The sequence below is a fragment of the Aliikangiella coralliicola genome (assembly GCF_007004725.1).
Classification (GTDB): Bacteria; Pseudomonadota; Gammaproteobacteria; order Enterobacterales; family Kangiellaceae; genus Aliikangiella; species Aliikangiella coralliicola.
Genome location: NZ_ML660160.1, coordinates 115344 through 173014, shown reverse-complemented (window position 1 = coordinate 173014; position 57671 = coordinate 115344). Strand labels below are relative to the sequence as shown.

Sequence of the window (57671 nt, the reverse complement as noted above, 5' to 3'; positions counted from 1 at the left end):
TAATTGACTCCGTTCATCAAGGGGCATTGTTATCCGAGCTTTTTGAAGAGAAAGATATTAAGACCAGGGCAATTGCCATCGATTACTTTAGAACGGGAATTGAAAAACAACCTTTCATTCATGTTACCGTTAAAATACTATCAGGAAGAAGCGCCGAGCAACGAGCCGCATTATCAAACAGTATCGCCCATGAACTAAGAAAATTGAAAATCTCTCAAATATCCTTGACGATAGAAATTTGTGAAATAGAGAAATCATCGTATGTGAAAATATTGACCGATGGCTAATATCCTCAGCGATAATATTTTGTTAAGCAAATTTAGTCTTTAATCATTACGACGTGTAATAAAAAACCGGAGAATATCACATTCTCCGGTTTTTACTCCCTAATAACAGCTACTGCAGTTCAACTTTCAATGTCATTCCCGAACGCACACCGATCACACTGATATATCGATAACCCGTGGCCGGGTTGTTAACCGTGATCGATTCTGTATTGCCGGAATTGGTAGATCGCTGATCATAACTTGTCGCGGTCGCCCAAGAACTCGACTTATAATAAACATCGCCGTTATCATTCCCGTGATCACTCCGGATCAAAATGCTATTGGTTCCTGATGGCACATAAATGTAATAGTACTGAATACTGTTACTGTTTGAACCGTCAGGTACACAAACCGCGTCTCCACTGGTCAAGGCTTGAGAAGTTGTCGGTGCCTCAGTGGCGCAGGCGTCTTCTATTGTTCCTGTTCCTCCGACTGTTACCGTCGCAGAATCTGAGTCAGTCGCACCTTCATTATCCGTCACCGTCAAAGTTGCAGTATAAGAACCTTCTGCACTATAGCTGTGAGTTGGATTGGCGGAAGTCGAACTATTGCCATCACCAAAGCTCCAACTGTACGATGCGATCGAGCCATCTGGATCAGACGAGCCATTACTGTTGAAATTGATATTGGCATTAACTGATCCAGAGTATGGCCCATTGGCGTTTGCTGTAGGCGCCTGGTTACCGCCACCACCGGCGATATTGACTGAATAATCTTCAACTTCACCATCACCAATATCTCCACAAGAAGAACTGGCCGCAGCATTATATTTCATTGCAACTCTCATTCGCGTGCCGTTGACACCGGCAGCCGAAGTCGGAATATTTAAGGTCGCGTTCACTGCTGCGTTACCACTTTGACCATTGAGCACTTGTTCTCCAGTATCGGTAAAATCACCGTCTTTGTTAAAGTCGATCCAAACCGACCAATATTCGGTGTAGGCGCTGTTGGTAAAGCCCGGCGTAAAGGTCGCGCTGTTGTTTCCAGTATTCAAGTTTGCGGTTTGACTAGTAAAGTCTGTGTAAGCAGCTTGCCCTGAAGTATTATTCAATCCACCAACAGAAACGCCGGCGATCCATTCATAATTACCACCGCCAGTTGCTTCACAATAAGTCGTTCCAGGATCAGTGGTAATGGTTGCGGTTGCGGTATCAGAATCTGAAAGACCACCATTGTCGGTCACTGTCAGAGTCACATTATAAGTGCCCGCACTGGTATAAGTATGATTCGGATTAGCGGCAGAACTGGTATTGCCATCACCAAAATTCCAGCTATAGGTGGAAATGCTTCCATCAGGATCATTAGAACCGGCACTACTAAAACTAAGCGCACTATTCACAGAACCATTGTAAGGTCCGTTTGCTTCAGCGGTCGGCGACTGATTTTGCGAACCGGCCCCGGTCCGAATATGAATGTAACTAGTATTATTCTCCTCGGTCCATTCAGAAACCGAATCATTATTGTCGATGATAACGCCCAGATAATAATTGGTGTTCGGATTTAGATTACTCGGTATCGTCACATTCTTTTTGACAGTATCCGGCGTATTCCGGGTGACAGTGACTGTATCCGTTCCAATCAAAGTATCGGTATTGGTAATACTTGCATTGGTCGAAATGTAGTAACCCAGCGTAACCGTTTGCGAATTACGACCATTATTTTCGAGCGTCATTTCATATTGAATTTGCTGTCCAAGGCCAACGTCATAACGCATTTCACACTGAGTATTATTACAACTCGATACCGCTTTGTTTGAAGTTAAAACACTGCCGCTGCTATTAAAAAGACGTGTGCGGCCATGTGAACTGTAAGCACCAGAGGCACCGATAAATCTCCAGGCTGCGACTGAAAGATCTTCTTTGTTGCTGCCGCCGTATAAAGCGATAAGTCCATTAACGGTATCTTCACCCAGGTAAGATCTCAATGCGTTCTCACCGGTAGTGTGTACATGGGTATAATCAGTTCCCATGATATTGTAATAACGATTTTCATGGGCAAGGCCGACAGTATGCCCAACTTCATGCAGCGCGGTTGTTTCGAAAGTTCGACCATTGCCACCGTAATTCCAGAAGTTAGTTTTCTGATCCATACTGTCATCATAAGAAACCGTGTTATGAAAAACGATGTCACCTTCTACGGTCACACCACATGGATTTGTTATGTTGTAGCCAGTCGCAGAATTTCCAGTGTCATCCCACCAGATTTCACTTTCGCCATTTCCAACGCCAACGCTGGTGTCATTATCGAGACGTACACTCACGTTGAAGTTGACTGGTGTTGCATTGAATCGTGAAAGTGCGGTTGCAAAAGAAGTCCGCCAAAAGGCGTATTGCCCATCAAATCCGGTAGGGTTAGCATTAAATGTAAAACCACTTCCAGGCCATTTCCTGGGCGTATTATTATTACAGTCAGTCCAATATTTATGAGCCATCACTGGACCGCTCGACAAAGTCAATAAGGCGGCAATGCCTGCCCTTTTAATCAGTTGATTAAGTTTCATGATAATTCCTCATTTTAATTATTTTCTTAACAGTGAAGACCAATGATCAGTTTTGATCCTTGGGGTAGCTCTTACTCAAAATAGGATTGCCTCCATTTTGCCTGAGCTGCTCTACTTCCCACTGATCGTGGGCGGTGCCTTCTTGCTGAGGAATTTTTTTCTTAACTGACTTTTTAGGTACCTGAGGCGCGCTTTTTGCGCGAGTTAATGCAGGATACGCCTTAAAAGGTAAATATTTATCTGCACTGGTTACCGAAACTTTACTGCTCTTTCTTTGGTGTAGGGATTTTTTATCCAAACTTTTCAGATGTGAAATAAATCGAGGAATATTGGATTTGGCTAAACTGAGTTTATGTTTACCGCTAATACGAGCAGCAAAAGAAATGTAATCGATACCCCCTTTGTCATCCACCACAATTGCAGATTCATTTGCAGCAATGACCTTGCCATCTTCTAACACAAACCTACCGTGTTCACACTCAACAAAATCACATCCAGTGTTTTGACTTTGTTGCACCATCAAGATCACATTTTCTCCTAACTTTACTTCTGGCGTATTTGTCGCCGTTAATCGATTTCCATTGGGAAATTCACCACCAACAAATTTGAGTGTTATTGTGTCATTAGAATATTTTCCGGCAATGACTTCCTTAACGTCATACGTCACAAAGGTATAAGGAATTTCTTCTATTGAAAGTCCCTCACTAATTTCAATAAGCTTACCTCTAAAAATAAGATCTGAACCAACAACTAATTTATTTAGAAAAGAATTTTGAACTTTGTTACCAGGTTTTAAACCAGAAGCAGTTAAACTTGGACCTGACTGATTTTTTTCTGTAACCTGCACTTCAACATTACTACCGGCAATTGCGTTACTACTACCAACTAGCAATGCCATGAAAAGCAAAAAACTATACCGCGTTATATTATTATATTTTTTCATTTTGACCCTCCCAGCCGAACAAATTGTATACAATATATTTTATTTTGACTGCAATGTCATAATTCACCGAACGCTAAATATGTCAAGTGATTTTTCATTGAAACGCAATAAATCAGCTATAAAACGTCATATTTTTGTAATTAAATCTCAAAAAAGAGATTTTTAGCCTTGTATTTTCTAGCTAGAGAAAGCAATAGGCAGTTAGTTAGATTGTGCAAATCTGCATATTAAAAATGCAAAAATACATATTAAAATTTGCTCAATATTTAAAAGCGAAAAAGCAAAGATTCTAACAACCTATGTGATGTGTATTTCTTATGTTATTCGTTGATAAAATTTTTAGTAATCAGCTGACCTAATTTAGTGCTGGCTTTGGATTGTTGTTCTTTAAAATTGCTACTGAAAAAACCATTCCAACTCGAATTCGGCGCGACTTATCTCAGACCGGTTTAATTGAAGGCAAATTTTCGATATAAAAAAGCCGAATTTATCACACCGTCACCACCTCGCAGTAAAGCGATTATTCTAATTCCCAAACCAAGGAAAATTAAAATTGAAAGTAGTCAGATATCTCCTGTTGTTCGCCGTACACCTTGCTCTTTATGCAGTTACCCTGAACTCAGTTGCAGAACCAATATCAATTGAAATAGGCAAGCGTACAACTATTAACTCAAAACTGCTGAAAGAAGAAAGAAAACTGCTTATCCATTTACCGGAAAGTTACGCAGATTCAAAGAAAAGTTACCCGGTAGTTTATTTGCTCGACGGAAACAGGCATTTCAATCATGCAATCACCGCGACGAAAATCTTACAACAAGAAGGGCGAATCCCCGAAGTCATAGTCGTTGGTATCACCAATAATCGTGGCACCAGAGGTCGAGACTTAAACCGGGAAAAAGATCAATTTGCCAAGTTTATTCAACAAGAAGTAGTTACCTATATCGATAAAAATTACCGAACAACTGGACTGAATACATTATTCGGTCATTCATTGGCTGGTTATTTCACTATTAATTTTTTGGTAAACCAACCTGAAATCTTTAAAAACTATATTGCTGCAAGCCCCGTTTTACAGGTTGATAATACTGAAACCCGCAGTCAATACCTCGAAACTTATAAAACACAACAAGCAAAAGAGAATTCGCTTTACTTTACAATGACTAGTGAAGCCGAAGAAGGAAGAGCTACCATAGAAGCACTCAACCATTTTGTTGAACTTTTAAAAGACAAGTCGCCCGAAGAACTGGATTGGCATTATGAGTTTATTGCCAATCAAATCCATATGACAACACCTTATCTTACCTTCTATGCTGGTTTAACCCACGTTTTTAAAACCTACCAAGCTCCCAGTTTTTCTAGCTTTTCAGACTTTAAAAAATCTGGTGGCATGATCGCATTAAAAAGTCACTATAAAAAGCGAGCAAAAATTTATGGTACTGATGCAAAAATTCCAGAAACGACTTTAATCGATCTTGCAGATATACTTTTGGACGATGGTCAAACTGAAAAAGCGTTAAAGATCTATGTTGATCTGACAAAAGCTTATCCCAAATCAGCACGCGCTTTCAGTGGCTTAGGTGAAGTCTACAAAGCTATGAAACTTTATGATAAGTCAATCAAGGTCCATGAAGAAGCAGTACGACTTTCGGCAAAGCTCAGCCCCGGCTGGCAAAGATTCTTAAAGTCACGACTGGAAGATGTTAAAAATACAGATCGGTAATATTTATATTTAACCCCCTCTCCCTCCGGGAGAGGGCTGGGGAGAGGGAAAAAATAGCTACGCTATTTTTCACTTTTCAAACCTTGAATATCAACCAGCATTTTTACACAAATCGAATTCATATCCGCATAGTACTCTTTGTTATTATTTAGCAATCTGTCAAGGTTCTCGAGAATTGTCTCAACACCGTCAGATTGCTCACCTTCAATTAATTTCTTCATTGCTGCTCCGACAGTTGCGGTATAAACCAAATGATTATTGCGCAAAAACATTTCAGTATCATGGGAAATGGTTTGCATATTTTTAACGGCCAACAGGAAAGCGATATCAGGTATGTTGTTCGAAGAAGATTCGATTCCTGCAAGTGCTTCTTCTATTGACTTGCTGACATTATCAGAATTTTTTGCCATAGTTATTTACCCGCTTTTTTGGTAGCAGACTTACTCGTGTTTTTTCTTTTTATCGAAGTGCGCTTTTCAGGCGACTTTTTAGCTGCGGTTTTCGCCGCCTTTTTCTCCGCAGCTTTCGCTTTTTCCACTTGTGCCTTCAACATATTAATTTGCTCTTCCAATATCTTCGATGAATTTTCATTAATATTGCCGGGCATTGTTATGTTGCCTATTGCACCACCACCTAACAATGCTTTCACACACATTGTCGTTGCCGCTTGATAGACAATATTCGACTGTTGTTGAGCGTAAACAGCATTGGCGGCCGCCATTGCTATAGCATTTCCAATGGTTTGGTAAAGGCTTCCCATTGCCATTGCGGGCGCCTCGCCTAAAACCTTTGTATTGGTCTGGGTCACGGCATCGGTTATTTGAGAGTTAACGAGAGTAGGATCAGCCATAATATCCTCTAGTTTTTACAATATTTAAAAACATAATCAGGTATCTAACAATGCCTTAACGCCCATGGTTGTTGCTGTCTGATAGGTAACATTTGCCTGTTGCTGAGCATACACCGCATTCGCTGCCGCCATTGCAACGGAATTACCAATCGTTTGATATAACGAGCCCATCGCCATCGCAGGCGACTCGCCAACAACTTCAACATTCGTTTGTGTGATTGCATCTGTTACCTGGGGATTTACTGTCTCAGCCATTATCTTTTCCTTGTATGGTTGTTGTTTTTGGTGAACGACCAAAAATGATTAGCTCCCTAAGTAAAGGCCATATTTTCGTGAAGGTAAAGGTCTATTTTTCAGTCATGGTTTTATTTAGCGAAAACGCTTCTTGTTATGATAAATTACTCGTGAGCGCTTGATTAAATATCTCAAAATCAAATTCACGTACCACTAACGTGACGTACAAAATGAGCCTTCACCCATGCACGCCGCCATAAATTTCCGTACGCATAACACCTTTAGACTTATCAAGATTTGACAGGTATTCCTTTTGATAAAACTCTCCTGCATCCATAAAATCTTTAACCCAGCTCATCTGATTATCAACTATTGTGTTTTCGAGTTTTTGCTTTTTCCTGTAACCACTATCGACGGCATCATGATGCTCAATGTACTCGCTACTACATTTATTTAAGTAATCGGCGATACCTTCAATTCCGCTCACGATAGAATCTCTATTTTTAAACATTCCACTCGAAACTTTCACATCTTCAGCAAGATCTTCTACCTCCGGCAAAAGGTTTAATAACCGCCTCGATTGTTCAGCCCAACTTTTGGCACTCTGGTGTGCCACCATCAAGTCTCTGGCATTTGCAATTGTGACATGTACTGAACGCATTCGCTTCATCAGTTCCTTGCGAGATTCAGAAACTTCAACCTGACGTGAATGCTGTGACATACTCCAGTCAAAAAGTGACTTAATTATCGTTCCGACAATAACGATGATTGCTACCTGCAAAGATAGTTCACCTAACTTTAAATAAAAATCCTCGATTGTTTTTCCTGCTTCAGAATAGAAGAGCCACCCGACTGTTAACGTTATTGCCACTAAAATAAGAGCGAACGCAATAGCAATCACAATATGCTTAGCAGAATTTTTCATTTCAATCTCCTTTTCTTAATGAATACATGGTTAGTAGTCTTGGATACCAAACCGACTGCTCATTTAAAACTGAATAATACCCGCTTACTTTCACCAGATATATTATAGTTAAATAAGTGCTCTTAACTTCCCCCTCTTTACAGAGTCTACTCCTCATTGTCATCTCGACCGCAGCGGAGAGATCTCCTACAAACTTGCACCTAGCTGCGAATACCACAAAAAATCAAACTAAAAAAGGTAATCCTGAGCGGGTTTATTTTAGTGTGTAGCTCTCTATGCCTTTGGGAGATCTCTCCACTGCGGTCGAGACGACAAGAGTCGTTTACGTTGACACTCATCAGGAACTCTTATTTACATTTAGTTCCACCAGTAGTTTTCAATTATCTAAAATCTCTTCAGTCACCATTCAGCTTACTCCCAATAGACTGTTTCTAAAATACCAGTCTCAATAATATTCATTAGCGGGAAGAAATCATGAAAAAATCATTGATAACGAGCGTCTTGTTAACCATATTTCTAGCCTTCAGTACATTCAGCCAGGCTTCAGATCGTAATCATTCGAAGCATAGTGCCGAGAAGCATAGAAGCCATTCTCATCATTCAAAATCACACCGTTCAGATTCACATTATTCTAAACGTCACAATGCTAAATCACACAGAAAATATGTGAACAAACACAAGAAATACAGTGCCAAAAAACGTAAAAACAACAAGCATCGAAAGTACTACGCGAGCAGCCACTCTCATTCAAATTCTCGTCATTACTCCAGCCATCGTTCGCGTCGGCACTATCATTCAGGACATTCACATCATCACGGCGATTACTACGATCGATACTATGGCCGATATTATGGATACTATGACCGCTACGGTAACTATTATGATTTCGACTATGGTTACTACGATGACTATGGACACTATCACGCCCATTATCACAGTACCCGCTGTGGTCACGTGAGAACACCATTGCTCGAAGCAGTTGTCGCAGGGATAGTGATTTCCAGCATTTTTGATGACTAGGTTAAGGCAGGTTTAATCATTGAATAAAAGAACGCTCCGATTAATTCGGAGCGCAACAGAAAGGAAAAATTACTAAAATTATTTCTCGTTATTTCTAACGAACTTATTAATAAATTAATTATAAACTTCCAAGATAATTTGTCAGTTGGTCCAGTCCGGCTCCCCAACCTTTTCCATGATCAGCACGTGACGCGTCAAATACATCTGCTTCTTCCTGAGTGGGTTCAACCGGCTCCCAGATAAATTGCAATTGAGTTTTCCCGTTCGCTTCTTCGAGCTTGATAGTCGCTCGCATTTCTTTCGGCCAATTAGGCATTTGTGGATTAGGTAAAATTTCACCGGCTTCATTTGACATATATTGCCTAAACACGATGCTTTCAGGTGGATTGATTTCTTCAAACTTTGTCAATAACCACATTTCAAATCCATTCGGTGCAGTCATTTTGTGTAGTGTCGAGCCACCAGGTCTAATGTCGTCTACAACATATTCACAGGTGAATCCTTGCTGAGGTTTTTGCCAGTTTTTTAGATGTTCAACCTGGGTCCAGGCATCAAAAACTAATTGTCTCGGCGCGTCATATTCACGCGTTAATATTGATGGTTGTACTTTTACTTCATTACTCATCCTTCACCTCTTTCGATTGAATTTTGTTTAAATAGTCTTCCAGGTGATCCAAGTTGTTACTCCAATACTGCTCAAACTGGATGACCCAATCTTGTATCGGTTTCAACTGAGCGGCGTTCACTCGATAGACACGAAATCGGCCTTCTTTTCTTTCTAAAACCAGATTTACTTGTTTCAGAACACTAAGATGTTTCGAGACCATGGGTTGACTCCACCCCAGGGTTTCAACAATTTGACTAACGGTCAGTTCTTTACCCACGAGCGCTTCTATCAGCTCCCGGCGTTTGGGTTCTGCTATTGCGTTAAATGAGTCAAAGGTAGTCCGTGTTCGTGCCATAACCATACTATATTCCTATATAGGAATATGTCAATAAAAAGATCTTTCAATTTAAAGCCATGCACAAAAAGGCCGACTTAGTAGTCGGCCTCAATTAATAATTTGCTGCTTAGGACAAATATTAATAGTTCACGTATATCCTCAGGTATGTCGCATTATTAACGCCTGATGATTCGGCAATCGCATTATTATTATCGATAACTGCACCAATCCAGTAATACTGCCCAGAGTTTAAACTCGAAGGAATTGTCAGCGAACGTTGAAAGGTATAAGGAATATTGCGCGTTAATGTTAAGGAACCTGTTCCAATATTTTGATCACCGGTGGAAATAATATTGTTGGTAGAAATATAGTATCCAACCTGTGGGTTTTGAGTCGACTTACCATTATTTTCTGCGGTGAGTTCCAAACGCACACTTTGCCCTTTATTAACTCGATAAACGCGCTCTCCACTATTGGTAAAGCTCGCCAGGTTTCCACCAGCCCCATTCAACAACCGAGTTGACTGATGCGTACTGTACTCTCCACTTGTTCCAAGATATTTATGATGTGCGAGTGAAACATCTTGCATATTTCCGGTAGTGGTTCCATACAGAATAACTGAACCATTGGCAGCATCTTCTCCCAGGTATGCGCGCGTACTGTTACCATTGGCGTGAATAAAATCCCAGTCTTGTCCCATTATATTGTAGTAGCGGTTTTCATGGAGCAATCCCATTGCGTGTCCAAATTCATGGGTGGCAGTGGTTCTGAATGGGCGGAACGAACCACCATAAGTAATTGAAGAAGATTTATTTGACGAACTGGTGTAACTCACATTGTTATTAAACAATACGTCGACTTCATCAATGCCATAGTGCCATCCAAAAAACCAGTAACAGTGGCTCCAGGTAAATGCCACGGCTGGCGCACCATTTAATGCTGCCGCGTCATTGGTAAACCAGGTTTCATTTTGTCCATTATCAAATCCAACGGAAGTATCGCCCGTCACCAAATTGAAATTAAATTTACTAGGGTTGTCGTTGACGCGGCTAATCACCGTTTGCAATGCACTCAGATAAGACCCACCTGCGGCAAAGCTTACATTGCTGGCGCGCATCGTTTTTGTATTGCTGCCCCATTTAATTTTGTTTCCGTTACAAGTTCTCCATGCGGCTGCATCAACCTGTGAAATAAAAGTAAAACAGGCCAGAGTTATCGCAGTTAAAATTAATCGTTTCATGATTTCGTCCTCGAAAAAAAGTTGTCCTTTACCATTCAAACTTCAATAAGTTTGAATTGAATATATTTTTTCTGATAAGCCAATTCTAATATCTTCATTTTCGTTTCGGAGAATCAACACCGAAAGATTGAAAATGGAAAAGTGATATAAAAAGTTAACTTAGAAAAAATTTGATACTGGGTAATTTAGTTTTGCTTACGTAGAGTTGATCGACCCTGTGGTTTTGTAATCACGGGATCGCCCCCGTTCTTGCGCACCATTTCCTCTTCCCAGCGATCAAAGTCACTTTTACTTCGATTAGTTTGTGCTTGTTTTTGTTGTGCGTCTCTGGTGAGTGTTTTCGCTACCGACTTGGGCGCAGCCGCTTTGAATAGCGAAGTAGAAAAGTCAGTCTTGATATTAGCTGACTTGAAAATTGACTGGCGGATTTTTCCTTTTGACTTCATTGCGTAGGCACGCTCTTTAAGATTAGCCACAAAGCTAACAACATCAAGCATTGCTGCGCCTTTTTTCGATTGCATTGCCGAACCAGCAGATTCGCCTTGCACGTTACTCACACCTTTAGAAAATCCTTCTTTACGATTAGTACTCGCGATTTGTCCAATCATACTTTCACGGCCTAATTCATAAGTTTGATTAGCCGTTAATAGCAATGGTTGACCATCTTCGCTAGCAACAATACCACTTAGATTTCGAAACCGGCCTTTGCTACAACTGACCAATGGGCAAATTGCCTGATTGTTTTTACTGATAAATAAAACGTCACTTTCCCCTTGTTCAAACTCGGGAACATCTGAAACAGAAAGGTAGCGAATCACATGGCCTTCTTTCTTTTGTCCACCGATAAAACGTAAAGTAATTTCTTTTTGTCCGGTAGCGCCAGATATTAATTCGTCAACTTTGTATGTTACAAAAGTATGCGGCAGTCCTTCCGCAGAATCTTTGTAACTAATATCGACAACTTTTCCTTGAATAACCAGGTCTGCCTTTCCTAGCATGTCATCCATGTTAATACCACCTTTTGCAATAGCATGCTGTCCCAGCAAGGCAAATGAAATAGCGGCGGTAAGAGTGGTTAGTTTCTTCATGTCTCGTTTCCTTTACGATAAATTGATAATATCCGATTGGATTATTAACCTGACCAGCTGTACTGCTTCCCTTCGCTCGATCAAGTGGGGCTATTAAACGAAATAATTTTGAGATATAACAGGGGGAGAACTCGACTATCTCTGTAAGCAATTGTCCATTGTCAAAGTAAGCGATTCGAGATCAATAGGGGTAAAGTGATTGATTTTTAAACTGTTTTATTTTTTATCTCAAATAGAGAATAAAAACAATTTTTTTAAAGTGAGCATCTAATAAATTTATAAAGTATTTTTTACACTAGAAACATCAATAAAAATAAAAGTCGTTCCAGTGCTTTTGAACACTTCCATAAGGTAGTTTGGTGAGCACATCAATTGGGGAAGTGTGATTGATTCTTACACTTATAAATCTCGGTCTAGATAGCATCTGACATTAGCAGTGGCAATTCCCCCGATGGAGACGTTGATTGTTAACCTCCTTTCCCACCAGGAGTGGGTTGGGGAAAGGGGAAAAAAGCCTAAGTTCTCCCAGGTATAATCTAAACTCCAAAGCTTTCGCCCTCTCCTTCCAGGAGAGGGAATTTATCTATGACCGCTTCGGATAATAAATTACAATCCAGCTAATTGTCAGATACCGCCTGGCCATCTGTTTAAGCCTCTCAGTTTGAATATGAGCCGACGTTTAAAGCTCTTGTTCTATCTAAACTCCAAAGCTTTCAACCTCTCCCTAGCCCTCTCCTTCTAGGAGAGGGAATTTATCTATGACCGCTTCGGATAACAAATTACAATCCATCTAATTGTCAGATACCGTCTGGCCATCTGTTTAAGCCTCGCAGTTTGAGTATGAGCCGACGTTCTTTTCATATCACTGACCCGTTTTAAATTCCATGGTGTATCGTTGATTTTCCATCGCACCATCCTCAGTAATAAAGGTCCATTGTAAAAAGGCATCAGTTGCAGCATCATTGAAGATACCTTCAGGCTCAGATGCAATGACCTTTACATTGACGGGAGTACCATCATTTTCTAAATCAAATTGAAATCTGACCCAACCTTCAACACCGTCCATTGCTGCTTGCGCAGGATACCGCGGCGCTATAATTTTTTTTGGTGTCACAGCAGTATCAACACTGGTCTCGTTTCCAATAACGCTGCTTGCTCCCCACATAGACGCCATAGCAAAAACGCCAACTACCCAACTGTGCCATTTTTTCTGTTTGATATTTTTTAACATTTTTACTCTTTCCTTAATTAATGAAGTATAATTCCACTGACTGACTAAACCGGACTGATTTGACCCAATTAACGCATCAATCAGCGCTTCACCGTATTGTCTTGCACCAAAATCATCGCTCGATTGGAGCACCCCTAAATCACAAGACATTTCTTGATCGGCCTCCAGATATTTGTCCGCCCAAAAAATGAATGGGTTAAACCAGAAAATGCATTTAAATAAAACTCTGACCATATTGACTTGATAGTCTCTGCGTCTCAAGTGATAAAACTCATGACTTAGGACTATAGCCTGTCTATTTACTGTCAGCTTTTCAAACCCTTCAGGTAGTATTAAATAGGGTTTAAAGACGCCTAGAATGGCAGGAACATTAATTAATTTTGTGTTAACTGTTTTTAGATTATTGAAGTTAAAATTCGATTGATGCTTCCGTAATTCTGTCGGTAGTTGATAAGCAGATTTTTTAAATGACTGTAATAAACGTCGATACTGTGTTACATAAAAGAAAAGTGACATCAGTGCACCAACTAGCCAGATAGCAAGTAAGTGTCCCGAGAATTGAGAATCAACTTCAATATTGACCGACTGAATTTGCGGAATTGATAAATCAGCATCAGGAAAGAAAGTCATCACTTGCGGCATCACGTTGGTTTCAATCCAGTTAACGGGAAGCAAAATAAAAACAGGTACTATCAACCACAATTGATACGCAACATGCGCATTTAGCCACCTTAAAATTGCAGGTCTTGCCGCGAGGATTAAGATCAGTAATAACATCATGCCAACTGATTTGGTGATCAAAATATCAACAAACTGCTCCATCATTTTTTCGACCCATCCTCAGCATCAAGATCGCCTAGCAACGCTTTTAGTTCGGCAATATCTTCATTGGATAATTTTTCTTGCTTCGCGAATGCGGCGACAAACGAACTCACCTTGCCATTAAAAACCCTTTTCAAAAAACTCTCACTGGCTTGCTCGATGTAAACTTCTTCTTCAAGCAAGGGAAAGTAGAGATACTCCCTGCCTTCTTTCTGAAACCCTATCGCTTCCTTTTTCAGCAATCGGTTAATTAGTGTTTTAACCGTTTTATCTTGCCAGTTTAATGACTTGTCCAGATTCGCAATGATTGATTTTGCGGTTTGCGGTGATGACTTCCACAACACATCCATAATACATTTTTCTGAATCACTGATTTGCATAGCATCTCCAAAGGGATTATCTTGAACAAGATTACAGTCGTAATCGAACCAAAGTATTACAAATGTAATCAGATAATGCAAATACTTTATTCTTAAGTCAGTTGACTTATTTGGCGATTATTCCACTTGATTAGTGGTGATGCTCGAATTCTTAATTTGTCGGAATGAACTATTAACGCTTTTCTATCAGTGATGAGTCTATCAGCTAACAGCCAGGCTTTAGTCGCTGACTGGTCAACCAATGCTGGATAAGCGACCAGATCAGCGGTGTAGACAACAACTAGTCTGGTGCAGAAATCCCTGCGGAAAATTCACACACCCCCAGTTGTAAATTTTGCTGGCTTGAGCATCTGGCGACAGTAATTTTTTTAGGAGGGTTGACTAACAAGGCTTTCCAATCGCCGGACTTTTTAAGTTTGATTCGTAAATAACCGAAAGCATCATAATTTTTCCCTTTACTTTGAATTTTATTGTTGGTGGTTAAAACCTGCGCCGGTAATCCATCAATATTACTCGTTAATTGACCATTTGGCGGAGAGCTGTCTAACGCAACACCACTGGAGCCGATCACCAATTGTGGCGGTCGCGAACTGTTGGCGAAACTTACACTCTGGAAGCGATGCATATGTCCAGCCAATACGAGTTCTATTGTTGATGGCAATGCCTTTGTCGGTAACAATTTGATTGCCGCTTGCATCATCTGGTTAACGCATCCATATTGATTCTGACTGGTGCACCCAGTACTACCACTTGAGTAATACTCGGTTATTCCCCAAATTGGGCGATGGCCCATCAACCAGGTCGGTTTATTAGTTGCCAGTTTTTCAACTTCTTCGAAAGTTTTTTTATAAACAGCAGTAAATGGAGAATCAGCATAACTGTCGCAAGCATTCGCCGAATCAATGACAACAACATCCAGATTTTTGAAACTCACTTTATAACTTGGGATCTGAATCGTATTATCTAACGCACTTTGATTAAGCTTTGGTGCAGGACAACTCAGCTGCTGACTTCCCGCAACCAGATTTGAATGGGGGTCTAAAAAATAGAAGTACCCCGCCCCAGCCCGACTACATAACTCATGATTACCTCGCGCAACAATCCAGGGAGCTGCCGCCATCAGCTTTTTACCGGCTTTAAAGACATCGTCATGCCAGTTACGCCAAATATCAGGAAAGTTCGAGTTAGCTGCAGACTGGCTATAAAAAGGTATTGCGCCATCTTGCTCACAGTGTTGCCCCTGAGTACTACCGTCGCCAGCGTCGTAAGTCCATTGTTTTACTTGCTCCAACTGACCACTTGAATTTTTTTGAGTGAAATAAACATCCCCCGAAGTGCCACGATAATTGTAATCTCCCATATGCAGAACTACATCTGGATTTTCTTTCGCACCGGCATCAGCAAGCGACTTAAATGGTTCTGCAGCTGTTCCTAACGCACACCCTGCCTTGCCGGGCTTTGCTAATTTACAACCGGTATCTCCGAATACTTGAATATTTTTGGGGTTAGATTTCGCCACAGGCAATTTTATCGCTGTATCACTAAAATTAATTTGGTATCTCACATCAAAATTAATGAGCGCTTCACACACAATCACAGAAAAGTGATTGGGGTTTTCTCTTGGGATCATGGGAAAACTTTTTTGCCCTTTACCCACTTTCGAAATGGATGGGCAAAAAACCGCTTCGTCAATCACTGTTCGCGCAAGCGCAATATTGTTACCGTCAGGGGCTTGTCCCAATACGACAAAATTAGCGTAATGCTGTTTTGAACTCGCAGGTGTTGATGCGTTCGCCTGAAAGGACAACGAAAACACTGCGAGTGAAACAAAGAAAAAATAAGTCGGCTTTCCATTGATAGTTGTCATCCTGATCATCCTCTAGCCCGTGAGTTAATTTTTTAACCTGAATTCGGGATAAGAACTCAGGTATTTTAGTGTGTAATAACGATTGGCAATTTTCCTACGTCGCTTTGACTCGCTTTGACATTTGAATCGTTTATAATCGGCATACCGATTATAGCCAACTCCTCACTAACATAGCGGACTTTTTCCATTTAAGCTGACTTATAATATTTTTGAGATAAAAAATCAAACAGGTTCGGACAAACAAGTCCGGACACAGCAAACTTGTGAGTTTCTCAGCGGATTAGACTAGCGAAAAAAAAAATCATCCAACAAAAATTGAAAAATGTCGACGGTTATTTAAATTTTCTCTCTTGTCAGAATTTTTTTAAAATTGCTTCTATAGACTGGATAAGCTGTTCCAATTTTTGCGGGTTCATCGCATCGGAATGGGGAGAAGAAAACTTTCCTGAATCGTTATCAAAATATTTTCCATTAGCGGCAAGAAATTCATCATCAAGGGCAACCCGCATCAATATTTCAGCGCCGATATTTAAATCACCACCAGCGACACCAAAACCTTCCTGTACCATTTTACTGCCAAGCATTGAGCCGGGATTAACTGCAATCATTACCGGCCCTTGACTTTTATTGCTCAGCGCCAGGCTTCGAGTCCACATAGTAATAGCGAGCTTACTTTGAGCATAGGCATCCATATCCGATAGTTGAGTTCGACCGGCCAGGGCTTCAATATTCACAGAAGCCTGAGCAGCAGAAGAAAGATTAATCACACGGCTTGACGCGCCCAGCAAATTTGTCAGCTTCTTAGTTAATAAATAGGGCGCGATGGTATTGACAACAAATCTGACATCAAGCCCATTTTGCGTTGTTGGACTACTCGTTTTAAAAACACCGGCGTTATTAATCAACACATCGAGTTTTTCATTCGATGAACGGATCGAATCGGCTAAAGCAACAACATCAGAAATTCGAGACAAATCTGCGACATAGCTTTTAATAGTTCCGGCATTGGGTAACTCGGTAAGCATTTGTTCGACGTTATTTAACTTTTCTGAACGACGTCCGTGTATCAGAATATTGTGGCCTTTTAACGCCAGCATTTTGCTTGTCGCCAAACCGATGCCATCGGTGGCCCCAGTGATAAGAATCGTTTTTTTCATCGGTGTTTCCCATTCAAGCCGTATTAATACCACACAACCTAGTCGCTACTTTACTTCAACAACGACTTTTCCCATTCCTTCGCCGCTTGTTAAACGGTTATGCGCCTGACCAACTTCGGCAAGGGAAAAATGTTTTTCATCTAATACAGGACGCAATCCTCCAGCTTCAACAATTTCAGTCAACTGGCTAAGAATTTGTGCATGCTCTTGCCGTTTTTGATTGTGAAGCATTGGAATGAGCATAAAAACCACGTGTAAAGATAGTCCTTTAAAATGTGCCAACGAAAGGTCAAGCTCCACCAAAGAAACGGTTGATACAATCTGTCCATTGAGCGCAGCGGCTTCAAACGAATTAATCATATTGGCGCCACCCACGGAATCAAAAACAATATCAAATCCAGCGCCATCAGTATGTTTGGCAACGTAATCAGTCACAGTTTCTGTTTTATAGTTGATCGCTTTTGCGCCAAGCTCGCTGATCAAACTCAGCTGCTTGTCACCTCCGCCAGTGGCATAGACTTCTGCGCCCAAGTAACGCGCAATTTGTAATGCAACGTGACCGACACCACCCGAGCCGCCATGAACTAATACTTTTTGACCTTGCACAATACCGGCTCTCATTAAACCTTCATACGCAGTGATCCCTACTAAGGGTAACGCCGCAGCTTCGCGCATCGATAAATTTTTCGGCTTACGAGCCACTAACTGAGCGTCGGCGACAATACACTCAGCCAAAGTTCCCGGTAAATCAGCCAGACCGCCGGCGCAGCCATAAACCTCATCACCCACAGCATAGCCCGTCACGCCCTCGCCGACTTCTTCAACAACACCAGCAAAGTCCATCCCAAGAACCGCAGGAAGCGCCGGCGCAATTGGCAGTTCTTCGCCCATTTGACGAATCATTGTATCCACCGTATTAACACTTGTCGCTGCAACTCGTACAAGTAGATGACCACTTTTTATAGTAGGTTTAGGAAGCTCGGCAGCTTCAAAAACTTCAGGGCCGCCAAATTGTTTAACTATCATTGCTTTCATAATTTGTTCTCGAGTCTAGTTGATTGTTATTATTATATTTACTCACAATTAAATTGATAATAGGTTAAAATAAAGAATCACTTTTTAGATTTTGTTGATAATAATAAATTTGGTTGAGAATCATGAATATTGAACATCTCAGGCTTTTTGTTCGGATTGCCGCCACCCATAACATCAGCCAGTCAGGCCAGGAGCTAGGCTTATCACCAGCGGTGGCTAGCGCTCATATCAACAAATTGGAAAATAGCCTTGGGGTTCGCCTGGTTCACCGCACCACGCGCAAAGTTTCATTAACAGAAGAAGGTGCAGCTTTTTTACCTCACGCTGAAGACGTGCTTTCAAGCGTTGAGTCAGCTCGCGCCTCTGTCGGCGCGGGCAATACATCACCGAGTGGCACCTTACGAGTAGCGGCACCAGCATCTTTTGGGCGAATGCATTTGCTACCGGCACTCACCGGATTTTTCAAGCTATATCCAAATCTTAATGTCGATTTTCGCCTCTCAGACACAATTGTCGACTTAGTTGAGGGTGGTTTTGATATTGCTGTTCGTAACTCTGAACTGAAAGATTCCACCCTGATCGCGCGCAAGTTGGCGCCAGATGACCGCATCGTTTGCGCGTCACCCGATTACTTATCAAAATTTGGAACGCCGGGTTCACCTGAAGAATTGAAGCATCATCAATGCATTAACTTAATGGGCCTTGAAAACTGGGGATTTCAAACACCCAAAGGTTCCATCAATATTAGAGCCAAAGGGAACTTTCGGGCTGACAACGGCGAAGTGATTCGCGACGCTTGCGTAAATGGACTTGGGATAACCATTAATTCAACCTGGAGTGCCTATAAACACTTACATAACGGCAGCTTAGTCCAGGTACTCAAAGACTACCCATTAATTTCCAATACCGCTATTTGGGCTGTTTACCCAAGCTCTCGATTGCTTGCTCCAAAGGTAAGAGCCTTTATTGATTATGTCTGTTCACACTTTGGTGACAAGCCCTACTGGGATGAAAAATTAGGATATTAAGTCTGAAATATTAGGTCAGGAATATCAGATCTAGAACATCAGGTCTGGAATATTAAGCTCAGGATGCTAACTCTGGTCACGAAACAAAAAGAACATTTAATACCTGGCGTCGGTAGGTATCACCGACGCTTTGTTAATCATCGACTTTAAAACCTTTCTTTGCCACTTTTTGCACCCAATTTTTTTTCGCCAATTGCTGCATATCCGCCGTTTCATCATTTTCGTCAATAATCTCAAGCCCCAGCAAGGTCTCGAACAAATCCTCTAAAGTGATAATACCTTTAACCGTGCCATATTCATTAACCACCAAAAGGATCTGCGCGCGCTGACGCAGTAACTCGCTAAAGGTATGTGACAAAGATGACGTATTCAGTAGTGCACCAATGCTACGATGGTATTTTTTTAATTTGCTCTTACCGTTTCCACGCGCCTGAGCGAGCAACAGATCGCGCCGTATCACAAATCCATTGATATTTTCTTTATCGCCACTATAAATCAAGATTCGAGAGAAAGGTGTTTGATCATATTTATGAAAAAATTCTTCAACAAGCAATTCATCGGACAAAGAGAAAATCACGGTGCTCGGCGTCATCGCACTTTCTATACTGGAGTTTCTAAACAACAAAAGGTTTTTGAGAATTTTTGATTCGTCATCAGCTATTTGCCCTTCCTTAGCACTCAACTCAGCCATTGCCGTAAACTCTTCGCGGCTAAAACCGGTTAACGAACTGTCACTCACCATACCACCGGTAATTTTTTCAGATAACCAAACAAAGGGAAACAACAACCAGGTGATAAATTTTAAACCGTGGGCGGTAGCAGGCGCTAACTCGCGCCAGTAGCTCGCGCCCAATGTTTTTGGAATGATCTCCGAAAAGATGAGGATTAATAAAGTCAAGAAGGCCGACGCGACTCCAACGTAAGCACTTCCAAATACAACAGCTGCCTGAGCGCCGGCTCCAACCGCTCCTGTAGTATGCGCTATCGTGTTTAATGTTAAAATCGCAGCCAGCGGTTTGTTAATATCAGACTTGAGCGATTTAAGTATGGTCCCCGTCTTTTTATTGTCTTTTTCCAAAACCGAAATATGCGCAGTAGTCACACTCAGTAATACCGCTTCGGCAATTGAACAGAGAAAAGAGAAAATAAGCGCTACCAATACGTAGATAATAAGCAGAATCATAGATGTGGAATAAAATTGTTTAAGTTAAAGTTGATATTGAAGTAGCCGAAACCTTTATTATAGGCTATTTGCCCCAGATATCTCGACTACAATATAACATTTATCTGCTCGTTTTTGAGTGTATTAATTATTATTCTCTTAAATATCACTTTTTCCTAACAAGATAAAAGTCCTAATCGCTCAATCTATCATTTGCTTCAGCTAACAAAAAGACAAAATATCATTATCTACCCGTCGAACACTGATCTATGGCAAAAAACAGAACAAAAAGTACTCAGCTAACATTAGGAAATCCTCGTATTAAAACTAGAAAAAAACTGTCATTTGAGCTGACTATTATTTAACGATATAGTGGCAGGCAGAATTGTGTTTATCGACTAATTCGCAATTCTGAATTTGAGATAATAATAATCAGTGAGAATAACATTGGACGAAAGTACCGCACTCTAAATTTTTATTTTAATTAACAGGAAACAAAAAAATGAAAAAATTATTGAGATGTGGATTAATAGCCTTAGTTGCGTCCGTATTCAGCTTTTCCGGAACAGTAACTGCCGGGGATAACTGCACTTGGCAATTAGTAGAGATTTATGACTTTGTTGGATTTAAGGGCGCCGAATATCGTTCGGTTGGTGAATGCCAATACGTTGGTAAGTTTGTCAACTACCGAAACAATACTGTGCATTATTGGTAAAGTGTAACAAGTGTGCTATTGAATCATTTAACGAAAAACTTTGAATTGTTTTTTGTTTAAAATGCTAAAAATCTTTAAGCACTAAAAATCGACCACTGGGGCAATTGCATTGGCAGACTGCTCGCTGTGATAAAACTAGCGAAAAATTGACCCAGTTGGTCGAAACGGGTATTCCCCTCCAGACCAACACTTGAAAGCTGATCAATCATTCAAAACGACAGAGTGCTTAATAAGCTAATATACGAATACCCTCAATCAATAATTCCCTCAAACGATAATTCTTCCAACCAACAATCCCTAAACAACAATGTCCCTAACCAATAGTGTCCCCAACCAACAATGTCCATAACCAACAATGTCCCTAACCAAGTTTGATACTCGTAATACTCTGATCGAACTGAAAAAAACTTGAACAATAAAAATTTAACTCTCACATAAACAGACAACACTGAATTGAAAAGTTCATTTCCGCTTTATTTTTTAGTCAATAATTTCCCCATTGCACGAAAAACTATGCATTCAATGTTATGACTTTATAACCTTTGAAGTAACCAGATAGTCAGATATTTGATCGGATATTTGAATAATTATTTTTGCTTTAATTTGAATTCAACTTTAGATTGAGATTACAACTTTCCCTCTGTGTACACCTTTGCCAAATCGCTGCACTGCAATGGCGGCCTCGCTCAAAGGATAAGGGCCATCAATAATGGGCTTAATTTTTTCTGACTCAAAAAGCTCATTGATGTAATTTAAATCTTTGTTCGTTTTCAAACCAATAATATGCACTCTTTTACGACTAAATAAATGTATCACACGACGAAAAAACAACGCATGTAAAAGATGAGGTAACTTTCCTCCGACGGTAACATACTTTCCATTTGGCTTTAGTGAACGAAGATAGCTAAACGTCGAACGATTAGTCTTGGTATCAAGGATCAAATCATAGCGCTGCCCACTTTTAGTAAAGTCTTCTGTTTGATAATCTATTGTGTAATCAAAACCAATTGACTTCATCATTTCCAACTTATCGCCCGAGTCGACACCTGTTACTTCGGCACAATATAACTTAGCAAGTTGTAGTCCTAATGTTCCGACACCGCCACCGGCGCCGTTGATTAAAATTTTCAGTCCATTCTGAATCTGACCGATATCAACCAATCCTTGCAGCGCCAATGCAGCTGCATGAGGGATTGAGGCAGCTTCTTCAAAACTCATATTATTAGGCTTTAATGTTAAGGCTTTTTCATCAATACAAATATACTCTGCGAAACTACCAAAACCATGCTCAGAAATATCGCCGTAAACGGCGTCGCCAGCTTTGAATGAAGTCATTTTTTTCCCAGTCGATACAACCACTCCCGACAGCTCCATTCCTGGTATATTTTTCCTGGGTCGCAACAAACCAAACATAAGTCGATACAGAAAAGGCTTACCTCGAATCATACTCCAGTCATAATCATTAACAGCAGTCGCATGTATTTTCACAAGCACTTCGTTATCTTTGGGGGTTGGCTTCTCCACTTCTTGAAGTTGAAGCACTTTTGGTGAACCGTATTGATTAAATACAGCTGCTTTCATATTCTCTCCACTCAGTTTAAAAAAATAGATTTATTATTTAAGACCAACTTTCTTTTGGGTTAATAGTTTATCGATCTCATCACCACTAACGGGTTCGCTAAATAAATATCCTTGCACGGTTTCACAACCTAACTTCTTTAGAGTATCAAGCTGTTCCACCGACTCCACCCCCTCCGCGATAACTTCATAACCTAGTTTTTTTCCAAACTCAATCATAAATTCAACAATGGCCAAAATATCATTATCTTCAAGCATACCATTGATAAAGTTATTATCTATCTTCAAACAATCCACTTCTAGATGTTTAAGAGAGGCTAAAGAAGAGTAACCCGTTCCAAAATCGTCTATGGCGAACAGAATACCTCTTGCTTTCAAATCTTTAATCACGGAAAGATTTTCCTGGCCTGTCTGCACAATATTTTCAGTCACTTCCAACTCAAGATCACTCGAAGAAATTCCAGTCTCACCAATGATGTTTTTGATCGCCGGAACAAAGTCTTCTTCGGCAAGTTGACTTGGAGGAATATTGATAGCAATTCGCAAATCTGCAAAACCTCGTTCTCGCCAGGCCAATGCCTGGCGGCAAGCTGTCATTAACACCCATTCAGTCAGCTTTTTGATCATTCCAATCTTTTCAGCGATGGCGATAAACTCGGCAGGAGGCACTTGACCTAATTCAGGATGGTGCCATCGTGACAGCGCTTCAACGCCTGTAATTTTACCGGTAGAAATATTGACCTGAGGTTGATACACCAGTGACAGTTGTCGCTTTTCGATAGCCTCGCGCAGATATTTTTCTACCTGGAACTGATATTCAGCTCGCTGAGTCAATTCAGGTTTATAGAATGCAAACTGATTCTTGCCTTTTTCCTTCGCTTCATAAAGAGAGGTATCTGCAGCCTTCAATAAAGTCGAGAGATCAGCACCGTCGTCTGGGAAATGAGCAATACCAATACTACAAGCAGGGATCAATTTTCTGCTATCAAACTCAACAGGCTGGCCAATGGATTCCAGGCACCTTTGGGCTACACTCGCCGCGTTATAATCATCACTGATTTCTTCAACCAGAACACAAAACTCATCTCCGCTGAGCCGAGCAACAAAATCAACATCACGACATGTACTTGCTAAACGGTCTCCAATTTCCTTCAGCAATAAGTCGCCGGTGTCATGGCCGAGGCTATCATTAACTCCTTTGAAATCGTCTAAATCAATGTATAAAAGACCAAACCGGTGATTGCGCCTGAGCGACGCCTTAATTAATTCTTTGAGGTGCATATAAAAACGGGCTCGACTGGAAAGCCCGGTTAGTTCGTCAGTGTAGGCCAGTTCGCGAATTTTCTTTTGTGTTTGTTCCCGCTCCATTACAATCCCGCTCAGTCTCGCTGCTGATTTAAGATCGTTTAGCTCTTCCTCATTCGGCAATGCAGGAAAATCGTAATACATACCAAAAGCACCTAATACTTTCCCTGAAGAGCTTTTGATAGGTTCAGACCAACAAGAACGCAGGCCATGGGGAAGTGCAAGTTCTTTAATTTTTTCCCACTTGGGATCAGCCGAGATATCTTCAACCAGAACGCGCTCGCCTGTGAAGGTCGAGGTACCGCATGAACCGACATTGGAACCGAATTCCAGGCCATTTAACGCTTCACAATATTCTTTCGGCAGGCTCGGCGCTCCTCCGTGCAGGAGTTTATTACCATGTAACTCGAGCATCGAACAACGCATTCCAGGGTGTCTTTTTTCATACATTAACGCAATCGCATCATAGATTTCACTGGTGGGATGCCCAATTGCTATCATCTCCAGAATTTCAGCGTGACTAATATTTAACGCTTCTGCTTTCTTGCGTTCTGTAATATCGACATGAGTCCCGACCATGCGAAAGGGTTTGTTATCAACTTCGCGAACCACAAGAAAACCACGCGATAAAACAAATATATTCTTGCCATTCCGATGACGCATACGCATTTCAACTTCAAAAGAATCCGCTCGGCCCTCTAAATAATCTTGAACTTTGTCCAGTACCCATTCTTTATCATCAGGATGAACCAAACTTGCCCAGGTATCCAGCGTGCCCTCGAGTTCATTCTCCTCATAACCGAGCATACTCTTCCAACGTGGTGAGTAATAGACTTCATTGGTTTCCAAATTCCAATCCCACAGGCCATCATTAGCGCCACGCATTGCTAAGACAAACCGTTGCTCGTTCTCGAGAAGTTCTTCAGTTCGTTTTTCTGTCGTCCGTTTAAGAGAAGCCAGCTCGCTCTTTAATCGATTGATTTCCTGCAATAACTCGGATTTTGATAGGTTTGAATTGCTCATCTCAGTCTCTTTGGTAATACACTACACAGCAGTATTAGGCAGAAACAAAGCTATTAATGTGGGCATTTAGGTTACTGCAACTGACATAAAATAGAGTTTAATTATCGCGGTATAAGATAAGTTTAGTACAAAATTCAAACAACTCCCTTAAAAAACAAAGTGATTATTTAATCCAGCTTATTTTACCCGGCATACACTCGGGGCACCTGACGTGACTTAATAATCAGCAATAATCCAACGGCCACTTCAATCAATTCAACTAAAATAAAGGAAATTTGGGTGCTGCTCATAGCGCCAAGCATAATTGAGCCTAGCAGCCTGAAGGCAATAAAAGACGAGACGATTGTCACTGCCAAAATAGCAGAATAAATCCAGGTTTTACTAAAATAAAATATTAAGGCCAGCGCTATACCAATGCCCACCATAAGACTGCAATAAATGAGAATAAAGGCAACTTTGCCGTCCAGATCAACTGCGCTCAGGCCGATTCTGGCAAGCTTTGAATCGATATCCATCAATGCGTTGAATCCCGAAACAACAAAGTAGATTGCCATTATCGCTGTATATACTTTTCCAAGATTATCAATTTTCATCATTCGCTCAATTTATTTTGCTGACTGTTGAATGTCCTTCACTTACAGACAGCAATACTGGCTTTTTGGTTCTAGCGAATTTGATGTTACGCGTTCTTTAATAGTTACATTTTGTTGCAGCGCTGAAAATCAGAGCATCGATTTTTCAAGGCTTTTTGAGCCCACTGATAAAATCTATGGTTCCTGATCAGCTTTTTCACAATGACTGATGCAACAACCAGACATTCTCTTTAACATCACTCAACCCTTTCAATCCATCGGCGACAACGGCACTTTCAAGTTTCTCTAACTCATAGCTTTCTTGATAGTGTCGACTTACTTCTTTCCCACTAATTGAAAACGGTGGGCCTTCCATTAAACTTTGATCATACTCATAACAAAGCAAAAGCTGAGGAGCACCATTAGAGCTCTCTACCAAATGAGCAGCGTAGTGTTTTCGCATCTCTTCAGGAAGTGCGACTAAGGCAGCTCTGTCATAAATCGCATCGACAAGTCCAAGATCTGCTTGAGATAGATCGAAAAAATCACCAACCAATATATCGATGTCTTTCGCACGGTAGTGCTTTAGTTTTCCAATGATCGATATTTTCGGTTCTACACCAAGCTCAGAAAACAATTGTTCAACGGCAGTTTCAATTAATTCAGATCCAACCACTCGATAGCCATTGGCCAGTAACCACGCCATATCCAGTGTTTTGCCACACAGCGGCACAAATACACGAGAACCTTTTGCAAGTGAAAGTTTTTGGAAATATTTAACGAGTAACGGGTTAGCCGAGGGTTGGTGGAAAGCAATCTCATTTTCTTTCCATTTTTGATGCCAAAAATTAGTGTCCATAATCACTCCTTCAAAAATCGCTGATGAATTAAACCGCCGTTATCATTGCAACGGCCTATTTCTATCGATACCATACAACTTCAAGTTGACTTGAGGTCAAGATAAAATGACACAAACAACGATTATCGATATTGGTGAAGTCGCCAGACAGTCTGGATTACCGCCATCAACGCTGCGTTTTTATGAAGAAAAAGGGCTTATTCAATCAACCGGGCGACACGGTTTGCGCCGTTTATTTAATTCTAATGTGCTACAACGTCTCGCTTTAATAGCGCTTGGTCAAAGTGCAGGCTTTTCGCTCGAAGAAATTTCTGCGATGTTTACGGCGGAAGGTCCGGAGATTGATCGAGAACAACTTTTAGCCAAGGCTGCAGAATTAGACGAAAATATTCAACAATTGAAAGCCATGCGTGACGGGCTGCTGCACGCAGCTGACTGTCCAGCACCAAGTCACTTAGAATGTCCTTCATTTCAGCGGATGCTTCGACTTGCTGGTAAGGGCCAACTGAAGCGGCGACAAAAGTCGACCAGGAGATAGAAATAGTTTTGTTTTTTAACACAATCTAGTTCCCAGCGGTTCGATATTTAGTTTTACTTCTTGCTATCAAAAATCCACTCTGTTGAATCTACTGGCTTTACAATAATAAAGCCTGTAGTTATCTCTGCTATACTTTAAAGCGCGCTGAATTAGCGTAATAAAAGCATTGTCAAAAATCGGGCAAATACTTGTATAGCTCTACCTCAATTGCTCTCACTCAACGGAGGAAATTATGACTGCAGAAAATACACTTGCACAGATGAAAAGCATCAGCATTGTTAGGGAAGATGGCTCATTTAATGTAACGCCCGAGAACTTAGAAGTAGCCGATCTTGATCGTTTTCAAATCATGTTTTACACGGTCCCCAACATACCTGATGCCGACCTGGAGATTGAGCTGACCGCTGAATATCAGCTAGACCACATATTCAACATTAATCTTCCCAGCAGAAGAGCATTGTTCACAATAAAAAATGACCGCGCTATTATTTTCCAGGTAAAACTCGGTGAAGGTTTGCACCATAAATACACACAAATACACCTGGAAGTTTCGCAGAATCCCGGTGGATATCCACCAGAAATGGAAGTAAAAGTTAAGCCGAACTAGAACTAAAAATATCAGCTTTTAAACAGCTAGTTCACCCGAATACCTTTGTGCATCGTCTGATCACCATTTGGAAAGACTAGATGTGAACAAACGACACCACTTGGCTCAATATCGCTGCCAATTTTTAAGGCGGGGATTTCTCCTATAATTTTCTTATAGTCCGAAATATTTGCTAGCCTGATTTCAGCAACTCGGCGCAAATGGTAGTCCTTAATTTCAGGGTTAAACTTGAGTACAGCCTTAAGCAAGTTGATTCTCATTTGACTTACGTTTCTGCCGTAACAACCAGGTTCCCTGAGCGCAATCGCGAGTGCGTCTGAGCGGTATTCACTAAGCTGGTAAGTGGAATTTAATCGAAAAAGCTCTTCTACCAATGGTGCATTACAGGACGCAGCAGCCGCCTCAACCAGAGTTCTCAAATTTTTATTATCGCTGTCAAAACTGAAACCAAACTCGAGCAACAATGAAAATACCTCTGGTTTTGCTTTACCTAATTGAGTACCCACGACATTGGAAGGAAAAATACCATGTTCTAACATTACCCGGGCGTGTTGTGGTGAAGTCTCGACGATACTCCAAAACATCTCCCCCATATCTTTTTCACTGACGCCTAAACTTCGAGCGAATTCAATCCCGGCATAAATTCCGCTTTCTCTAACCTTCATTAAAATTTTTGTACTGACTTCAGGCTTGATAAAGGTGTGGTGCGACTCAACTCGATACATTTGTTGGTTATGGCAGTCATTGAGTCCTGGTTCGATTTCGAATAGCTGCTTACTTAGTTCTTCGAAGTCGTTGTGATACTCCTTGATTAACGCCTGTACGTCGGCTGTCACCTGCTCATCATAAATAACCTTTTGGGCGACGTCCTTTTTACTACTACACTCAATATAACTATCCAGGCTTTCAGCTTTTAGCTCGCCTTTTAAAAATTTATTTTTATCTTCTTCAATTAACTTGGAGATTTGCTGAACTTGACCATCTGCTGTTAACTGTTCGACCGTTTGAGCTTGTTCAAATTGAAAACCAATATCTTTATACTTTTGTATCTCTGGAAAATACATCCTTGAAATATGAGTCAAAAACTGCCCAAACTCTAGAGCACCGTCGCGATACTCATTAAATCGAACTTTAACTCCCAAACTCGACAACTTTTTAATTTCAGCTTCACGTGACTCTAACTGTTTAAACGGAGTGAACAGCATCATTTTTTCCAATACATTCAATCCAAACTCGCCAGTTCTTATTTTTCCACCAGCTGCCAAGTAATGTTCTAATAAATCAATCCTGGATTCTAGAAACAAGGTTTCAAATAGGTTGTCAGCATATTGCTCAGAAACTCTCACACCGAAATAAACCTTCGACAAATTCTTTGAAATTTCTATAACTTCCTTGATATTCTCTTTTGTGCGACTCGTTCTTATTAAATTTCTGACCTCTTCAGCTTCCGGCCCAAAATGAGTTAAAAACTCGTTTCTTTCTTTGTAAGGCAACGAAAATATAAATTCCCAATTCAATTCTCTGCCATTAAAGAATTCTTCACCAAAACTTTCCCTCATTTCTCTTCTTTTGGCATAAAATTGATTTTTTTCAGTTTCAGTACGATACCCTCTTTTCGAAAACGACAATCTCATCCCTATTGCTTTATATTTGCCCTCGATAAGTATCATCGCTCGCGTTAAATCTTCCGAGTTAACGGTGCGGGTCATTTCTTCAAAGTACTTATTGCGCTGCTTGCTCCAGGCGTACCGGCTTTTTTGCAATTTGTCATTACTTGGCAGGCAATCTTCCAATTGCTGAAAAAGAGGTGTCGCTGCTGCGGTAACAATCCTTTCGGCAGTTGTCGCTTCCGACTTGCTTGTTTTTTTATTAAAGGTAAGCGTTTTCTCTGTTGGCTCAGTCTTATCTTCTTCTGAAAAATAATTAAATAACAAGACAAGCAAAATTCCAAAGGCAAGAATCGCTATAGAGTGTTTTTTTATCTTTTTCATAATAATCAATGAATCCCTCATGTTTTCCATTTCCTGCCACTCATCGTGTGAATAACGCGAATCCTTTCAACAAAATAAACTTTCATCTTTAAAGAATCAACAATTGATTTCGCGCAGCTGACTTTACCATGAAACTATTATTTAATTAATAACAGAAAAACGGCCCACAAAGGACCGTTTTAATCTGACTCAATCGAATTTATAAATCCGCACTTTCAATTAGATACTATTGAAATGAAATCTTCCAACGGTCGATATAACCAGTATCACTACTCACAGAATCTCTCGCTCTCAATTTCCATGTGCCTGCAGAATCCTTGCTTCCTACATCTACAGAATACCGCCTGATAATATTATCCGCTGAGCCATCGGTGCGATTATGCAAGTTATACACGGTTCCATCAGGATGGATTAAGTCAACCGTCAGGTCACCAATGTAAGTGTGGATAATATCGACATCAACAGTCACGGTATTAGACGCGCCACTTCGAGTGGAAACAATAGAACTCGTAATACCTGTGCTATTACTATCTGGGATAAAAAAGTTATTGGCATTTTCAAAACTCGCCGCACCGCCGCCGCTGCCACCTTCAGTATAAGAGCCTGTTAACGACACATTCGCAAAATCACCATAGCCGTGTAGCATGACATGATAGGTTCCTTCTTGAGCATTAGAAACCAGACAGGTTTCTTCATTTCCACCAACCCACGGACGGCAATCGTAGTCGCCGATGGCAGTTGTTGGCGCAGAACCAAATTTAACATAAAGGTCAGCATCACCGCTCGAATTACCACCAGTACCGGTGATGGCAAATTTTAAATCAGTTGCACCGGCAGGCACTTCCAATGTAAAACGAGTTTCACTGCCTTTAGCGCCGCTAGCAGTAACCGAAACTCTGTTTGTCAAAACGCTGTCGTTGTTTCCACCGCCACCGTTTCCTGTGCCGTCACAACCATTCGCGGTGATGTAGTCGCTCGCATCTTTCGCTTTTACAATACCGTAACCAAACTTGTCATCTTTACCTGCATCACCCGCATCAAACGCGGTTGCTTTTAAAGCATTTCTGATTTGAGTACCGGTACAAGATGGGTGATTAGACCAAACCAGCGCAGCCACACCGGCAACACCGGGAGTCGCCATGGAAGTGCCTGACATATAACCATAATCGCCCGACTTAATTGAAATATTCAAGTTAGTCGCAGCAATAATTGCCGCACGATTCTCAAGCGCGGCACCTACCGCTGGAATACTGGTGGCATTGCTGTCTCCTAATGTTCCGCGAAGTACACCTGCTTCGTTATTGATGATAACGGCACCAACTCCTCCACTATCCTGACAATTTTTTACTTTGTCATGAAAAGTAATATTACCGCGATCAATCACACAAATTTTACCGTTGGCTGCCGAATTTGTACTCTCAGCTGTGCCCATAAAAAAAGTTGAACCTGATACTTCGCCTTTATTATCCATCGCCGCGGCAACAGCACCATCACCGTCAATTAATAAACTGGCAACAGTCGTCCCTCCGGCTGGATAGGTCGAAAGGACATCAACACCGCCCGCGGTAACTTCAACACAGTAGCCATCATCAGTCTCACCATCGATCGTACAATTCGGGTGCTGTGAACTGGTGTAGATGTTGTTGTCTGCGTCGTTACCGCCAACCATCATAATTGACTTATAGCCCGCCGGAAATGATCGATCAGTATTGCCGTCATTGCCCGCCGCCGCCAATACCAGCCCACCATTTTCAGTAAAGGTTTTAAATGCGTTTTCTTCGGTGGCATTCGACGCGCCGCCGCCAAGACTCATGGTAATTATATTTGCCCCGGCATCGATACATTCACCGGCAGCATGAGCTAAGTCAGACGAATAAGCCCAACCATTTTTAAATACTTTGACAATGTGCATCGGCACGCCAGGCGCCATACCAACAACGCCAAAATCATTGTCTACTGCACCGACAGTACCTGCAACGTGAGTACCATGTGGTCCACCATCAGCGTCCCAGTCTCCGGTGCCTTCAGGATCGTCAGAGCCGGTAATAACGCTCCAATCGAAATCGTTATTTTTGTCACCAGCCACACCTTTTTTACCGGCAAGTCCAGAATCGATAACACAAACTTTCATTCCTGGCTGAAGCGTAAGTTGATTCGCTTGAGATTGGTAAATTGAATAAGGGGTTAACTGGGTTAATGTGGGATCACCGGCATCGTCACTATACTCAGCCATTAATCGTCGAGGTTGATCGACTTCGAACGACAAAAAATCGGGGTCTTTAGCAATTTCAGTGAGTTGTTGTTGAGTTAATTCTGCGACAACCGCGTGTTGACGAGGCAATTCAAATTTAACATTGGCACCGTGATTTAATAAACGACTGCGGGCAGCGTTTCCGTTAAACATTTGCTGACCGGAACCTTTGGTCAAGGTGTTAGCCGATGTTTTTTTATATTTCAGGATATAACGCTTAGTTGCACCGTCAACTTGTTGGTTAGTAATGGCGTTTTGTCCACCGAGACCCGATTCAGGATCCATATAAACACTTAACTGTTCTGTCCCAATAGCATTTGCGCTAGTTGAAATAGCAATCCCCAGCATAGATGTAGTGACAGCTATGGCTGCTTTCTTCAAAGGATACTTCATTTTTAATTCCTCATTTTGTGGTTTTATTATTTTATTATTATGTAGCTTTGTGGTTTTATAGTTTTATTATTTGTTATCTACCCGAGAGACTTGATAAAACAAAAATAGGCTTATTCAAAAATACTTAATCGCAAGCTTCTCAATTGAAATAAAATGAGTTGCCACTAACAATATTAAGCCTGACTTTTTCTCAGCGGGTAGCGAAAGATAAAAGGAATTTTGTTTAAATAAAAGGTAAATAATGCGCTTTTTATCTTATTGGGTACAAAGATAATATAGCCATATACTCGTTGCACTGATGATTATTTTGAGCCAGGTAGCTCAGTGTTTTGAAGTTAAAATCAGCATAGAAAATTTTAAAAATGAAGCGTTTGAATAACAGAAAAAATTAGTACAAGGTAAGAGTAATTCCATTTCTTATTATTCTAACTGGAGTTCTTTTACTTTAAATAAATATTAAAGTCTGTAGGTTGGGTAGACGAAGGAAAACCAACAACCTTCTCAAGTCATCCATAGAATCAAAAAAATTGGAATATCTTTTAACTTCAAACATTTTTTTGGGTTTAGTAAACTCTACCTAACCTAGATTATGAACAGCAGAGCTATCGTCGGTATTGTTAATGTTCAGAAGTTTTGCGTACGTACACCAAATTGTTTTTGTATTGCCCCAGACAGTTTATGAATCCATCTATTATAGTTTCCGTGGATTTTCCCTTTGTCGTATTTTAAATTTCGGCTGTCTTTATAGGTAATACTGTAATAGCTTTCGGTAAAGGCTATTTCAACTGCAGCCATGTGAGAGCGCACCGTAATATGAGCCTCAATCAATCCAGGACTGATAACTCTTGGACTCCACCCTTTTCTCATAGCGCCAGATAGTATTGCACTTTCCACTTGTTTGATAGTTAACTGCTCACCACTAACTGGTGTAGGTACGTATGCTTTTTCAATATTGTAAATTGGCTTACCTGAGCAACTTGCAAGCATAGTAACAATGGCCAACACATAAAAAAACTTCATAAAACGCCTCTTTTAAAACCAGATCGCCTGATAATATTTTTAGTAATTTTTCCAGGCAGCCACCTTATCACTCATATCGAACTCAAACAATATCCAAGCGCTTACATCAGATTGAATTAGTTTCTCTTGTTTAGAACTTTTAATGCACCCAATAACTCAAATATAGATATTCGCTTAAATTGCTAAAGTGAAGGTATTCGACTACATTTTCTGATTGACTACCTATCAAATATGAGAATTCCAATGATCAGGAATTTAACAATATTAACATTCGTTATTGTCTTTGCTTCAGGGCTGGCCGGCGTCAGGTATTTTAACCATTTCTATGTTGAAAATGTTCTGAAAAACGATGCGGAAAAATTGCTCTACCAATTTCACGATGCGCTGACCAAAGCGCGAGAAGTGCTCGACTCACTGCCAGCCCCACTGAGTTTTTCTTGTAACCGACAATCTATAAAGCAGCTTGCAAAATTAGCATTCGAGCACCCTTCTATACGACTCATTGGTGTAAAACATGGAGATCAGGAAGCTTGTGCCAGCGAACCCATCGATGTTGACCTAAGCCACTATCATGATCGTATAGTCAGCGCCGAGAACCATCAACTCGCCGATAACCTGGCATTGGCGACCAAGGAAAATGCTAACGGCCGTTTGGATTTGTTAATGATACGCTCTCATGCAGACAGTCGTTATTTTGCCAGTATTAATCCATTTATGATTGACTATCTGACAGAGTTTGCCTGCAGAAATTGCCTGGAATATGACTTTGTCATTGACGGTACACCAACATTGGAATTTCGAAGTCTGCCGATGAATAAGCCAGGGATTATTCAGTACAGCGCTTCGCGTACTAACGAAATGATCTCTGTGACTCTTTATGTGCGCGGAACCAAAGACTTATATGATTATTACACTGAACTCAGTTGGGTTAGCGCAATTATTTTTTCGGCTATTCTCGCGACAATCTTTACGCTAATTGCTAACAAACTACTCAGAATACGCTCCTCGATTGAGAGCACCATCAAACACGCGTTAAAAAGTGGCGAGTTTGTGCCTTTTTTTCAGCCCATTGTCGATAGTCGAAATGGTGAAGTTGTCGGAGCGGAAGTATTAGCCAGATGGCAACTGCAAGACGGTTCGATTATTCCCCCTTATCAATTTATTCCGTTTGCTGAATCGAGTAACTTGATTATTGATATTACTGAACAACTTATTATACGAACAGTTAAATCGATTAAATTATTGGGTTGGGATAAAAGCGAAAAATTCATGAGCATTAATATTGTTCCTGAACATCTTAAAAGCAAACAGCTTTTCAATTTAATCGAGCAGCTAAGACAAGAAAATAGTATACCGGCCGCATCCATTTCTCTTGAAATAACAGAGAGAATGCAAATTAGTGATCTAGCTGAAGCTCGAGAGAATCTCGAAGATTTCTACCAACAAGGAATCGAGTTAAAGTTAGATGATGCTGGTACAGGTTATGGCGGTTTTTCTTATATTCAGGAATTAGATATCAGTACATTAAAAATCGACAAGATGTTTGTTGATACGATCGGAAAAGATGATGTTAAGGGATCGGTGTTGACATCGATAATTTCTTTTGTCAATACATCCGGATTGAAAGTTATCGCTGAAGGGGTTGAAAGTGAAGAACAAGTACAATACTTAAAAGAGCGCGATGTATTTTTAATTCAGGGTTATGTTTATGCTAAGCCTATGCCGGTTGATGAGTTGACCGGGTGGCTGAGAAACCGGGAACAGAACACTTGAAATTTTTTCTTAAGTCACCATAGGTTAAAAAATTTATTTCTCCTTTGCTCTCAAATATATTGTTGGGTTTCGCAAGCTCAACCCAACCTACATTACTTTGCAAAACTTATATTTTTCAAGCATTTGTTATTCATAGAAAGTTCATACCTCACTAACTAATTAAAACAAATTAGTTGTCTCCTATCGAGTTTTGATATTATATGGACCCAGACTCATATAATTCCGCGTGAGCGAATTCTGTGAGTTCTATAAACTGTTGAAAATAATAGATATTCAACTAGTTGCAGTGAAAAACCTTGTTTCATGAGGTGATTTTCTGCATATAATCAGCGTTACAATTTGCAAATTTGAAATTATAAAGGAAAGAGTATGAAGTTTTTACTAGGTATGGTTTTATTGATCTCGGCGACTCAACTACAAGCCAGTGATTGGGGAGGGAAATCTGCAGTTATCGAAAAGATGTACATTTACGCCACAAGTGTGATCATTGTTCAGGGCGATGTTTACGCAGGAAAAGCAGGTTGTGCGAATAACAATAAATGGAGTTTTTATTGGAGCTCCTTAGATGAAAAAGTTGCTGATCGTGTTTACAGCGCTTTACTTGCTGCATACGCGTCTAAAACTCCTATAAAGCCAATTTTTCACCCTACAGAATGTGGACCTGAAAATGCTAAGAAATTTACAGGTAGCTTTGTTTTTGAATAATATAACCAGACGTTAATGAATGGCAGCTAACGGCGCAAAACCGTTAGCTGGCTTTTGTACAGAACAAAATACTAAACACTCAACTGCCAGAAAATAGCTTACAAATGGAACAAACTTTCACTGATTAGTATTTCAGCATTAAAACCTTGCAAGAAAATAATATCTGGGAAGAGCATCTTTCATTCGGTTCGAAATTAGGTAAATTGACACAAAGTCTACAGGAGATTGCTCATGGGCCAAGTGTCAGCTTGCTTCTCTTCAAAAAAACTTCTATTAAGTAGAATAATCAGCAGAACTACTCGAAGAAGTACTGGGACCTAAATTTGTAGAGTCTATTGCCCTATTTCTCCGCAATCGTTGTTGACATAAATACGATTTAGTACCATCAGCTTGGTCCGCTAATAGTTGCAAGAAAATTATTTTATCTTCTACCGAAAGTTTCATAAATTGCTCATCGATATGACGCCCCCAAAATCGCTCTCTCACGAACCGATATTTTAGTACATAAGGTGAAAAAGTATACGATTGTAAATTACCAAAACGGTAACTAGTATTAATACTCAGTGCGCCTTCATAGCCCAAAGCGTAAAGCTGTGCCGCACAAAAAATACAGAATGGTTTATCCACTGCAATAAACTTAAGACGCGCGCCAATTCTGATAGCAAAATCGACCAACCGCATTTCAGCATGCTGGTGCCCCTCACATAGAGGTAATGGCTCTCCTTTTCCATTGATACTTTGAATTGCAGACTCGTGTCCCGGAGCATTAAAATTAACTGCGTTAAACGACCTGTTCGTGTATGTCACCGCTTCAGCCCCGCAGTTAACTGACGTAAACGGAACTAGATTCCCATGTGAATCTTTCACATAAGTATTTTTTGACCAACTTGTGACTTTTATTCTTCGTTGCTTTGCCTGTAGCGAACCTTGTTGCAGCAAACGACGATTTTTTGGTAACGCCGGTAGCCTGGCTTTAATAGAATCAAATGCGTTCCGAGCCAGGGTCAACAAGCCTAAGTTAACCTCCTCAACCTTAAGAGGATATCGGTAGAAATTACTTCTATTTCTGTCTTTTTGTAATGAACCGAAATGTGGAGAAACTTGACTTGATAAGCCGCTCCTTAGCCAATTATGAAACGGACTATTAGTTCGCCCCTCGGCAATACGAACATAGTCAACAGGTCCAATAAAATGTAAATAGTCGAGTATCGTCCGAATTATAGACATATTCTGGTTAAGCCGCTCGGAATGAAATATTTCAATCAAAGTTCCAATAATAATATCGAGCCCCTTTGCTGATTGGAGGACTATCCGCCGGCGATTGCGCTGTCTTTTTCTTACAACATTGCTCGTTGATGAACTTGAGCTGCTTGATGAAGATGATGCTAATTCATGCTGCAGTCTAGGATGATTATGTTGATGAGAATGTACTTGTCTTCGACGTCTTTGTGTAAGTACTGTTGAAGGCAGATTCGGCCTACGTGATGCAGCTAAAGGTGCCGGCGAGGTATGCTGTGCTCCAGGTGAAGAGCGTTGAGTTTCTAACTTAGTCCTTTTGGGACTTCTTCCTTCCACCCTGGGAATAGCAGGAACTATTTCCGGTATCAGATTCACATTTATTTGATGCGTACCGTGTATTGCGCAAGCACCAGAAAATTGAGTATCAGGAGAACGAAATTCAATAGCTATTGCCTGGTGTGCATCACTTGCATTTCTCGTGGTTGCCAAATTGCACGATAAGCATATAATTTGATATCTTGGCATTTTAACAAGCCGAATCACTATACGAATTCAGACATACTAACCAGTTTGAAATACTAACTAAATTACACCCGATTACACTGAAATCAAAACACGAGAGGCCATAAGCCGAGTGCCTGCTATTTTTTTCCTAATACCTTTCTCTGATACCTTTTTCTTAGAGACCATCCATGGCCCTTTAATTTTCTCATGCTAACTTATCTGAAAAGATCTAACAGGCTCAGTCGTCAGGATCAAAAATCTCATCATCATGTTTAACGTAACCAGCAGAGTAATCATATTTATCATAGAGCGCTTGTGAAAAGCCGCAAACTCCGCTAACAGGCCCATCATGCGAGATGAAGCAATTTCTATAAGGATTATCCATAATATGCCCGTTGGCGAAAATGAGTCGTTTACATTCAGCTTTGGTAATATCAAATAGAGTGCGGCTACAAAAGTCACTCGTATCGTCACCCGCCGCGACTGAAGCGTTAATTAACCGATTGGAAAGATTACTACTGATATTGTTTTCAGCCATTTCCAATTGCAGAGTATTTTCTACATAAACACCAACGTTTTGCGAGGCGCCACCAGCTCGAAAGCTAACCTCGTTACCAGTGAGACTGATGTTTTTATTGTAGAAAACACCGCCATATGGATGTACTTGTGGATGATCTCCCGCACGAATGTTATAAAACGAATTGGCAATACCAATGCCATACATTTGTGAACCAGGTTCTAACCCTGTAACCACATTATTCTTGATATCGACACCGTTAATATCTAACACTGATATTCCACTGGGGCGGCGGTCATAAGGGCTAAATGATTGCATTTTATATGCCCAATAACGTGGGTCGTTTTTTGAATAACTCTCTTTTTTATCAAAAGAAAGAAATTGAGTTAAGCGATTTCCGCTTATCAGGACTTGATCGTCAAGAATATTGTTGCAACGGGTATCGTCTACTTTACGATCATTACAACCCAAAACATGAATGCCCGACAAATTTTCTCGCAAATCGTTATCGTAAATTTTAACTTGGTATTCGCCGGATAATACTCTGCGTATTCCCATTCCAAAACGACTATTAACAAAATGACTACCAAGCCGAATGGGGAGAGCGTTAAAGAGCACTGTATTGCGCATAATTTCGACCGATTGGCAAGGGATGTGAAATTCAATACGGGCGCTAGTCAGTGTATTATTGACAACAGTCGCTTCTTGGCAAGCAGAGCTGATATTTCCTGAAATAAACATCCCCATCAAAACCGCATAACTAATATTGACCCCCTGTTTTTCTAAAACCTCAAGGTCACGTAAGAAAAAAACATCATTAGTCAAAGAGTTGGTTCCAATAAATAGTTTGCCTTTTTTAGTCACTACCGTATCGTTCCAGGGTTTCTTCAGCGGACGGTGAGAAACTGGCTGCAATATCGCGATATGTGCTTTCCAACCATTATGAAAATGATTATTTCGGATAGTAACGTCATTAGCATGGATAGCAAAAATCGTCCGATAAAAATTAGCCAGCCGTGTATACTCAACTAGTAATTCATGTCCTTCCAGTAATGCGATCGCGCTGCTGACTGAACGTATTCGGGTTATATTATTCTCCGATGACTGGTAGGCAAGCATCCCTTCGCGATCGCCACGGATTTGCAAGTTAGCCAATGTATTAAAACTACCGGTAGCACTGATATATTTTTCTTGTGCTTCTTTTTCTTCTGGCGTTAGGGGGTCTTCTTGTGTTTCTGGCTTCCCGCAAACCAAATTTAAAGCGATATGATTTTGGGATTCTAGTTGTCCACAAAAGCTTCGTAATTTATAAACAGATTCGCTCCGACCATCATCACTAATTTCACATAATAAATCTTTTTGTTCTTCAGCCAGAACATCATTACAATAGTTATTATAACCATTTGTAAAATTAGGATCGGTAGGTATCGTTTGTTTTTCAAAACCGCCCATAAACACATGAGTACCGATACGTTTTCCTTCTCCGGAAGTTCGATTTTCGAAAGTGGGAGTGAGACTAATAATACTCTGGTCGAGACCTTCGCCACGTATTTTTACGCCTGGTGGCAGCACAAAAACACCATATTGAGGCAAGTAAGGATCATATGCTCCGCGTAGCGGGAAAGTAGTGAGAAATTGTCCCTGTACAAAGTATTTTCCGGCTGGTATTAAAACTTCTACTTGTTCAGTGCTTGCGTTGTTAGCCTCCCAAACTTGTGTGCGCCACCATTCACCTGCCGCCAACAAGCAGTGCTGAATAGCAGCGCTATCGTCTGTTTGTCCATCGCCGACGGCACTAATCGTTGAGCCGTTAAATTCACATCCATCTTCAACATTAAAAGTTTTTGCATAAGTTATATTCACTTGGAATGCTGTAATTAGAATGTAACCAAGTAGCATCCTTTTTATAATGTGAAAACGCCACAGTTTTTTTGGTATTAAACTATTAATCAGTTTGCTTCTCGACGTTCTTGGTTGGCAAAGGAATACTTGCATTTTATACAGGTTCATACAGGGTAATTTTCGCAGGTGTGTAGCTCGCAAGGTAGTTGTCTTTCTTGATTTTATAGATGTGCTGAGTATATATAGTTGCTATTAAAATAATGAGTAATTTTGTGTTAAAAGTTGTTATTTTGATAGGGTCATTATTCCTTCGCCGCGTCTTAGGCTAGAAAGTAATATTATTCAATAATAGTATCGTTATTTAAGCACGAGTGCTTTAAACAAAAGACCGAGAAACCAGACTCTCAACTGCCAATGAATAGCTTACAAACAAAATAAACATTCACTGATAAACATTTCGGCTTTAAATCCTGGCAAGACACCAAATTTGAGAAAAGCATCTTTCATTAAGTTCTATATTAGTAATATCGACATAAAGTCTGTAGAAGATTGAGCATAAGCCGAATGTCTGTTTGTTTTAACCTTTAGTTTTTATCTGACATCTGTCTGCAAACAAAGACTTACTGAATTTTTACTTTAGCCAGGCTTCAAAAATTTCATTAGTATGAATTCGCGTAAGTTTGGTTTTCTTACTTTCAAGCGTATAGTGTCTGCTATTTTTTTAGATAGGCTATTAGTTTAAGATTTTGCATTCGAAAATAGACTCGAACTCTTACTTCAAACAAGGATTATAATCAGGATTTTCAGTTAATCTGTTCACTTCCTCATTGAGCTTTTTAATCGCCTCAATCCCTCCAAAAAATTTGAGTTGCTCAAACCAATAACGCTCCAATTCGGCATCAATCGACAATAACTGAAAAGCATTATTTACCGGTTTCGAAGCTTGCCGAACTTCCTTTTCTTGCTCCTCAAGCATTTCAATACTTCTTTCATCGTTTAATACTCGGTAAACCGCTTTTTGAAGCCCGTAACCCGACCTTTTTTCAATCACAAATTTCGCATTGACTACAAGCTTATCGCCCAAACCTAAACATAGCTGAGCGATATCAGCTCTTCCCTCAGATTGCTCCAAGCAGAATTTAGATAAATCTGCAGTCGACTTTGATTTTGTTATGAGCTTTCCAGCGAATTTAACTGCAGCATTCATTCTTTGAATATAATCATCGACTCCGGCGGACTCGAGTGCATCATCAAAAATATCGACCGACTCAGACCAATACATATTAAAATTCGGCGCGGCAACAACTTGCTCCAGTGCAGAGATAACCTCTTCAATATTATTTTTGCTCGCTTCTAACATTGCAATTTGAAACCATAGCGCACCATTATTGGGATCGTTAACGACAGCATTAGAAACGATACTTTCATCGCAATGCCCGAGCACTTCTTTCTCGACGCATTTTGATACTAAGAAATAGTCAACCAACGAATTACCCTGGTGCTTGCGTGAAAAAGCTTCTAACAATGCTAACTGATTTTTTGCGGGCTTGGCAGATCGTTCATCAGTGAGGCTGTCACGATTAATGCTAGAGACAAGAGCATAGGCCAATTGAGAAGAAAACGCTTCATTATACTGGAACGACTCTTCAATGGATTCCCATTTCTTAAATTTCTCAAGTTGTTCGGAATCCACATCATTCAAAATCTTGCCGATGCAATCAAACCTCTGTTGAATATTTTGACCCGACTTAATCTCTCGCTCAACAACCTTGTCGAAAGGTTTGTTGTTCATAGGTTGGACGGAAGCCGTATTATGGTGGACCGGTTCAGCATTTCGAACTTTACTTTTCTCATCGGACAAGAACCATAATGTAACAACACTGAATAGGGTGCCTACAAGTAGGATGATGATAAGTAGAATACGAATCAATCGACCACTTATTATATTAAATTGACTTTTCTTCATCTTAGCTTTCTGTCCAAAAAAATCTGTTCAAAGGTAGGTCCACGGTAAGGGGGCAGATGAACTTGAAAAGAGGACCGCCCATTTCGTTAAGCACGATGGCTTTTGGAATAAGCATTATACTCATTTTTTGTTCAAGCTCTCGTTTTAAAAAATTACAACCTGGTACTCGGGTACTACCAGTTAATTGCATCTCTGACTTCCTTAATTTTAAAGTCTGGAATTTCTGATTCGAGTTTCAAGTTCATCTGACCCAGTTGTTTGCAAGTATGACCTGACCTCAGAGGCTAGACTTTGAGAAACATACCTTCCGCATTGTGATAATTTCTCATTATCGGAAAGATCAGAAGCCATTGAGCTAAACGGTAAAAGAGTAAGTGCAAATGGAACTACTGCGAGTAGTGCACTAATTTTAAATTTTTTCATTGTTTTCCTTTAAATAATTGATACAAACATTCACTGTGGCAACACAGAAAACACTACCTACAAATAAAACTTTCCGTTACTAAACTTTTTCAAAATCGATAAGTTTATTCTTGAGTGAATCAACTTGACTCATAATAAAGCGGCAAGTTGTAATCACTTCCTTTGAGTTTTGTATATTCTCAGTCTTCAAACATTTAGAAAGATAACGTTCAAAACTCACCACAGGAAAGATACGACTTTACTATATAATTACGGTACTAAAATTAGGACAGAAAATAGTAAATATGGAAGGTGTTAGCATATCTCATTGATTTTATTGATTAATAAAATGCTGGCTAAAATAGTTGTTGGACGTACGATAAAACAGTCACCATCTGGTAATAATCACCTACTATTTCACCGACACTTTTTCTACAAATTATTGGCAAAACACTTTTCGCTAATGAATCTTACGTGCTTTTATTTAACTTACTTATTCTGACTGTCCACTCACTATTTAGCCTGAATCTGACTGGCCTAAATCAGGTCCTGCCTACGCTGCTTTAATTGAACACTTCTTAATTAATTCTTTATAACTAAAAGAAATTAAGGCCCCACCCAAAACATTTACAATGTGCACAATATTAAATACCACTCATAAAATCTTATACAAAAGGAATGATAATGAAACCAAGAAACTATCTGGCGGGATTAGTGACTGCTGGAATATTCGCTGCCAGTAACCTAGCTCACGCGAGCGGAATTTCACTTGATCAAGCCCAAGTAATTGCCTTGCAAACTGCTGCAGAAAAAGGATTTATCTCTGAAAGAGGTACTGCTCACAAAATCACTCAAATCAAGACAATTAAAGAAGAAAGTGGTCAACCACTAATCTATTTAATGCAGCTAAACCACCAGGGATTTGTATTCGTTTCCGCTCAATCAATTTCTAATCCCGTTCTAGCTTACGGCCCTAAAAACGCCGAACAATTTGATATTGTTAATAATCCTGGAATTCAACAATGGCTAAGCTCCCATAGAGCTCAGCTAAAAGCTTTTCAGGCACACCGGCAAACTCCAAGTACTTTCCGTCAAAGCCACGCCTTGAAAAGTGCCAAGTCAATTTCCCCAGTCCAACCCATGACAACAACACAATGGTCGCAAAACGGATTTTATGACGATCAAACTCCGGATGAAAAATTAGTTGGATGCGTTGGTACAGCCATAGCCCAATTCTTGCGATTTCATATGTACCCCTGGTACGCCCAAGGCGGCGAGCATCGATATAGCTATACTCAATATGATCAGGAAGAAATTGTGGTCGACTTTGGGTCTTCTTATTACTACTGGCCTTGGATGCCAGATAAGGTTACTGAAGAAACCGATAGTCGGCATCAATGGGAAGTTTCGCAAATTATGTATCATGCCGGAGCCTCGGTAAACGCACTCTATGGATATGATGTCACGCTAGCACCGATGCGCTTTATTCCAAGAGCCCTCGAAAAACATTTTGGATATGTAACCAATGGATTTGAATATAAATCTGACTTTACCTCAGAAGAGTGGCATCAGATGGCGCAAAACGAACTAGCCGATAATCGCCCCTTTATTTTAACCGGCCTCGATCCAGAACTCGGTATTGGTCATGCCTGGATCGTGGACGGATACGATGGCGATAAATATCACATGAACTGGGGCTGGGGCGGCAATATGAATGGCTATTATAGTATCGACATTCCTGCAGTTCGCGGTTACACCTTTAACCAACGAATGGCAATGGTGCGCGCAGCTCCTGAGCGCGATCTTCAAGATGTCCCATTCTGCGAAGGCGAATCTTCTTTTACTAATAGTGCAGACGAAATTAGTGATGGCAGTCACGATTGGAATTATCGGCTCAATATGAATTGTAAAATTCTTATTGAACCTAGAGGAGCTAGTTCAGTCACTCTTAATTTTTCTGAGTTTAAAACAGAACGCAATTATGACTTTGTTACTATCTACAATGGCGAAAGTACTAACGCGCCAATTTTAGGAAAATTTAGTGGTAATAGCGTTCCGAATGCGATTACCGCCGATAGCGGAAAAATGTTAATACATTTCACCAGCGACGACATAGTCACGGAAGATGGCTGGCAAGCAAGTTATTCCAGTCAATAAAGAGCATTATAAAAGCCCTTCAATGATCGCTTAAATGATTTTCCGAGCTGTGATTCGCCGACGATAAATTCTGTGAATCACAGCTAATCTTTACTTTTCGAAAACAGAGTTTCTAGCGCTATCATCATCGAGCTGAAACATTTTTTCGACAGGTCTTTTTTTGCTTCTTATAGACTCAGTGAAAATCTACCGACGTGATAAATCAGACACTCAAATGCCGACGATTAGGTTACTCGATACAAAGTCTGTAAGAGATTGACCATAGGTTGAGTGCCTGGTTGTTTCAACTCTCAACTCCTGATCTTAGCTGATAAGTAAGGCGCAACAGCAATGACGATCATAACAATAGGCCAAATATTTCCATCCTTAAAAGTATATGCCTCAAATAGTTGCAACCAAGAATTACCTTGAGCCAAACCAAAGGAAAATTCGAACAACAAAGTAATACACAGCCAACCAATACCAATAAATATATAAGTTGTCACCGACCTTTTCCCTATCCACGGCAATGTAAAATAAGTCACCAACAGTATGCATGTCGATAATAGAATGCCGCTAAGAATAAAGCCGGCGTTTTTCCCGATCTCAGGAATAAGTATAGCTTCGCGAATGACGCCATTTAGGATTGCTAATATAAGGATCCCTAGCCATATGACGAAGGCCTTGAGTGTGATATTTAGAATTGAAGTAACTCCTGGAGCCTAATGCCTGGCCAAAAGCGCCGCTTTTTAACATCCGAACGAGCGCTTTGTTAGCTGATTTATTAATCTGACTTTACTCTCTTCCACAAATAACCAACAGCAACCATTGCAACAAAATACCAGAGAACGAAATACCAGACACTCAACTGTCTGAGAATAACTTACAAACAAAGTAAACTTTCACTAATAACCTTTTCAGCTTTAAATCCTGGCAAGAAAACCAAATTTGATAAAAGCATTTTTCATTCGATTCGATATTAGGTAATTCGACACAGGTTAATCAACCGCAAAATTTGTAGGAGATCAACTATAAGCCGACTGTCTGCTTGTTTTTTAGCAGGCTAAAATGTTGAACGCGGTGAAAACAGCCCGCTGTAAATTTTCCTGCTTAATTGTCCTGTTAGGTTACTTTTGTCCCGCAGTTACGACAAAACTTAGATCCTTGACTATTAGCATGACCACAATTTGTACAATAGGAGTTAGTGGCATTAGCATTTTTAATAATACTACTAGCTTTTGATAGAGCTCCTCCAGTTTCATCTACCACGTAATCAGCTATGGGTTTTAAGTAACCCAGTTTGCACATTTGAGCTCCCACGCCAATCAAAGGGAGTCCTATAAATGCGCACCAAAAATATTCCGGCATCCCTTGGCTGGGATTTGCAAATGATTTAAAAAAGCTAACCAAGCCAATTATTGCGAAGATACCACCGACAAAAACACAAAGCGGTCCAAAAAACCTTAAAAAAACCCTCATTTACTGCATTCCTTATATTTACTATAAAACCAATGAATAACCTAACATTGTAGTTAACGGATATTAATTCAGATTATTCAATTTTTAAATATTAACACATTTCCCTACAACCTCCAGAACTCTCTGGCTACAGAGATTTCAGAAGTTTTTCTTGGCAGAAAAACTACGGACCAAACTTCGGCGTAATACTGCTGAGCGCTTTTCGTTCGAATTATTCTCCTGTAAAAACAACAAGATAGAAGTTTTTTTAAACATGATAAAAAATAGTACGGACCGAACATAGAGGTTTTATGGCAGATAGGGAGTCGAAAGTGTCTATAAGCAGAGTGTCTGCTTGTTTTTGCAAACTAATTAAAGCAATCAGATTGGCCAATATTTCTTAACTAACCAAGTTATATCATCAATATCTAAGAAAAATACACTTCCTTTAAGTCTACTATCTATTTTTTCATTAATTTTTCGCACCGCATTTTGCGTTATGTTTCCACTACAAATAATATATAGTTCGCTAATATAAAATTGTTTTTGCTGGCCGGCCCCATTAACAGGAATAGAAAATGCGTCATCTATTTGAGAAATAATGGTATCGATTACCGCTCCACTACCGCCTGTAACATTGCCAGATTTAACTTGAGAAGCTAAATATCTAGTATTCCCAAATCTATCTCTTTCGGAAAATAAAATATCTTTTCCATACTCAGATACACCATGATTAAACCTAACATGCTCAAATCCGATTTTCGTTAATAGTGGTATTAACAACTCTCGTGTAAACTTTATTTCGTTAGTTTCATATTCACTATCCCATACGAAACCTAGAATATTATGTAGAGCTTTAGATACTAGCTGTGAGCTGAGTTCCAGATAAGAAATAATTTGCTCAAAAAGTGAATTATTCGAAATTTCTATATCAAAAACAATATAAAAGGCTTCATCTCCATGCGAAATCTCAGGTAAGTTATCTTCCTCAGATTCTGAAACTATTTCTGCCAGCTCTCTATATACAGACTTAACAGCTAAGTTATTCTCAAAAATATTATCTCTTCCTAAAAATAAATTAAAATAATACCCACCTGAAGCTCTATATATTTGATAAAAGTCGGCTCCGACTACGGTACTATTTTCCCCAACATTCAATCTCGCCATTAGCAGTTCGGGGAAGTCACAAATCCTCACGCCTTTTAGATCATCTAAACTTAACTCAATTTCTGATTCTATTGTTTCGCTGTAGGAAATAAGCTTGACTTCCTTATCTCCAACATAGGCTCCTTGAGGAGTAATTTTTATTTTATTCATTTTGGTCTTCAATAAGTTCTTTCCACGGGAAGCTCTAGGGTTCTTACTTTGAACTAATCAAAATAAGAATACCTTAGTCATTTGGCTGCACAACAAAATGCCAGACACCCAACTAGCAGAGAATAGCTTACAAACGGAATAAACTTCCACTGATAAGCATCTTAGCATCGAAAACTTGCAAGAAAATTATATTTGATAAAAGCGTATTTCATTCGATTCAATACAGGCCAATCAACCACAAAGCCTGTAGGAGATAAGTTATAAGTCGAGTGTCTACTTGTTTTAATGCTGTTGTTTATAAGCCCCCGAAAGTGCAAGGAAGAACCGACGACTATCACAACCTTGAGTGTATTTGTCATTGATGCCATGACAAAAAGACGGCTACTCAGGATCGTCGCTGTGCTTTAACTTAAACTCAATCAAATTATTTTGTGCAGTTACAGCGTGGACTGACACCATAAAGTCTTGCGCGTAATTCATTGAGAAATGATTGCCTTTAATTTTTTTAATGACTACTTTTTCACCGTTGTTTAAATCAAGTCGGGTCAAGTTTTCGCTCTCAATATAAAATAATGAATGGTCTATCACATCAAAAGTGTTTGAGTGGGTTATGGTAGTTGAAAATGGAGCCTTAATAACTTTTTCTACGCCAGTGTCAGTTTGTCGAAAAAGCCAGTCTTGATCACTAATTTTGCGTAAAAAATAGAGCGTTCCGTCTTGAGTAACTTTAGGTAAAATTCCAGTGGTGACATTCTTAGGTTCGAAATCTTCTTGAACTGATAAGCTCAATATATTCGTTTCTTGCTCAGTTCTCCGTCCAATGAATAAATACTGGCTATCAGGACTAAAAGCAAAACCGGTTGATGTTAGCGGCTGACTATGAAGTGTCTCTCCTTGACGATTTTTAATAAAAAGTGTGTTGCCTAAAAGATAGGCAATTAACTCACCATTAGGCGAGACAGCCATATCTAATACCAAGCTATGTCTAGGAAGTTCTGCAAAGGGCGTCACTTCATTGTCAATCATATGATAAAGATGATGCTTAAGATTTTCTACGAGCGAAAAAACAATGCTGTTATTTTTCCCTTTAACCACAACGCCTTGATGTTCGTCAAACAACGTAGTCAATACCTGTTCGGTCGAGTCGTCATTGAGCTTATGCATGATAACTTCCCTGTCCCTTAGCGGGCCACGGACAAAAATAATGGTATGCTCATCAACTAACACCGGGTATTGCAGTGGCTCGGCCTCTTGAAAGGAGATCGGTACACTTTTTACACTACCATTGGCAATATTAATAACCTCGTAACTATTATCAGATTGAGCTACAAGCTGATCGGCGTTCCTCCATGAAATAGAATAAAGCCAGTGATCATAGGTTCTGATTAACCTGTCAGTTTGTGTTGTAAAATCATAAACTCTGAGTTCGGTTCCCGTACTTGTTGACTGTCGGAAAAAAGCGGCCCGTTGGCTTTCAGGGTGGTAAAAAATACTATAATCACCATAAATTGTGTCTTTGGGTTGAGTAATTTGTGTGTACTCTTTTGTCCAAAGGTTTAGCTTAATAATACCGTAAGGCTGACTTGAGAGACTTGATGATAACAACAAGCTAGAATCAGAATACCATTGAGGTGTACGAATAAGTTGCGAAGGCATACATTGATAGACAATCTTTTTATCGCTGGTTTTTAGCGAGATTGTATCAAAATTCATGGTGATGACTTCGCAAAAGGTTTTATGGTCGGAACGAACCCACACAATCTGCTTACCAGATGGCGAAAAACTGGGTTCGGTATTTTGTGTATGCGGGAGTGTTTCATGGGTCAGCCACTTGTGAGTTTTGGAATGTCGTTTCGTGACTAACAGATCCCAGGTGGTGCTATCTTTAGACTGACGCGAATAGATAATGACTTTACCGTCAGGTGACACTACAGGTCTTTTAGAGCCAGCTTTCCAACTGGTCAGTAATTTAGGCTCAATCGCCTCAAAAGTTTCTGACTTAAATGCGTCTGACACCCCAATGATTAAAAAGCCAGTAAGCAAGCATGATGCTACACTACCTTTAATCAGTAAGCGTAGAGATGGTGCAAGACCATGATAATGTGGAGTCACTGTGGGTTTAAAAATCAAGTAGCCGCGCGTGATTGTCTGAATCTTTTGCGAGTCTTTATCTAAACCTCTGTCACCGAGGTAATCACGCAGTTGGTCAATATGTTTCCCAAAAGTTTTAGGAGCGCACGGTTTATCTCCCCAAATAAGATCAATAATCTCCTGTCTGGATATTTGTTCGCCAGGTCTGCTGATTAATAATTCAAGAATTTCCCTTTCGTACTTGCTCAGAAAAAATTCCGATCCATCAACGACTAGCTTCGCGGTTTTGGGGTAGTAATGGCATCCTTCAAACTCAAAATAATAGATCCTCTTTTTATCAACTTTTTCAATGCCGGGATTTTTCAATAAATTCAGCATATCCGTGCAGCGTACCCCTGTATATAATATTATTTCCTGACTATATAAGACACAGCAAAACGGAGCAACAGTGTGAAACAATCCATTCGATTAATTTTTATTTTTATCTCATTAACAGGTATTCAGTTTTCATGGGCTGAAGAAAAAAATGAGCCTGAGCAAGCTTATCAGCTAGAACAGCCAACATCAGGAGATAATTATTATGCCCCTTGTCGGCCAATCCCTGACTGTGGAGGAAACAGTGACCAAACCAGTTCTCAAGCTGCTCGTTCTGAATGGCTTAAATGGTTAGAGTTATTAAATGGGAACTCGGAAAGCGACAATGAGCCAAAACAAAAACAATAACTAACTAGTGATAAGGGATAAAGTACGAACAGGGAATTAGTCATTGATGTTCACTTCTAGATTGATATCAACAATAAAGATATCAGCATATATTTTTACTCACCTTCATTTTATTTTCTCTAGTTATTTTTTTAAGCGAATTAAAGGCGAAATCGCTATTAATCCCCCTTTATTTAGGCGAATTTAAAGCACCACTCGATATTTATCTCAATTTATTTCGTTTTTCTGATTTCGTCACTTACCATTTCTTTACTTTTTAGCCAATGTGTTTCAAGACGTAATGCCTGAATTTAAGTTCATTTATGTCAGGTTGAAATACCATGGAGAGTAAGCATGAAACGAGAAAGTCAAACCAGCCTCGAACAACTTAAGCAGTTAGAGAAAAAGCTTAACCAATGTCAAAAGGAAATCCGTGAGCTTATTCAGTTAAGACAACCTTTGGCAGTCGTCCAACGGTCGCTTATCAATATCAAACTGAGCGGGCTAAATGACTATGAAAACTACAGGCTGAATACCATTTTAAATTCGATGAGCTACTCTGAGAGAACGAATACACCAGTTAACTAATGTTAAAAACTAAACCAAGGATAAGATAATTTTAGTCACGCAAAGGAACTGTCAATGTTAAACGGTTTACAAAGTTGTTTTTTGAAACGGATGGACAAACCTGGACTTTTTTATATTGGCTTGATGACGGGCATTGTTCTCACCTCGATACTCAATGCTTGGTTTGTCTGGAAGAATGCAGAAAAGCATAAAGAATTTTCAGACAAACTGCTAAAAACCTACATTAATAGCACAATGGAAATCGAAGAATTACGTGCTTATTGCCAAACATGTCGAAGTGTTCCGAAACATAATTATTTAATTAAAAGGTAACTCATAAAAGAGATAGCAAATGTTAGTTTTAACCCGTCAAATCAATGAAAAAATAGTGATTTCTGATAACATAACTGTGACTGTCTTAGCAGTGGATGATCTTAAGGTGAGTCTTGGTATAAAATCACCTAAAAATATTCCTGTTTTTCGAGAGGAAATCTATCAAAAAATAAAGAATGAAAAAAAGTTGCTTGAAAAACATGCTGAGAAAATATGAAAGAGATTTCTTAATGGTTGTTTTATTGCTTATGGAGATTAAGTCAAAATAACTCAAGAAAAGATTTGATCCCCTTGGGGATCTTACTTAACCTCTTTCTGAGAGGATTCTAACTTTAACTAATGGAACAGAAATAAGGATATATGATGAAAATGAAACTATTTATCAGGTTAATATTTGGAATAATTGCCATTCTATTTTTCTCAAGCAGCGTCTTCGCCAAAAATTATTTAAAGTATGCGCGTAATACCAGTGACAGCGTTTTGAGGGGAAACATTATCGCGCAATATACCCGGGTAATGGATCCGACCTCTTGCCAATTTAGCCAAACTCAAGCTCTTGCCTCGCGAGGTGATCAATGTGAGCCGACGATAGAGGTAGTGCCACCTTCCAGTCCAGAAATTCACTACTTTGCGAATGATTCGCTTAATGAGGTTATCAAGTACCGGGCATCTAAAAGTGCTAACGGGCTTCTGATAGTCAGGCAGTCATTAAACGCGAAAGAGAAAGAACTCTCTCGAATTGTAAAAGAAGGACGAGCCAAAGTGGCGCAAAATTTAAGGAATTTTGAGGCGGAGTTTGAGGCTGAGAATGGCGGAAACAAACCTGTTCCCAAGGCCAAAATGGTGATTTCAAATGGTAGTGCTTCGAGTGGCCCGGATTGTACACAGGGAGAAAACAGTGAGTTAATGGACAGTTCATTGGATGCACTTAAAAATGATGTAAACGAATATATTGAAGAGCAAATTCAGGCGGGTAATATACCCGTTTATTCTGAAGGTGATACCGATATTAAAAGTTTGAACCTTGGTGTATCTTTCGGTCGCAGCGGTATCGGCGGCAGCGCGGGCGTGCAACTGATTTTCAATGGCAACCAGTTTACTCAACTTCAAACGAGCGACGGCGGACTAATTTATTACAGTTTTTCGAATGGACAACCTTACCTGAACTTGGAAAGAAGCCTGACACCGCCGAGAGGTGCTTTAAATACGAGAACTCGGTTTAGTAAATATTTTTCACGTAACGGGAATTGGGGGCCTTATAAGAGAGTTGGTGAGAACATCGTCGATGAGAAAGACTCCTGTTTTTTTCAAGAGATGGAAGCGGTAATGCAAATAATCGGTACACCCATTGTTGATAAAAGAGGCACCAATGCTGGATTTGCTGGCCAATGTACCGGGGGAGCATCCCACAATGGTGATATGGTGACCTTTAGTTACTGGACTCAGAGCGCGACCTGGAATAATTCCGTGATAGTAATCAACATGAAAAAAGTGACGGTCACCGTCAATCGAAGTACCTATAGCTCCATGTGTCGTTAGTTGAAACACCACATTGTTTATTTAACTTGAACACACCATCAGTGGAGGCTTGTTGTTTAAGTCTTTACTGTTGGGTCAATGTTAATAGTTAAGAGTCTCCTCAAAGACTGTTCATAACTCTGTGTCAGTTGACAGCTAAAAACCTGACCAAGCCCGAAAAAATGCAGACAAAAAAGCGTTTAATCACTTTTTCAAATTCCAAATGGTCGATGCCATTAGCAGGTTCAGATGATCGCCAATCTCACCTTTTAAGAAGTTTCTTGACAATCGAAGTGGATAGAGTGTTGAAGAGTCGTGTTGACTATCAAGTGATCTGACACCCTTGCTCACGAGGCCTCAACAAATCACCTTAAACACTAAATGCAACGCATAGTAAAAATGCCACGCGTTGCGAATCACTTTTAAACAGTTTACACCTATTGGTAAAATTGTGCTTTGACACCATCTATCAGGTCATCAAATGTAATTATTTCCAGGTCTCTAAAATCAGCCTGAATTTCACGCCATACGTCCGCTTTAAAGTCGTGTCTGCGGCCAACAACTAGATAGCGCTTAGGCTTGTGAACTTTAAATCCATACTTCTCTTCAAACCAACGTCGATTATTTGGGTCATCGAAATATGATACATAAACCCGAGTTTGTGAAATATACGAATTTAGCCATGCTGAAAATGTTTCCCGATTTTCAGAACCTACTACAAAAGACTTGGGGATATCAGGTAACTTAAACTCAACAATATCTGCGTAACCATTTGGCTGTACAACGAAGAAATCAGGTCTGATAACTTTTCTTTCTTCGCTTTGCCAGTGGCATGTAAGTTCAGAGTGTATATCTGTAGCACCGAACTTCATTGACAATATAAATTTATTCTCTTGTTTGCTTATGAAGTTTGTGATCATAACTTCACTGGAACTCTTGTTTCCCCATAATTCAACAAATCTATTTATTTTAGGTAATTGTATGAACTTAAATTCATCAGGAGCGGGATACACATAATGTGCATCATGTTTTATTAAGTTTTTGTACATACTTAAATCAAAGCTAAACGTGTCAACTTCTGCGTCGTCACCATCAAATTCAATAGGAATCAAGTCAAGCCACTTGATTTGTCGGGTTATTAACCCTGACTCATCAGCATCAAAGAAAAAAGCATTAATAACACGAGTAAAACGTCCTTCTATCACAGAAGGTGAGGGAACATTAAAACCCATGATTGAGTTTTGAGCTGAAAAATTCCACTTCAATTCGCGTAATTTATCAATGCCACGATTTGTAGGAAAAATTAGATCTTCAGAAACTTGCGGCAATGGTAGAGGGATAGGTCTAGTTGAATCAAATTTAAAACCAATAATTTTTTCAACTAAATTACACTTTTCTATTGAGTAATCAAAATACTTCATTTCTATATGTGAGCCTGGCTTTAGCTCTGTAATGAATTCAGGACCATCAAACTCCACACCAATGTGAGTGCGTCCTAAATACACAGAAATAGAGGCTGGACTCATCAAGAAACCTGGTACCGTCTTTATTAACTCCGGATTATCTTTGACATAATGGTACATAGGATTTATGTACTCTTTCATGTGCATCTCCATGAAAGTCATTATCAACTGCTTCAAATCAACGCAGTCTTCCTTCGACATTTATTGTTTCCTCGCATAGCTATAACTGTTTGGTAGAACGGACTTTATGTTCGTATATATAAGTTTTACTGATAGTAACCAAAGTCTCTCCAGGCTGCAATGTTCGGCCAAAAGCGGACATTAAAAAAATTCTTACTAAGCATTTCCTACGTACCACCCACTTCTTATCAAAACAGCTAATGAGCAAAGAATACCCAGCAAGTAAAACTCGTAGGTAAATGCACGTAGAATCAAATTTGACTTATCAAGTTCGGGATCATCAATTTCTACCGGCTCCTGAATTTTTAGATTCGTTTCCGTTACGGAGTTCATTACAATATTAAGATTTTTGGCCTTTTCAATGGGGTTACTTAATATGAACTCTTTAGGAAAACCTATTGTAAATAGGATAAGCGCTATAGTAAAAAACCATGAAGCAAAAAAAGTAAACTTTATATTAATTGGAATTTCTATATTATTTAGTGCTGGAATATTCGTTGGATTTAAGTGAGTGATGTAAACTGATATTGGAATTGCCACCAATATAAAATAAGAAATCTTGGCCACTTTTTGATCGGCAAACGATCTTAAATCTTTCCATACTGGTATTTTGAAAATAACAGACCAGATATCACCTTTATCTCTGAACGAAACTATAGTGCTAACTACTACGAAAACTGTCAATGTCACAATGAACCATAATGTCCAATGTATGGTAGAGAATAAGTCGAGAAAGGACTTAATTGAAAGATCAGCAGTTTCTGAAGTCCATGACGTAACTAGAGCCGAAAAAACAGCTACTAAAAACGATACTATCATCCCAAAGAGCGTTTCTCTAAAAAGAGATATGCTGTTTTTCTTGTTCTTACTCATACATTCCTCCCTCAACACATATGGACTTTCATTTAGAACATACCGTAGTCAACTATTAAATTTATACCAACCATAAACGGGCGTTCATGAATTGACTATTCTCTAGATTTTAACCTAATTTTTTTTCAGTTTGGCGATAATAATAAACAAAAGGGCAATAGAATTTAAAATGACTAGCATCAAAAGTGGAAACCATGTGTTATTGTATTGATGAACCCAATTACCTATTCCTTCTCTACTATTAAAACTCCCATTTTCATATACCGGTATCGCAGCTCCGTAATGATTCCATAACAAAGATAAAATGATAACATTCAATGCAAACCAAATATATTTAAGCATTTCCCTTTTATCTATCATACGTGGTTCACTATACCGTTCCGACTGGTGTGTTAGAACAAGATATGCTAAATAAAATATTCCGAAGAATGAAAGATACCAAATAAAAGCATAAGTAAATACACCTGAAAAAATAATTGGAAATCGTATAAAGTCGTATAACCCGCTAAGACGGTGAGAACGTACATCACTTTCTGATAAGTGAAAGCTATGAGAGTCAATATATATTAGATAAAACAAAAATATCCAAGCTATAACAAAAACATAAAAATAAATGAGTGACTTGAATATAATCTTAGTGGTATGTGGGAACCAACTTAGAAAGCGATGTCCTAATGATATGTAAGTTTCTTTATCAATAACTGAAATGACTAATGCTACAGCCACTTCAACCAATATGGCATAGAATGGCGCTACTAGTATATCTATCAAATATGTTATATCCATGTATATCCCCACGTACCTTTAATAGATTCTCTATTATTTCATTTACTTTTCTATTGTGCCTTTCAAATCAAGGGCAAAACACTCGCAAAGAAAAATTCCAACGTCCACTTTCATATTTCAACCTGTCATCTTCAGTATATAAAACTTCGGCCAGAAGCAGACATTACGCCGTACTCTAGAGCAAGGCAAAACGCAACGTAGTCTCGTCCATAGCAGCACCTTGTTAGCACCTGAACGAATTAGCATGACTAGCGGTGCCTCTCTTTTTTCTCTCGGTATGATTTTATATGGGCAAGTACGTCCTTTGATGCCACAGGATCCCATCTGGTAGCAACGTACTCAATATTACTAATAGCACTTTCGGAAAAAGCTAGAAGATTTTTGTCTTTATTGAGTTTCGTAATCTTTAGTTGAAGGTCTGCAACATCTTTATTTAATGACGTTATGGTACCTTGTAGGTCTGATACCCTTCCTTCCATACCGATTCGCGCTTTCACTTGAGAATCAAGAGAGCCCTTTGTAAGCTCTAATTCTCTTTTGAAGATTTCATTCTGTGTTCGTAATTCAGATACAGTTTTCTTTTCTCCATTAAGCGAGTTAACCAAGTCCTTTGCTGTCGCTACTAGACCAGTGTTCGCCTGCTTTAGTTGTTCTTCTAACTCACTAATTCTAGCTAATTGTGTATTAACCTGTACAAGCTGTGTTTCAGTAGTGTTTCTCAGCTTAACATTTTGTTCTTCAGATATTCGTAATTCATCTTGGGCTTTTTTTAGTTTTCGATCCCTCGTCTCAATATCTAAATCTATAGTCTTTATTCTGGCCTCAAGTGCAGCACTATTTTCTTTGGTTGTTTTCAAAACTTGCTCGTACGTACTAATTTGGTCGTTCAGAGTCATTATTTTCCACTGACTATATCCCGTGGCCAGCGCAAGTACCGATAACGCTGCCGTTAGAAAATACTTCGGGGTTAAGAATCCAGCGATTAGCAACTTTAGTCCGTTGGACTTCTTAAAACTACTGTATTCTCTTTCGACATCCTCATTTTCTGGCTTATTTCTTCTGGGTTCATTTACTGTATTTTTTCCTATGGATTCATCAATTATTTTAGGCTCATTTTGATACCAAGACTTCGGAGTCCATGGTCTGTTCAGGAAAGCTCCTACCGACAAGGAAACAGATTGTAGAATACTACTAAATACACGAGCCTGATTATGTAGCAGTATTTCTTTTTCTCGTTCATGTGTCGCATATAGAATAATCCTAAACAACTCCCTCCTTTGAGGACTCTTCTCAAACTCCTCTTTCTTTAGGAATGGTGGCTTTACAGGTGTGGCATCAATGCGACTCCATATATCTGACTCATAGTCGGAGTCTTGCAAGTCTTCTGGAACTGTATTTTTAGGATCAATTTGGTTCTTTAGATCAGATGACGGTGGGACTGTCTGATTTTTTCGCGTTATTTCTTTTGCCATTGAAATTCTCTAATCTTTTAGTTGAAATAAATATACTTATTAGATCTAATTGAGACATCGATGTATTCGCTGGCAGCTATAACTTATTAAATGCAGTAAATCTTATTAATAACATGACCACCGCACCAGTTAAATGAGATATACCGTTAAAATCATTATCTTACAGCAACTCTTAAAATTCTCACGTGCTATTATATGAGTCTAGCCGTATAGAATGCCTAAGTGCATTCAGTGATAACGGCTTAATTTTAATAAGTTAGAAAGTGTCTCTTTTCTCTTGAATAACATTTCTTTAATGTGAGATGAATATATTATAGGTCTGCTTTAAGATATTTACCTGTCATCTTCAGCATTCGTCGTTTGGCCATAAGCGGACATTCATTTTCTATCGAATCCCAGCCTATTACTTCCCGTCTAAGAGCTCAGGCTGTTAGTTCGTTATACACTACATCAAGTATCTGACTAGCTATAGATCTTGTGTTCTCTAGCGCACCTTGTCCTAT

49 protein-coding genes (2 of these 49 cut by a window edge) are annotated in these 57671 nt (G+C 39.7%); 15 read left to right on the top strand and 34 right to left on the bottom strand.

What is annotated here, in order from left to right:
• A protein-coding gene (locus FLL46_RS00710) for a 5-carboxymethyl-2-hydroxymuconate Delta-isomerase (protein WP_142891500.1) crosses the window boundary here: on the top strand, positions 1-287 show its 3' portion. Its footprint begins 61 nt before the window's first position; 287 of the gene's 348 nt are visible here — the last part of the coding sequence; the start codon falls outside the window, past its left edge; its stop codon occupies positions 285-287.
• Positions 288-396: 109 nt separating this feature from the next.
• Here FLL46_RS00710 and FLL46_RS27775 read toward each other — a convergent pair whose 3' ends face one another.
• The gene (locus tag FLL46_RS27775) at positions 397-2826 is read right to left on the bottom strand and encodes a PKD domain-containing protein (protein ID WP_142891499.1); all 2430 of its coding nucleotides are present in this window, start codon (positions 2824-2826) and stop codon (positions 397-399) included.
• Positions 2827-2872: 46 nt separating this feature from the next.
• Positions 2873-3769 carry a hypothetical protein gene (locus tag FLL46_RS00700; protein WP_142891498.1) on the bottom strand — a complete coding sequence of 299 codons (897 nt, stop codon included), beginning with the start codon at positions 3767-3769 and terminating at the stop codon, positions 2873-2875.
• A 553-nt stretch (positions 3770-4322) separates the two neighbouring features.
• Here FLL46_RS00700 and FLL46_RS00695 point away from each other — a divergent pair.
• On the top strand, positions 4323-5489 hold the full coding sequence (locus FLL46_RS00695) for an alpha/beta hydrolase-fold protein (protein ID WP_142891497.1): 1167 nt from the start codon (positions 4323-4325) through the stop codon (positions 5487-5489).
• A gap of 62 nt (positions 5490-5551) precedes the next feature.
• Here FLL46_RS00695 and FLL46_RS00690 read toward each other — a convergent pair whose 3' ends face one another.
• The 4 genes from FLL46_RS00690 to FLL46_RS00675 all read right to left on the bottom strand — a co-directional run bounded on the left by FLL46_RS00690 (position 5552) and on the right by FLL46_RS00675 (position 7498).
• Positions 5552-5899: a hypothetical protein gene (locus FLL46_RS00690; RefSeq protein ID WP_142891496.1), complete on the bottom strand. Its 348-nt coding sequence runs from the start codon at positions 5897-5899 to the stop codon at positions 5552-5554.
• A gap of 2 nt (positions 5900-5901) precedes the next feature.
• Complete coding sequence (locus tag FLL46_RS27930; protein ID WP_210418557.1) at positions 5902-6339, bottom strand: RebB family R body protein; 438 nt, start codon at positions 6337-6339, stop codon at positions 5902-5904.
• Positions 6340-6375: 36 nt separating this feature from the next.
• Positions 6376-6594, bottom strand: a complete 219-nt coding sequence (locus tag FLL46_RS00680) for a RebB family R body protein (protein ID WP_142891495.1) — start codon at positions 6592-6594, stop codon at positions 6376-6378.
• A gap of 217 nt (positions 6595-6811) precedes the next feature.
• A complete protein-coding gene (locus tag FLL46_RS00675; RefSeq protein WP_142891494.1) occupies positions 6812-7498 on the bottom strand; it encodes a hypothetical protein in 687 nt (228 codons plus the stop codon).
• Positions 7499-7972: 474 nt separating this feature from the next.
• Here FLL46_RS00675 and FLL46_RS00670 point away from each other — a divergent pair, with 474 nt between their 5' ends.
• Positions 7973-8518, top strand: a complete 546-nt coding sequence (locus FLL46_RS00670) for a hypothetical protein (RefSeq protein ID WP_142891493.1) — start codon at positions 7973-7975, stop codon at positions 8516-8518.
• 118 nt (positions 8519-8636) lie between these two features.
• On the opposite strand, the gene FLL46_RS00665 is transcribed toward FLL46_RS00670, so the two are convergent.
• The 9 genes from FLL46_RS00665 to FLL46_RS00625 all read right to left on the bottom strand — a co-directional run bounded on the left by FLL46_RS00665 (position 8637) and on the right by FLL46_RS00625 (position 18282).
• Complete coding sequence (locus tag FLL46_RS00665; protein WP_142891492.1) at positions 8637-9143, bottom strand: SRPBCC family protein; 507 nt, start codon at positions 9141-9143, stop codon at positions 8637-8639.
• Positions 9136-9480, bottom strand: coding sequence for an ArsR/SmtB family transcription factor (locus FLL46_RS00660; RefSeq protein ID WP_142891491.1), 345 nt, complete (start codon positions 9478-9480; stop codon positions 9136-9138). Before FLL46_RS00660 ends, FLL46_RS00665 begins: the two co-directional genes overlap by 8 nt.
• 121 nt (positions 9481-9601) lie before the next feature.
• Positions 9602-10702, bottom strand: a complete 1101-nt coding sequence (locus tag FLL46_RS00655) for a zinc metalloprotease (protein WP_142891490.1) — start codon at positions 10700-10702, stop codon at positions 9602-9604.
• Positions 10703-10887: 185 nt separating this feature from the next.
• Positions 10888-11790, bottom strand: a complete 903-nt coding sequence (locus tag FLL46_RS00650; protein WP_142891489.1) for a hypothetical protein — start codon at positions 11788-11790, stop codon at positions 10888-10890.
• Positions 11791-12652: 862 nt separating this feature from the next.
• Positions 12653-13846, bottom strand: a complete 1194-nt coding sequence (locus tag FLL46_RS00645; protein ID WP_142891488.1) for a TonB family protein — start codon at positions 13844-13846, stop codon at positions 12653-12655.
• Positions 13843-14223, bottom strand: a complete 381-nt coding sequence (locus FLL46_RS00640; RefSeq protein ID WP_142891487.1) for a BlaI/MecI/CopY family transcriptional regulator — start codon at positions 14221-14223, stop codon at positions 13843-13845. The genes FLL46_RS00645 and FLL46_RS00640 overlap by 4 nt, the downstream gene beginning before the upstream one ends.
• A 280-nt stretch (positions 14224-14503) precedes the next feature.
• Positions 14504-16090, bottom strand: coding sequence for a metallophosphoesterase (locus FLL46_RS00635; protein WP_168203981.1), 1587 nt, complete (start codon positions 16088-16090; stop codon positions 14504-14506).
• Positions 16091-16443: 353 nt separating this feature from the next.
• Entirely contained in the window at positions 16444-17247 is an 804-nt protein-coding gene (locus FLL46_RS00630) for an SDR family NAD(P)-dependent oxidoreductase (RefSeq protein WP_142891485.1), read from the bottom strand.
• A gap of 45 nt (positions 17248-17292) precedes the next feature.
• Positions 17293-18282, bottom strand: coding sequence for a zinc-dependent alcohol dehydrogenase family protein (locus tag FLL46_RS00625; RefSeq protein ID WP_142891484.1), 990 nt, complete (start codon positions 18280-18282; stop codon positions 17293-17295).
• Positions 18283-18404: 122 nt separating this feature from the next.
• Between FLL46_RS00625 and FLL46_RS00620 the strand changes: the two genes are divergently transcribed.
• Positions 18405-19310, top strand: coding sequence for a LysR family transcriptional regulator (locus FLL46_RS00620; RefSeq protein ID WP_142891483.1), 906 nt, complete (start codon positions 18405-18407; stop codon positions 19308-19310).
• A gap of 133 nt (positions 19311-19443) precedes the next feature.
• Here FLL46_RS00620 and FLL46_RS00615 read toward each other — a convergent pair whose 3' ends face one another.
• Complete coding sequence (locus FLL46_RS00615; RefSeq protein ID WP_142891482.1) at positions 19444-20493, bottom strand: CNNM domain-containing protein; 1050 nt, start codon at positions 20491-20493, stop codon at positions 19444-19446.
• Positions 20494-20974: 481 nt separating this feature from the next.
• Between FLL46_RS00615 and FLL46_RS00610 the strand changes: the two genes are divergently transcribed.
• Complete coding sequence (locus FLL46_RS00610; RefSeq protein WP_142891481.1) at positions 20975-21187, top strand: hypothetical protein; 213 nt, start codon at positions 20975-20977, stop codon at positions 21185-21187.
• 615 nt (positions 21188-21802) lie between these two features.
• On the opposite strand, the gene FLL46_RS00605 is transcribed toward FLL46_RS00610, so the two are convergent.
• From FLL46_RS00605 to tmpT, 4 genes are all read right to left on the bottom strand, one after another.
• Complete coding sequence (locus tag FLL46_RS00605) at positions 21803-22768, bottom strand: NAD(P)-dependent alcohol dehydrogenase (RefSeq protein ID WP_142891480.1); 966 nt, start codon at positions 22766-22768, stop codon at positions 21803-21805.
• Between the two features lie 33 nt (positions 22769-22801).
• Positions 22802-25093, bottom strand: a complete 2292-nt coding sequence (locus FLL46_RS00600; protein ID WP_142891479.1) for a bifunctional diguanylate cyclase/phosphodiesterase — start codon at positions 25091-25093, stop codon at positions 22802-22804.
• Between the two features lie 182 nt (positions 25094-25275).
• Positions 25276-25689, bottom strand: coding sequence for a hypothetical protein (locus tag FLL46_RS00595; RefSeq protein WP_142891478.1), 414 nt, complete (start codon positions 25687-25689; stop codon positions 25276-25278).
• A 193-nt stretch (positions 25690-25882) separates the two neighbouring features.
• Positions 25883-26524, bottom strand: a complete 642-nt coding sequence (gene tmpT, locus FLL46_RS00590; protein ID WP_142891477.1) for a thiopurine S-methyltransferase — start codon at positions 26522-26524, stop codon at positions 25883-25885.
• Between the two features lie 106 nt (positions 26525-26630).
• On the opposite strand from tmpT, the gene FLL46_RS00585 reads away from it, so the two are divergent.
• Both FLL46_RS00585 and FLL46_RS00580 read left to right on the top strand, forming a co-directional pair.
• Positions 26631-27062, top strand: coding sequence for a helix-turn-helix domain-containing protein (locus tag FLL46_RS00585; RefSeq protein ID WP_142891476.1), 432 nt, complete (start codon positions 26631-26633; stop codon positions 27060-27062).
• A gap of 232 nt (positions 27063-27294) precedes the next feature.
• Positions 27295-27669 carry a hypothetical protein gene (locus tag FLL46_RS00580; RefSeq protein WP_142891475.1) on the top strand — a complete coding sequence of 125 codons (375 nt, stop codon included), beginning with the start codon at positions 27295-27297 and terminating at the stop codon, positions 27667-27669.
• A 26-nt stretch (positions 27670-27695) separates the two neighbouring features.
• Here FLL46_RS00580 and FLL46_RS00575 read toward each other — a convergent pair whose 3' ends face one another.
• From FLL46_RS00575 to FLL46_RS00565, 3 genes are all read right to left on the bottom strand, one after another.
• Entirely contained in the window at positions 27696-29660 is a 1965-nt protein-coding gene (locus tag FLL46_RS00575) for a hypothetical protein (protein ID WP_142891474.1), read from the bottom strand.
• A gap of 226 nt (positions 29661-29886) precedes the next feature.
• Positions 29887-32304, bottom strand: coding sequence for a S8 family serine peptidase (locus tag FLL46_RS27770; RefSeq protein WP_142891473.1), 2418 nt, complete (start codon positions 32302-32304; stop codon positions 29887-29889).
• A 624-nt stretch (positions 32305-32928) separates the two neighbouring features.
• Positions 32929-33324, bottom strand: coding sequence for a hypothetical protein (locus FLL46_RS00565; RefSeq protein ID WP_142891472.1), 396 nt, complete (start codon positions 33322-33324; stop codon positions 32929-32931).
• 243 nt (positions 33325-33567) lie between these two features.
• Between FLL46_RS00565 and FLL46_RS00560 the strand changes: the two genes are divergently transcribed.
• Both FLL46_RS00560 and FLL46_RS00555 read left to right on the top strand, forming a co-directional pair.
• Complete coding sequence (locus FLL46_RS00560; RefSeq protein ID WP_168203980.1) at positions 33568-35097, top strand: EAL domain-containing protein; 1530 nt, start codon at positions 33568-33570, stop codon at positions 35095-35097.
• Positions 35098-35466: 369 nt separating this feature from the next.
• A complete protein-coding gene (locus tag FLL46_RS00555; RefSeq protein ID WP_142891470.1) occupies positions 35467-35802 on the top strand; it encodes a hypothetical protein in 336 nt (111 codons plus the stop codon).
• Positions 35803-36075: 273 nt separating this feature from the next.
• Here the strand turns inward: FLL46_RS00555 and FLL46_RS00550 are convergent, their stop codons facing one another.
• The 3 genes from FLL46_RS00550 to FLL46_RS00540 form a co-directional block, all read right to left on the bottom strand.
• Complete coding sequence (locus tag FLL46_RS00550) at positions 36076-37530, bottom strand: hypothetical protein (RefSeq protein ID WP_142891469.1); 1455 nt, start codon at positions 37528-37530, stop codon at positions 36076-36078.
• A gap of 253 nt (positions 37531-37783) precedes the next feature.
• On the bottom strand, positions 37784-39925 hold the full coding sequence (locus FLL46_RS00545; RefSeq protein WP_168203979.1) for a glycosyl hydrolase family 28-related protein: 2142 nt from the start codon (positions 39923-39925) through the stop codon (positions 37784-37786).
• 751 nt (positions 39926-40676) lie between these two features.
• A complete protein-coding gene (locus FLL46_RS00540; RefSeq protein ID WP_142891467.1) occupies positions 40677-41870 on the bottom strand; it encodes a hypothetical protein in 1194 nt (397 codons plus the stop codon).
• Positions 41871-42956: 1086 nt separating this feature from the next.
• Between FLL46_RS00540 and FLL46_RS00535 the strand changes: the two genes are divergently transcribed.
• Positions 42957-44429, top strand: coding sequence for a C10 family peptidase (locus FLL46_RS00535; RefSeq protein WP_168203978.1), 1473 nt, complete (start codon positions 42957-42959; stop codon positions 44427-44429).
• Between the two features lie 1101 nt (positions 44430-45530).
• On the opposite strand, the gene FLL46_RS00525 is transcribed toward FLL46_RS00535, so the two are convergent.
• From FLL46_RS00525 to FLL46_RS00515, 3 genes are all read right to left on the bottom strand, one after another.
• A complete protein-coding gene (locus tag FLL46_RS00525) occupies positions 45531-45887 on the bottom strand; it encodes a zinc-ribbon domain-containing protein (RefSeq protein WP_142891465.1) in 357 nt (118 codons plus the stop codon).
• 360 nt (positions 45888-46247) lie between these two features.
• Positions 46248-47183: a hypothetical protein gene (locus FLL46_RS00520; RefSeq protein ID WP_142891464.1), complete on the bottom strand. Its 936-nt coding sequence runs from the start codon at positions 47181-47183 to the stop codon at positions 46248-46250.
• A gap of 381 nt (positions 47184-47564) precedes the next feature.
• Complete coding sequence (locus FLL46_RS00515) at positions 47565-49652, bottom strand: winged helix-turn-helix domain-containing protein (RefSeq protein WP_142891463.1); 2088 nt, start codon at positions 49650-49652, stop codon at positions 47565-47567.
• 72 nt (positions 49653-49724) lie between these two features.
• Here FLL46_RS00515 and FLL46_RS00510 point away from each other — a divergent pair, with 72 nt between their 5' ends.
• From FLL46_RS00510 to FLL46_RS00490, 5 genes are all read left to right on the top strand, one after another.
• Positions 49725-49997: a hypothetical protein gene (locus FLL46_RS00510; protein ID WP_142891462.1), complete on the top strand. Its 273-nt coding sequence runs from the start codon at positions 49725-49727 to the stop codon at positions 49995-49997.
• A gap of 333 nt (positions 49998-50330) precedes the next feature.
• The gene (locus tag FLL46_RS00505) at positions 50331-50564 is read left to right on the top strand and encodes a hypothetical protein (protein WP_142891461.1); all 234 of its coding nucleotides are present in this window, start codon (positions 50331-50333) and stop codon (positions 50562-50564) included.
• 54 nt (positions 50565-50618) lie between these two features.
• Entirely contained in the window at positions 50619-50876 is a 258-nt protein-coding gene (locus tag FLL46_RS00500; RefSeq protein ID WP_142891460.1) for a hypothetical protein, read from the top strand.
• A 19-nt stretch (positions 50877-50895) separates the two neighbouring features.
• The gene (gene csrA / locus FLL46_RS00495) at positions 50896-51093 is read left to right on the top strand and encodes a carbon storage regulator CsrA (RefSeq protein ID WP_142891459.1); all 198 of its coding nucleotides are present in this window, start codon (positions 50896-50898) and stop codon (positions 51091-51093) included.
• A gap of 152 nt (positions 51094-51245) precedes the next feature.
• The gene (locus FLL46_RS00490; RefSeq protein ID WP_142891458.1) at positions 51246-52415 is read left to right on the top strand and encodes a hypothetical protein; all 1170 of its coding nucleotides are present in this window, start codon (positions 51246-51248) and stop codon (positions 52413-52415) included.
• Positions 52416-52831: 416 nt separating this feature from the next.
• Here FLL46_RS00490 and FLL46_RS00480 read toward each other — a convergent pair whose 3' ends face one another.
• From FLL46_RS00480 to FLL46_RS00460, 5 genes are all read right to left on the bottom strand, one after another.
• Entirely contained in the window at positions 52832-53998 is a 1167-nt protein-coding gene (locus FLL46_RS00480; protein WP_168203977.1) for a Shedu anti-phage system protein SduA domain-containing protein, read from the bottom strand.
• Positions 53999-54193: 195 nt separating this feature from the next.
• Positions 54194-54910 carry a hypothetical protein gene (locus tag FLL46_RS00475; RefSeq protein WP_142891456.1) on the bottom strand — a complete coding sequence of 239 codons (717 nt, stop codon included), beginning with the start codon at positions 54908-54910 and terminating at the stop codon, positions 54194-54196.
• Between the two features lie 114 nt (positions 54911-55024).
• A complete protein-coding gene (locus tag FLL46_RS00470) occupies positions 55025-55696 on the bottom strand; it encodes a hypothetical protein (RefSeq protein WP_142891455.1) in 672 nt (223 codons plus the stop codon).
• Between the two features lie 248 nt (positions 55697-55944).
• Positions 55945-57168, bottom strand: coding sequence for a coiled-coil domain-containing protein (locus tag FLL46_RS00465; protein ID WP_142891454.1), 1224 nt, complete (start codon positions 57166-57168; stop codon positions 55945-55947).
• A 422-nt stretch (positions 57169-57590) separates the two neighbouring features.
• Positions 57591-57671, bottom strand: the 3' portion of a protein-coding gene (locus FLL46_RS00460; RefSeq protein ID WP_142891453.1) for an AAA family ATPase. Its footprint extends 2277 nt past the window's final position; the window shows 81 of its 2358 coding nt (coding positions 2278-2358); the start codon falls outside the window, past its right edge — the gene reads right to left on this strand; it ends in the stop codon at positions 57591-57593.

Excerpts from the sequence above, each read along its gene's own strand:
- FLL46_RS00625 (WP_142891484.1), bottom strand. The coding sequence starts at position 18,282 with ATGAAAGCAATGATAGTTAAACAATTTGGCGGCCCTGAAGTTTTTGAA.
- FLL46_RS00480 (WP_168203977.1), bottom strand. The coding sequence starts at position 53,998 with ATGAAAGAGTACATAAATCCTATGTACCATTATGTCAAAGATAATCCG.
- FLL46_RS00540 (WP_142891467.1), bottom strand. The coding sequence starts at position 41,870 with ATGAAGAAAAGTCAATTTAATATAATAAGTGGTCGATTGATTCGTATT.
- FLL46_RS27775 (WP_142891499.1), bottom strand. The coding sequence starts at position 2,826 with ATGAAACTTAATCAACTGATTAAAAGGGCAGGCATTGCCGCCTTATTG.
- tmpT (WP_142891477.1), bottom strand. The coding sequence starts at position 26,524 with ATGGACACTAATTTTTGGCATCAAAAATGGAAAGAAAATGAGATTGCT.
- FLL46_RS00645 (WP_142891488.1), bottom strand. The coding sequence starts at position 13,846 with ATGATGGAGCAGTTTGTTGATATTTTGATCACCAAATCAGTTGGCATG.
- FLL46_RS00565 (WP_142891472.1), bottom strand. The coding sequence starts at position 33,324 with ATGAAGTTTTTTTATGTGTTGGCCATTGTTACTATGCTTGCAAGTTGC.
- FLL46_RS00670 (WP_142891493.1), top strand. The coding sequence starts at position 7,973 with ATGAAAAAATCATTGATAACGAGCGTCTTGTTAACCATATTTCTAGCC.
- FLL46_RS00585 (WP_142891476.1), top strand. The coding sequence starts at position 26,631 with ATGACACAAACAACGATTATCGATATTGGTGAAGTCGCCAGACAGTCT.
- FLL46_RS00520 (WP_142891464.1), bottom strand. The coding sequence starts at position 47,183 with ATGAATAAAATAAAAATTACTCCTCAAGGAGCCTATGTTGGAGATAAG.
- FLL46_RS00690 (WP_142891496.1), bottom strand. The coding sequence starts at position 5,899 with ATGGCAAAAAATTCTGATAATGTCAGCAAGTCAATAGAAGAAGCACTT.
- FLL46_RS00600 (WP_142891479.1), bottom strand. The coding sequence starts at position 25,093 with ATGAGCAATTCAAACCTATCAAAATCCGAGTTATTGCAGGAAATCAAT.
- FLL46_RS00665 (WP_142891492.1), bottom strand. The coding sequence starts at position 9,143 with ATGAGTAATGAAGTAAAAGTACAACCATCAATATTAACGCGTGAATAT.
- FLL46_RS00640 (WP_142891487.1), bottom strand. The coding sequence starts at position 14,223 with ATGCAAATCAGTGATTCAGAAAAATGTATTATGGATGTGTTGTGGAAG.
- FLL46_RS00680 (WP_142891495.1), bottom strand. The coding sequence starts at position 6,594 with ATGGCTGAGACAGTAAATCCCCAGGTAACAGATGCAATCACACAAACG.
- FLL46_RS00595 (WP_142891478.1), bottom strand. The coding sequence starts at position 25,689 with ATGATGAAAATTGATAATCTTGGAAAAGTATATACAGCGATAATGGCA.
- FLL46_RS27770 (WP_142891473.1), bottom strand. The coding sequence starts at position 32,304 with ATGAAGTATCCTTTGAAGAAAGCAGCCATAGCTGTCACTACATCTATG.
- FLL46_RS00635 (WP_168203981.1), bottom strand. The coding sequence starts at position 16,090 with ATGACAACTATCAATGGAAAGCCGACTTATTTTTTCTTTGTTTCACTC.
- FLL46_RS00700 (WP_142891498.1), bottom strand. The coding sequence starts at position 3,769 with ATGAAAAAATATAATAATATAACGCGGTATAGTTTTTTGCTTTTCATG.
- FLL46_RS00610 (WP_142891481.1), top strand. The coding sequence starts at position 20,975 with ATGAAAAAATTATTGAGATGTGGATTAATAGCCTTAGTTGCGTCCGTA.
- FLL46_RS00650 (WP_142891489.1), bottom strand. The coding sequence starts at position 11,790 with ATGAAGAAACTAACCACTCTTACCGCCGCTATTTCATTTGCCTTGCTG.
- FLL46_RS00655 (WP_142891490.1), bottom strand. The coding sequence starts at position 10,702 with ATGAAACGATTAATTTTAACTGCGATAACTCTGGCCTGTTTTACTTTT.
- csrA (WP_142891459.1), top strand. The coding sequence starts at position 50,896 with ATGTTAGTTTTAACCCGTCAAATCAATGAAAAAATAGTGATTTCTGAT.
- FLL46_RS00630 (WP_142891485.1), bottom strand. The coding sequence starts at position 17,247 with ATGAAAAAAACGATTCTTATCACTGGGGCCACCGATGGCATCGGTTTG.
- FLL46_RS00575 (WP_142891474.1), bottom strand. The coding sequence starts at position 29,660 with ATGAAAAAGATAAAAAAACACTCTATAGCGATTCTTGCCTTTGGAATT.
- FLL46_RS00580 (WP_142891475.1), top strand. The coding sequence starts at position 27,295 with ATGACTGCAGAAAATACACTTGCACAGATGAAAAGCATCAGCATTGTT.
- FLL46_RS00605 (WP_142891480.1), bottom strand. The coding sequence starts at position 22,768 with ATGAAAGCAGCTGTATTTAATCAATACGGTTCACCAAAAGTGCTTCAA.
- FLL46_RS00490 (WP_142891458.1), top strand. The coding sequence starts at position 51,246 with ATGAAACTATTTATCAGGTTAATATTTGGAATAATTGCCATTCTATTT.
- FLL46_RS00675 (WP_142891494.1), bottom strand. The coding sequence starts at position 7,498 with ATGAAAAATTCTGCTAAGCATATTGTGATTGCTATTGCGTTCGCTCTT.
- FLL46_RS27930 (WP_210418557.1), bottom strand. The coding sequence starts at position 6,339 with ATGGCTGATCCTACTCTCGTTAACTCTCAAATAACCGATGCCGTGACC.
- FLL46_RS00515 (WP_142891463.1), bottom strand. The coding sequence starts at position 49,652 with ATGCTGAATTTATTGAAAAATCCCGGCATTGAAAAAGTTGATAAAAAG.
- FLL46_RS00500 (WP_142891460.1), top strand. The coding sequence starts at position 50,619 with ATGTTAAACGGTTTACAAAGTTGTTTTTTGAAACGGATGGACAAACCT.
- FLL46_RS00470 (WP_142891455.1), bottom strand. The coding sequence starts at position 55,696 with ATGGATATAACATATTTGATAGATATACTAGTAGCGCCATTCTATGCC.
- FLL46_RS00555 (WP_142891470.1), top strand. The coding sequence starts at position 35,467 with ATGAAGTTTTTACTAGGTATGGTTTTATTGATCTCGGCGACTCAACTA.
- FLL46_RS00525 (WP_142891465.1), bottom strand. The coding sequence starts at position 45,887 with ATGAGGGTTTTTTTAAGGTTTTTTGGACCGCTTTGTGTTTTTGTCGGT.
- FLL46_RS00465 (WP_142891454.1), bottom strand. The coding sequence starts at position 57,168 with ATGGCAAAAGAAATAACGCGAAAAAATCAGACAGTCCCACCGTCATCT.
- FLL46_RS00660 (WP_142891491.1), bottom strand. The coding sequence starts at position 9,480 with ATGGCACGAACACGGACTACCTTTGACTCATTTAACGCAATAGCAGAA.
- FLL46_RS00560 (WP_168203980.1), top strand. The coding sequence starts at position 33,568 with ATGATCAGGAATTTAACAATATTAACATTCGTTATTGTCTTTGCTTCA.
- FLL46_RS00620 (WP_142891483.1), top strand. The coding sequence starts at position 18,405 with ATGAATATTGAACATCTCAGGCTTTTTGTTCGGATTGCCGCCACCCAT.
- FLL46_RS00475 (WP_142891456.1), bottom strand. The coding sequence starts at position 54,910 with ATGAGTAAGAACAAGAAAAACAGCATATCTCTTTTTAGAGAAACGCTC.
- FLL46_RS00535 (WP_168203978.1), top strand. The coding sequence starts at position 42,957 with ATGAAACCAAGAAACTATCTGGCGGGATTAGTGACTGCTGGAATATTC.
- FLL46_RS00505 (WP_142891461.1), top strand. The coding sequence starts at position 50,331 with ATGAAACGAGAAAGTCAAACCAGCCTCGAACAACTTAAGCAGTTAGAG.
- FLL46_RS00615 (WP_142891482.1), bottom strand. The coding sequence starts at position 20,493 with ATGATTCTGCTTATTATCTACGTATTGGTAGCGCTTATTTTCTCTTTT.